Origin of the sequence: Winslowiella arboricola (assembly GCF_025527015.1) — a bacterium.
Classification (GTDB): Bacteria; Pseudomonadota; Gammaproteobacteria; order Enterobacterales; family Enterobacteriaceae; genus Erwinia; species Erwinia arboricola.
In genome coordinates, this window is record NZ_JAODIM010000039.1 from 168,782 (window position 1) to 226,452 (window position 57,671).

Here is a 57,671-nt window from a genome sequence, read left to right on the forward strand (position 1 = left end):
CGACAAGATAAAGGATGCCCTATGACTATCCCTGCCCACCGACATAATATGCTGTATGTTATGTCGATCTGTTGTGTCGCTGCACTCGGGGGTCTGCTGTTTGGTTACGACTCCTCGGTGATTTCTGGCGCCATCGAACCTCTAAGCCAGCACTATCAGTTAACTCCCGCCGAAACCGGCTGGGCCGTCTCCAATGTGATTATCGGTTGTGTGGTCGGCTGCCTGATCGCCGGTAATCTTGCCGATCGTTTTGGCCGCAAAAAGATCCTGATCCTCACTGCCGTGCTGTTTATCGCCTCTGTCGCCGGTACTGCGCTGGCGCCTGATTTCACCACTTTTGTCTTTTTCCGCATTCTCGGCGGCTTAGGGATTGGTATGGCGTCGGTGGTTTCGCCGGTGTATATCGCCGAGGTGGCGCCGAAAGATTACCGTGGCCGCGCAATGACCATGCATATGATCTGCTGCGTCGGCGGCCAGGTACTGGTGCTGATCACCAACTATCTGATCGCCAAAGACGCCACGCCGCAGTGGCTGACGGAAACAGGCTGGCGCTGGATGCTCGGTTCGGCGTTTGTCCCCTGCATCCTGTTCTTTATTTTTGTCGGTTTTATTCCTGAATCCCCGCGCTGGAACGTGATGGCCGGACGCGATGAGCTGGCGTTACGCACCCTGACGCGCATCTCCAGCGCGGAACATGCCCGCAGCGTGCTGCGCGAAATTCAGCAGTCACTACAGGCCAGACCCGATGCATCTCCCGCCAGTGAGCGCCTGCGCTTTAACCGCCGCAATATGATCTTTCTGGTGATTGGCATCGGGCTGGCGGTCTTCAATCAGCTTACCGGCATCAATGTGATTCAGTATTTCGGCCCGTCGCTGCTGATGAACGTCACCAACAATATGCAGGACGCGATGTTTATGACCATCTGGCTGGCGGCGTTGCAGTTTGCCGGGGTGATGGTCGGCATGATGCTGATTGACCGCGTTGGCCGCAAAATCCTGCTGCTGGTTGGCTCGCTGGGCTCTTCCGTCTGTCTGTTAGTGACCTTCGCCACCTTCTATTTCGGTGTAAAAGGCATCCCGTCAGTCATTGGCCTGTTCGGCTTTATGTTTATCTTCGGCGCCACCTGGGCGCAGGTGGTGTGGACGGTGATCGGCGAAATCTTCCCGAATCGTCTGCGCGCAGCGGGTATGGGCTTCTCTATCGGCGCGATGTGGATCTCTAACTTCCTCGTCAGCCAGACCTTCCCGATGATGAATCAGAACGCATGGCTGACCGGGAATTTCCACGGCGGCTTCCCACTATTGCTGTTCGCACTGTGTTCACTGCTTTCATGGTGGTTTGTCCATGCCTGCCTGCCGGAAACCAAAGGCGTGGCGCTGGAGAAAATGGAAGCACTGATCCTCGATCGCTTTGATGCGGCGGCGGACAAAAAAGAGACTTTGCATACTCATCCATAAGGGAAAATATCATGACTATTCATATCGCTAACGCCCCCTGCAGCTGGGGAGTCGACGACCCGAAAAACCCATTTTTACCGCCATGGGAAAAAGTACTGAAAGAGGCGTCGCAGGCTGGCTACCGCAGTATCGAGTCAGGTCCGTGGAGTTTTCTGCCGACCGACAGCCAGCAGCTGACGGCGGCGCTGAACCAGCATCAGCTGTCGCTGGTAGCTGGCACTATTTTTGACGATCTGGTCAGCGAGGCGAATTTCGACAATATCCTCACGCTGACCCATAACATCTGCCGCACCCTGTCAGCAGTGCCAACCGCAGAGAAAACCTGCGGTGAAAATGCGCCAGCTCCTTATCTGGTGATTATCGATTTCGGTAATGCCGAGCGCGCACGTCTGGCCGGTCAATATGACAAAGCGCCACGCCTCAGCGATGCCGACTGGCAGCGCATGATGGAACATATCACCATCATCAGCAAAATTGCGCAGCAGGAGTATGGCGTGCGCCCGGTGATCCATCCGCATGCCGGTGGCTGCATTGAGTTCGCCGACGAGCTGGAAAAACTGGTGGCGGATATTCCGCATCAGATCGCCGGACTCTGCCTCGATACCGGCCATCTTTACTACGCCGGCATGGATCCGCTGGCCTCGCTCGACAAATATTTCTCACGCATTGATTACCTGCATTTTAAAGATGTGAACCATCAGGTGTTTGAGAAAGCGTTACAGCAGGAGCTGGACTTCTTTACCGCCTGCGCCGAAGGGGTGATGTGTCCGCTGGGTAACGGCGCCATCGATTATCCCGCGGTGCGCGCCTTACTGACCGAGCGTGCGTATCAGGGCTGGATCACCATCGAACAGGAGCGCGACCCACGCAACGTGGAAACCAGTCTGCGTGACGTCACTGCCAGCCTCAACTACCTGCATTCCGTCGGATTCTGACCAGGAGAACATTATGATTAACGGTATTAAACCACTCGACAGATCGCTGCGCTGGGGCATGGTGGGCGGCGGCGGTACCAGCCAGATTGGCTATATTCATCGCTCATCGGCACAACGTGATGGCACTTTTACTCTGGTGGCGGGCGCTTTTGATATTGATGCGCAACGCGGTAAAGACTTTGGTCGTTCACTCGGTGTCGACGAACAGCGCTGTTACCCCGATTATCAGACTTTCTTTGCTGAAGAAGCCAAACGCCCAGACGGTATTGAAGCGGTATCAGTCGCCACACCGAACAACACCCATTTTGCGATCTGTCGCGCTGCACTGGAAGCAGGTTTGCATGTGGTATGTGAAAAGCCGCTCTGCTTTAACACCGAAGAAGCGCAGATCCTTGAAGATCTCTGCGCCCGTCAGCGCAAGATCATTGGCGTTACCTACGGCTATGCCGGACATCAGCTGATTCATCAGGCGCGCGAAATGATTGCCGAAGGATTGCTGGGTGATATTCGTATTATCAATATGTCGTTCTCACACGGCTTCCATGCCGAAGCGGTCGAACTGGATAACCCGAGTACCAAATGGCGCGTCGACCCGCGTTTTGTCGGACCAGGGTATGTACTCGGCGATCTGGCGACCCATCCGCTGTTTATCGCCGAAACCATGGCGCCGGAGCTGAATATTAAACGCCTGATGTGCTCGCGCCAGAGCTTTGTGAAAAGTCGCGCGCCGCTGGAAGATAACGCTTATGTACTGATGGAGTATGACAATGGCGCCGTTGGCTCGATGTGGTGCTCAGCAGTGAACTGCGGTTCAATGCATGGACAGAAGGTGCGGGTAATTGGCTCCAAAGCCAGTATTGAATGGTGGGATGAGCAGCCGAACCAGCTGCGCTACGAAATTCAGGGTGAGCCGGTGCGCATTCTGGAGCGTGGAATGTCTTATCTTCACCCGCGCGCGCTGGAAGAGGACCGCATTGGCGGCGGACACCCGGAAGGTCTGTTTGAAGCCTGGTCGAATCTGTATCGTCGTTTCGCCATCGCCATGGATGCCACCGACCGCGGTGACGCTGAGCTGTTGGAGAACTTCTGGTATCCCGATGTCCATGCCGGTCTGATGGGCGTACGCTGGGTTGAGAACTGCGTACGATCCGCCGACAGCGGCGCCAGCTGGGTGGAATTTAGTTAGTTTATCGTTGCAGACGGGCGGCGAGAACAAAGTCCCTCCATCCTGTAGGGGCGGCGTTCTCGCCGCCCGTGTCACGGATTTGCACGAACCTGCATAACACCGCTCCCACCGCCCGCACACATAATTTGCACCACTTTTGATAACTAATCTTCATCTCAAACGACTACACTCTGCGCTGGACCGAAAAACTGAATCTGAGGTGAAGTGTGAAAATTAAAAGTTATGCAGCAATGGCAGCCGGTCAGGCTCTGGAACTGTACGAATATGATGCAGCCACGCTGAGTGCAGAGGAAGTTGAAGTTGAGGTCGAATATTGCGGTGTTTGCCACTCTGACCTGTCGATGATCGACAACGAATGGGGTATTTCCAGCTATCCAACCATTGCTGGCCATGAAGTGATTGGCCGCGTTTCTGCGCTGGGTGAAGCCGCTAAAAGTAAAGGTCTGTCTGTCGGACAACGTGTCGGTATCGGCTGGACGGCGAAAAGCTGTCAGCACTGTGATGCCTGTATCAACGGTGAGCAGGTGAACTGCCAGCAGGGCAGCACGCCGACCATTCTTAATCACGGCGGTTTCGCCGAAAAACTGCGCGCCGACTGGCAATGGGTGATCCCATTACCGGAGAAACTGGATGCAACCAGTGCAGGCCCGCTGTTATGTGGCGGTATTACCGTATTTAAACCGCTGCTGATGAGCAATATTACCGCTACCAGCCGCGTGGGTGTGATTGGTATCGGCGGTCTGGGTCATATCGCGATCAAACTGCTGCGCGCCATGGGTGCGGAAGTGGTGGCGTTCAGTTCAACGCCAGCTAAAAAGCAGTCGATTCTGGATATGGGCGCTGATGAAGTGGTTAACAGCCGCGATGCGGAAGAGCTGAAAAAACAGGCTGGCCGCTTTGATCTGATTCTCAGCACCGTGGCTGTCGATCTCGACTGGAAGCCCTACTTCGATGCGCTGGCACCAAAAGGTAAATTCCATACCGTTGGCGCAGTGATGAAGCCATTCCAGGTGGGTGCTTTTGACCTGATTATGGGCGATAAAGCCGTAACCGGTTCTTCGACCGGCTCTCCGGGCCAGCTGCGTTCGTTGCTGAAACTGGCATCGCGTGCCGATATCGCACCGCAGGTGGAGTTTTTCCCTATGTCGAAAATCAATGATGCGCTGGATCACGTCCGCGCCGGTAAAGCGAATTACCGTGTAGTGCTGAAAGCTGATTTCTGAGTAGTATCGTATATGCGGCCAGTGGCCGCATATTTTTTATTATTCGCGCTTTTTTTTCCTCATTCTTTTTGCCACACGTCTGAAAGGTGTTATATACATTTTTAAAACCCCAGCATAACTACTGTACTTCTCTCCTGTCACACCAAATGCCAAACCTTCATTCTCTCCTGGCATTATTTGAGTTTTAAATAATTTATCCCAGAATGAAAATATAAAAGCGTAATTAATATCATGATGTTTAGTTGCACTTGAATGATGTAATTGATGATATGCAGGACTGACTAAAACACTTCTGATAAATTGAGGGTATTTTAAAAATACCATAGAATGTTGCAAGTTCAAGCCAAACATAAGTAATATAAACATAAAAATATTCTGACCTGCAAAAACAATAAATACATCCTGATTTTTAAAAATATATGAAACAATTCCTGAGTATAATCCACTAAAAAAACTGACAATAAAAATAAATGTCATTTGATTTATCGGGTGTGTTCTGTATGCGGTGAACGGCGTTAGATTTTCGGCAATATGATGGATCTTATGAAACTCCCACAAAAATCTAATTTTATGAGAAAGTAGGTGTTCAATAAAAACAGCGAAATCAAAGACAACTATTGCACCAAAAGTTAGAATAAGCGACAAAAAAAAACTTAATGAAATATCAAGCTGAATAAAGGATATAAATAACAATGCACTATGTACGTACTCTTTAAATAAATATGATATCGGAATAATTGCAGTATAAATAAAACCAAATAACACTTTATCAACAAAATAAAAAACCACATCATCTCTGGTTGATCTTGACATCAATCGATGAGAACTAATTATTTTCTTTATGACGAAAAACGGCTTTTCAGCTTTAAATTCAAAACTATAAAATAATAACGCAATAATAAGTGAAGATAATAAATAGCCAATAAACAAACCATGTGAAGGTTCAAAAAAAACAGCAAGGCGACGAATTAACTCTATAAAAAAATCATTCAGAAAATAATACCCGAAAACAATATCCATAAGCTATCCTTATAACAGGCACGCCATCGGAACATTGGGATAATGAGGAAACGTAATTGGCTATAAAAAATTAAACTTAAGACTAATTTTCATACATCATTTACGCATAGATATTTTATATACTTATCACTGATTCCCAACTGTTTTTTTAACGGTGAGGTAATGACTTCAGGGACGGGATCGAATCCCAAATGTTCGCGCTTATCAAATTTTAACAATTGATTCCGTGTATAACATAGTACAAGCTGAAGCCTGTTGTGATATGGGCACGGCTCTCTCCAGTGTTCGAACGTTTTGCCATCTAATACCACAATATCGCCAGCCCTCATATTAACGACTTCACTTTCTACAATTAATGGCCAATCCTCTTCATTTTGGTCATGAATGCCGATTGAAATAATATAATCAACCGCAGCTCTGTCTTTATGCTTCGGTACCGCATGATTTTCTCTATAATTCCATAAAAAAGAATAACCGGGATAGACTGTCTCATTAGTAATTTCTTTTATGAGAGAGCAATAATAGCTCAACATCGCTTCAAAGTAAGGTATTGCGTAGTACATATGTGCACTATCGCAGTCATCATTACCATTTAAGTGACCAATATTTTTGGATATTGCCAGATAGCGATAGATAATATCAATTTCCCTGGCAGAAACAGCACCTTTAATTATCTGAAATCCTTTCAACATTTTTCACGCCTCCATCACCCTATCAATAAAATTACTATGCCTTCTATTTATTCTTATTTCTATTTCATCTGCAGAGATACCACTCATTTCTGACAACCATTCCACACCTTCGCGATTCACATGCAGAATACTTTTAAATTTTTTCAAATGATCCTTTACCATCTCTTTTTTAGTAGGTTTTTTTTCAATCAGTTGTCTGAAATACATGATTCCCATTTGGACATGTCTTGCTTCATCCTGCATTGCGCCCGCATAAATTTTACCGATTAGGCTCTTAGAGCCAAAAGCGTGAATGAAAATATTAAACTGTTCAAGAGCACCATTTTCTAAAAATACATGGCTAAGGAATATTTCATCGAATGTTTTTAATGCTGAAAAATGAGCATTAAAGACATCCCTGGTTCGGGATAAGTCTTTTATACTGCCATTGGCGAGAATGGCATATTTTGCAAAAAGTTCAGCATGCCTTGCTTCATCATTTACAGCCTGGGCAAGACCAATTTTTAACGAAAAATCATCACACTGAATCAGTAGCTCAGCAGCATTCTGCATTCCGAGAATTTCCACATGTGCAGATAAACTCGCCACAACAATTGCCGTCTCACGCAGCTCATCGGTAAGGAGATCATCACTGGCCAGATCCCAGTCCAGTCCATAATCCCATGTTTGCTTCGATTTCCCTTTCAGGTACAGGCCATAGTGTTTATCATTAACGAAATTCAAGTCACTCATTTTGATTAAATCAGACACAGTCACTCCTTTTTATGGTCGTCAAATTTTTTTTAAACAAAACAAATACGATGATCAAAGCCAACATGATACTGGTTAATTTAAACGTAAATTCAACCCCCATTACATTTGCAAGATAACCACCTCCTATTGGCATAAGAATAGCCACAATAGAAGATATTTTCTGAATGCCACCTGTAACTTTTGCTGTGTTTTTATAACCAACGATATTTCTCACACCATATCTAATGGCAAAAAAAGTCATTCCTGATGAAATGCCAACCATAAAAATAAAAATGTAATAAATAATATAATGATAATTCTCCACTGCTAAAAATCCAAATCCAAAGAAGGCAACAGAATTTACAGTTACAGAAGACACTAGTATATTTTTAGAGGATTGCGTTTTAACCATAATTCCAGAAAACCAAGTCCCCAGCAGCCCCCCCACACCGAGAAGTGTTATGATAAACCCTATGCTTTTTTCACCATGACCTATTTTTTCAAAAAAGATCCCCAGCAAATCATTGCTCATAAAGAAAGCTAAATTAGAAAGTGTATAAGCAAACACAAGAAAATAAAACTCAACGTTATTTTTCATCAAAAACCGAAGTGAAAAATCACTTCTTTCCATGTATTTATTATCTCCACCCCCTCGAAATTTGTTTTTATCATCAAAAACGCTTACCAGCATTCCAGTCAAATTTAATATTACAGATAACAGCACAACAACCCATAAGCCATAATTTGCATTAAGATAAATAACCAGCAGAGGAATAAATATCCTGCTCACATTTATCATATAACCATATAATTCATAGAATCGCTTAGCCTCTTTATCTTCTCGATTCAATTTTGTATTTGATATCGCAATACCACAGCGACAGGCACTCTTTATTAACACAATAATGTACAAGTGAATCATTGAATCAGATAACAAAATCAAAGGAATAACAAGTGAGTTTGCGCTAAAAAAGATGATTCTTGCCCTTAAAATATCACCCTTGTCAAAATATATTCCATACATTCGTCCCAACATAAAAAACGGTATTGCAAAGCATGCACCTAAGATACCTATCAATGATGGAAAAGCATAGAGCGTATATATTGCAATAATGGTGAAAATAGTATAATCAAGATAAGTATCTAGCTCATTAGCGCATATGCTAATATATTTTCTCATTATGTATCTCTATCTAAGAATAGGTATAGAAATTCTACACCTATCCATTTATCTCGAATACTTACCTTAGGAAACTAATGGTTGATAGTCCATAACTCCTCCTTTTCATAGCGCATTCCTTATCCCTCTGCAGGGTAGTAAAATATAAACACTGCTGTAAATAGCATGAAGCAATTGATCATAAAAGTTGTGAGGGAGCACACATTATTTAAATCAATCATCAAAATACAATATCCAGAAATCATTTTAATCGTTCGTGTAATAAAGAAAAATATTTAATAATAATTAATGATAACTTAATCTCACAAAAAAAATATTAGCATCCTAATCTTTAAGATATATATAAATATCGCATCAAAAATAACTCAAAGGAGCCCATATGACAATATCGAATAAAAAACCAGTAGCCATGATCACTGGCGCATCATCAGGAATTGGTGCGGTCTATGCGCAAAGATTTGCCGCTCGCGGATATGACCTTATTCTAATCTCAAGACGGGCAGATCGTCTGAAAGATTTATCGGCAGACTTACATCTGAGCTATGCGACCAATACCACAATTTTACCTATTGATTTAACAATTGAAACCGATTTAAAAAATGCCGAATCTGTCATTACCACCACTCCCGCGCTTAAAGTTCTGGTTAACAGTGCCGGAAACGGCAAATTAGGTGCCACGACTGATATTGCCGCTGCTGATTTGGCTTCGACCCTTACCCTCAACGTTACAGCCCTGACCCGATTAACATATGCTGCCCTGACGGAATTTTTATCCCGTGATCAGGGAACGATTATTAACATTTCTTCCGTAATGGCACTCCATTCCTCTGCAATCACTTCGCTTTACAGTGGCACCAAAGCCTTCGTGCTAAATTTTAGCCGTGGTCTTCAACAGGAGCTCAAAGGAACACAAGTGCGAGTTCAGGTCGTGCTTCCAGCAACTACCGCAACAGAATTCCACGATCAGTCAGGTATTCCTTTATCTGCATTTTCTCCATCAGCAATCATGACAACTGAAAATTTAGTTGATGCTGCTCTGGCAGGATTTGATCAAGGAGAACTTGTCACATTGCCCTCAGTACACGACATTTCTTTGTGGAATACCTATGAATCAGCACGCAATACTCTTTTTGTGGCAACTCAGAATGGCTTTTCAGCACCGCGCTACAATCACGCTCACTCCTGAATCATTCCGCTACATTCAGAGATTGTTCCCCACCTGATATGATGCTTTTCTGCCCAGTGGAGAGATCAGCTTATGACCAACGGCCCCTATCAACTCAGACAAGTCCCGCAACCGCAGTGCTACCCTGACCTGCCCTCCGTACCGTTAAGCGATCACACCATTCAGCAACGACTCACCAAAGTTCTGCAGAGTATGCGCAGGCTGTCGCTGGATGCGCTGGTGATATATGCCGATAAAGAACACGGCGCCAATTTTGAGTATCTGAGTGGATTTATCCCGCGCTTCGAAGAGGCGTTGCTGCTGCTTAACGCAGACGGCAGGATTTGCTGGATACTGGGCAATGAGAATCTGAAACTGGCGGCCCATGCCCGATTGCCAGGTGATGTGCTGCACTCGCCGTGGTTTTCGTTACCCAATCAACCAATGCAACCGGCCACTCCGCTGTACCAGTTGCTGCAAACTGCCGGGATTGGCGCGCAGCAACGGGTCGGGCTGGCAGGCTGGAAGCTGTTTACCGGCCCTGCGGCCAGTAACGACATCCTGTTTGATGTCCCGCATTTTATCTGTCAGGCACTGCAACAGGCGCTGTCCGCCGACGCCCAACTGGTCAATGCCACCGGCCTGTTTATCTCACCGCAAGAGGGTGTCAGAACCACCAATAATGCCAATGAGATCGCCCACTATGAGTATGGCGCGAACCTGGCATCCACGGCTATTTTGCGCGCGCTAAATGCCATCGAGCCGGGCAAAAGCGAGAAGCAAATTGGCGCACTGCTGGCGGCAGAAGGCCAGGCGAATAATGTGATTATGATTGCCGCCACCGGCGATCGCTTTGAGCATGCCAGCCTGTATCCCGGCGATAAAAAGATTGCCCATGGCGACAAATTCTCCCTGACCACCAGCTACAAAGGCGGACTGAGCAGCCGTGCGGCGTATGTGGTCGCCGCTGAAAGTGAGCTGCCAGCCGCGGTGGCGGACTATCTGCAACGCGTGGCGCAACCTTATTACCATGCGGTGGTGAGCTGGCTGGAGCATATACAGGTTGGCGTCACCGGCGGCGAAATCTATCAGTTGATTGAACAGGTACTGCCGAAATCAGCGTTTCACTGGCATCTGAATCCGGGTCATCTGGTGGCTGATGAGGAGTGGTTGTGCTCGCCAGTCTATCCGCATTCAGATATTGCTCTCGCCAGCGGCATGCTGTTGCAGATTGATATTATCCCCTCAGTAGCGGGTTATGGCGGCGCCAGCATTGAAGACACCATTGCACTGGCGGACCGGCAGCTACGCGCTCAGCTGGCGGCGGATTACCCGGCGCTCTGGCAGCGTATCTGCAAGCGCAGGGCTTACCTGAAGGAGGTACTGCATCTCGATCTGCATGACGATCTGTTGCCGCTCTCCAATACCGTCGGTTATCTGCGCCCTTTTCTGCTGGATAAAAATAGCGTACTGGCACGGCAAAAATGACACAGTTCTGCTTTTCATCATAACGTGGCAGGATTATCGTATCCCGGGTTATCTCATTGAACGGACAGCAAACTATGGCGAAATTACATGTGGGAATCGTGTTTGGCGGCAAATCTGCCGAGCATGAAGTATCACTTCAATCGGCTAAAAATATCCTTGAGGCCATAGATAAGAGCCGCTTCGACGTGTCGCTGATCGGCATCGATAAGCAGGGAGAGTGGCATCTTAACGAGTCGTCCAATTTCTTACTTAATGCCGAAAACCCGGCGTTAATTGCCTTAAATCAGTCCGGCAGAAACATCGCGCTGATCCCCGGCCAGCAGCAGCACCAGCTGATTGAATCGGCCAGTGCGCAGCAGCTGTCGCAGGTTGATGTGATTTTCCCGATAGTTCATGGCACGCTCGGTGAAGATGGTTCGTTGCAGGGGATGCTGCGGATGGCGAATCTGCCGTTTGTCGGTTCCGATGTGCTGGGGTCTGCGGTCAGCATGGATAAAGATGTCACCAAGCGTCTGCTGCGCGATGCCGGACTACAAGTCGCGCCGTTTATCAGCCTGAAAAAATCCCAACGCGCGCAGCTCAACTTTGCCAGCGTCACTGAGCAACTTGGCCTGCCGGTATTTATTAAACCCGCCAGTCAGGGCTCTTCGGTGGGCGTCAGCAAAGTTGCCAGTGCCGCCGAATTTGAACAGGCGCTGACGCTGGCGTTTGATTTTGATAATAAAGTGCTGATTGAGCAGGCGATTACCGGCAGAGAAATTGAGTGTGCGGTACTTGGCAACGACCATCCACAAGCCAGCCTGTGCGGCGAAGTGGTGCTGAGCGACAGTTTCTACTCCTATCAGACCAAATATATCGATGCCGATGGCGCAACCATAGTGGTACCCGCGCAGATCGCAGACGCGGCCAGCGAAGCCATCCGCCGGGTGGCATTGCAGGCATTTAGCGCGCTGGAGTGCAGCGGTATGGCGCGGGTCGATGTGTTTCTGACCGATGACGGCCAGGTGATTGTCAATGAAGTGAATACCCTGCCCGGTTTTACCAATATCAGTATGTATCCCAAACTGTGGCAGGCCAGCGGGTTAAGTTACCGCGATCTGATTACCCGGCTGATTGAACTGGCGGTCGAGCGCCATCAGCAAAATAGCGTGTTAAAGAGTTCGATTACCTGAGAGTGATTTTGCGGATATCGAGGTGATGAACCATCTCGCGGATAAAGATAAAGCCGGTCAGCGCGGGGATGTTTTCCGCGTCAACAGCGATAGCGGAATAAGAGAGCTGATCGGCGAATTGATTAAATGCCTCTTCAATCGCGGGCGGAAAGAGAACGCGGGCGCCCGCCAGATAACTATCACTGACCTGCTTAAGCAGCGGGTCGCGGCACAGCGCATCGCCCCTGATCGGCTGCACTGCGTGGTCAGATTCGATAATCTCCTCAATACGATAGATCATCATTTCCACATCCCAGGCGGTTACTTTGCCGCCCTTCAGCAAACCGTCAGCCACTGTGGCATAACCGCCAGCCAGTTCGACCCGCTGTTGCGGATCCAGCCACAACAAGCTGACCGTGTCGGACTGAACAGAAAATTCAACTTCATTCATCGCAGGGATCTCTTTGGGGGAACCGGGGGGCAGCATAACAGCTGCTGTAGTGAACCAGTGGGTTATCACCAGGCAGGCTCTTTGAGCCTGCCCACGCGCGGCGAAAAGTAAAAAGCCGGCAGGATCGTCGCGATCACTCCCGGCTGACGTTATTCAATTACCCCAGCGCCCGGCCTGATCGACCAGCACCTTATCCCCCTGGGTGACCCGCAACTGGGGTGTATCAAACAGTACCTGATAAACGATATTGCCATTGCTGAAGGTTGCCCCATTGACCTTATGGGTCTGACTATCGGTTAACGTTTTACCGAACAGGGACAGACTGCTTGCATCACTCTCTCTGATGCCAAAATAGAGCATATTTTCGCACGGGGTTAAAAAATCACCGCAGCTATTACTGATCGTGATCGTGAATTTGTCGGTGGAAAATGACTTGCTGGTGGTGGTCTGCGGGTTATCTGGTACTAACCTGGCAAGGATATATTTCTCAGGCGCATAATACTGCCCCCTCTTTGGTTCTTGTAACAACGTCCACAGCAGCTTATCGCCATTGAACCTCAGCTCACTCTTACCGTTTTTCCCGCCGAAAGAGGAGTCAAAGTTAACGACAGCTGACTGAGCAGTTACCGTGCCATGCAGATTCTCTGTCTCATCATCCGGGCAATCGATGCGCCCGCCATTTTGCGTGATGTAGCAGTATGTCCCGCTTATCTGCTGGCCTTGCTGCCTGAGTTTCAGGGTCAGAGAGGAGTATGGGGAACCATCGTCATCATTAATATCGCCACTCCAGGTACCGGAATAGTTTTGCGCCAATGCTGGCGAAGAGAGAAATAAAAATGACAAAAAAACAGCCTGCAATATATGTCCCGGCATAACAATCCTTATTTATTATTCAGTTGATTTAAAAAACGCAACTGACTCCATATCATAATATTTAGAGAGAACTTATCCGCCCTCTCTGACTGCTGGCATTCTATCACCGCAAATGCCATTATCAAAAGCACCGAGCCGTCAGCGGCTATATTATCGGTGCGCGTTTAAACAGTTCTGCAGCCATATCAGCAATGCGTGTTTCATCCACCAATTTATCCCGCCACTGCTGTGGTATCGCGGAATAGCCATACAAAGCGCCCGCTATCTGCCCGGCGGTTGCCGCTACGCTGTCAGCATCATCAGCAAGATTGGCGGCCAGCAGGATGGCATCACGGAAATTATCTGTATGCCAGACAGACCACATCGCGGCTTCCAGCGTATCGATAACATAACCGCTTGAGCGAATCTGCTCCCGGGTTTTCTGTTTGTATTCACCGGCATTAATTAAAGCGGTTCTGGCATTAAATAAGCAGAGGGTCGGAGAGAAAGCCTGATTTTTATCGGCCCCGTTGAGCAACGGGTGCAGAACCAGCCCCAGCAGACGACTGCAATCAACAGATTCGACAGCACCATGTGTCGCACGCCCTTGTTGTTCAGCATCATGCAGCGTATGTAGCAGCGAATGCCGCTGAAAGATGGCTGAGGGTGCAAGACGAATAATGGCAGCATTACCCGCAGTATCCGGCCCGGTGTTGCCAAACCAGCTTTCTCCGTGCTTCAGATACTCTTCAAGCGCATAGCGGGTCGCGTTGCCGATATCAAAACAGATGCCATTAACGCTGTTTACGCCATGGCGATACCAGTTCACCATGCGATTACGAAAATCCGTTAAATCCAGACGCCCTTTATGCAGGTAGGTTTCAGCTAAACAGAGCGCCATGGTCGTGTCATCGGTCCATTCGCCCGGTTTTAGCGCGAAGGGGCCGCCACCAACCATATCCGTAACAGAGTGCTGGTCGCGCGGCAGAAACTCCAGCGTGGTGCCGACAGCATCGCCCACCGCCAGACCAATTAACGCGCCTTTGGCGCGGTCCTGCAGAGTGCTGTTATCCAAAACGGGCTGGGTTGATGCAAGCCATTCAGGAAGAGGCACCCCCCCGGTAAGCCAGGGTTGATAATCAATCATAATGCTCTCCGCTGGTGTCTGGTTAAAATCCTTCTTTGTCATCATCTGCTATTCCTAATAATCTCTTTTCTTCAACAATATCATAGTCAGATTAACTGCGGGATTCAAAACACAGCAACCCGAGGCAGTTATAAAAGACAGAATAAAAGTAAGTTTTGATAAAAAGCTTGCCCCAGGTTTACTGAAAATAAGCCCCTTAACTAAAGCATTGAGCTTTTCACACCCGGCTAAAATCGTTCTAAACAATCAATCAATCAATTTAGTGATATTATTGTATTCTGCATAAGTAAAATCACCATGAGCTATATAACCACAAAAGTTTATATATAAACTTCTCAGCTCAACTTCGCTTGCATTCTCATCGTGTAAAACTTTCAATGCTAACTTATATAACGCATTTCCTTGTTCCTTACCGTCTCGTTCAGAGTCAGATATAATTTTATTGAGTATTTCGATGGCTTTTCTGTTCATAAATTATAAAAAACACCTTATCAGCTCTGATAAAAGTAATTTTATCATTTATCTGCCTCGTGCCACCATATAGATTCAGCGAAACAACGAGGAACATATGACACTAACAACCCTGAATTTACAAATCGACACCGAACTGAAGGCTGCTGTTACGGAAACGGCAAAAGCGATGGACCGCAATGGCCCTCAGCTTATCCGCGACTTTATGCGCGAGACTGTTCAGCGCCAGCATGATGCATGGTTCCGGGAACAGGTACAGGCCGGGATTGCCCAGGCAGATCGCGGTGAAGTTCTTTCGGATGAATTCGTCGAAGCATCAGCAGCTGCCTGGCGCAAACAAGTAACAAAGAAACTGGCTGGTAAGTAAATGCAATCAGTTAGCTCGCATCTCTCAGTTTTGAAACAGACTTATCAACAGCAGGCGACCATCCTTTTCCTCTTCCCGGCAAAGCTACGAAGAAAATGGCGTTTAGCGAGTTTCTGCTGTGCTTTTATTATCACCAGATAATCCACTCACCAGGAACGCCCATGAAACCCTTTCGCTTATTGCCGGGCAGTGCGCTGATACTCACAGCCCTTTTATCTTTACCGACTCACGCCGCAGATGAAACCTTACGTATCGGCTACCAGAAATCTTCCACGCTGCTGACACTAATCAAGCAGCGCGGCGATCTGGACAAAGCGCTGGCCGCGCAGGGTGTGGAAGTAAGCTGGCACGAGTTCTCCAGCGGATTGCCGCTGCTGGAAGCGCTCAACCTGAATAACGTTGACCTCTCTGCTGACGTCGCTGACACCGTACCGGTATTTGCCCAGGCAGCTGGCGCCAGTCTGACTTACTACGCGCGTGAAACGCCGTCGCCTGATGCGCAGGCGATTCTGGTTCCAACCGATTCGCCGATCAAAACGCTACAAGATTTGAAAGGGAAAAAAATCGCCGTAACCAAAGCGGCGGGCAGTCATTATCTGTTGATTGCCGCGCTGAAAAAGGCCGGACTGAACTTCAGCGATATCACGCCCGCGTGGCTGACCCCCGCAGACGGTCGCGCAGCGCTGGAGAACGGTAGCGTTGCGGCCTGGGTCACCTGGGAACCCTTTGTCACCAGTTCGACAGTGGCAAAACACACGCGTGTGCTGGCAAGCGGCAATGGCCTGGCGAGCTATCAGCGTTATTATCTGGTATCGACACCTTTTGCCAAAGCGCATCCGCAGATCCTGAACACTGTGTATAACGCGTTAAATAAAGAAGCTGCGTGGCTAAAAGCCAACCCAACCGATGCCGCCAAAATCTTGTCACCACTATGGGGTAAGCTGCCGGTAGCAACCGTTGAGCAAGCCAACTCCCACCGCAGCTATCAGATTGAGCCGGTGAAAAAAAGCGATCTGGCGGAACAGCAGAAAATTGCAGATGCGTTCTTTGATGCAAAGCTTCTGCCGAAGCGTATTGATGCGCAGGATGTCGCGACCTGGGAGCCGGGGGTGCAGTAGAGAGTAGCAGGGGTTGAGGCGGGTGGTCTGATCTCGATTACAGGTGGTTAAAAGGCCGGGGGGATCCAGGGGATCGCTTCCGGCGTTATTATTTATCTCTTATTATGTAATCACCCGGTGCACGCCACGAAATCTCTTTATATGGGAAGTTTATTTTCCCTTGTTCCTTTAAGTATTCCATCACCTGAGATGGCGCCCAACCATGACCATAAGAAAATAACGCACCAATAGCGGCCAATTTTTCAACTAAGAGAAGCTGCTCTTTTTCGCTATCAAAATTAGCAAGATAATATATTCCTTTTTTAAAAAAACCAAGATTCAACAGCATGATGCCATCAATATCTCCTCTTAATTCGACTACAATCCTTTTATGCTCCAGAATCGTAACTAACATATTATTCAGCATGCAAGTCTCCTATATTAATCGTCAAAACATTAACGTATAGGTGGGGCTACTGACCGCAATTGACTATATCAGTACAGCGGCGGTTAGCATCTGGATCGACGCGGGTTGAGTGATCCTGGCCGAAAAAAATTATGATTGGTTTTTTGGATTGCTTCCAGCCTTCATTTGTTTTTCTTTATTTAGTTTATTATTGAATTTAGTGACAAGATCACTCCATTCTTTATAAGTAATATTTTTAATATAACAATCCCCAAGCCATTTAGGGTGGCAGCGTGATATTAAACTATCTATAGCTGCATTTCTGATAAGATCACTTACATCTAATGTTAATACTTTTATCATTAATCTTTTAATATCGTCAGCTTGATCAATATAAGAAGACTTAATTAATTCATTACATATATTATCGCTGATTTCTTCCAGATTCATAACCCTTCATCCACTATTGTAATCTAATGATATAAATTTATCATTCACTGCCAATTAAAATGCATTACCGTTATGTAGCATCATTGCCCCTTCGCGCATCCGTAGGTTTTGGACAGACTACGATATCTAAAGTGCGGTGCCACCATTAAAACATTCGTTATCTGTTACAGTATCAAGATAAACCGTTGACCAGTGACACTGGCATGCATAAACACCCGACTTAATATTCTGTATGTTGCTAATATTAATTACAGGTAATTTATCAGGTAAAGGTGATTTCATCTTAATAAATACTTCATTAAAATGATAATCTCTCATGCCTTTATCGATAACTCGGAAACCATTTTTTTTGAGCAAAGAGACCAAAGCGTCTATAGGCGGACATACAACTTTTCCAGAAATTTTCATTTTATGCTAGTCTAAGTAAGCGGTTAAAAGAAAAAAACAAGAGTCATGGGGATCGGCCACGAATTTATCTAATTATATTTCTCTATATGCTTCTTCTGCATCTATAATAATACCCCCTAGCTCTATGTCATAAGGCCACTGATCAACTATAATCTTTGTGATACCTAAAATCCTTTCATTTTTTGGAGGAATATTACCTGATTTTATCACTTTCAATACGATAGAAAAAGTCTCTTTGAATTTAGATAATTGCGATACAGAACTTACAGATAAAACTTTTATATCCTTTATCAGAATTACTTCCTCAAGCTTATCTATCGCGTTTTGTATCTTTGCAACTGCCTTGAGTATGGTTTTCATTTTCATATGCGCAATAATTATTTTATATTATTAGATAATCTTTAATCCTGTCGGAGTGACAGTGCCCGATTTAGCATTAAATAACAACACATTTTTACATCTATTTAGCGCTAATGTGATCCTAAAGGTGTTGTATGGATGTCCAGAGCTTGGAGCAAGAGACGTTATTTTTAGATTTTGATAACAATATCCCATATGTGATTTTTTATAGAATCTAAAAGCTCGTTAAGACGAACTCTCTCATTGAAATCATCATGCCAAATGTAATAATCTGAAAAAGAACCATTTACCCTATCCATTGCCTTCCATGTATTACAAGCATCCAGATAGAAAGCATATGGTTCATTACATTTTTCACTAAAAGACCATTCAAGCTTTTCTATAACAAGCTCAACACCTCTTACCCAGTTGTTTTCATTATATTTTATGAGGATTAATTTTAATCTTTCAAATTCATGCAATAATTTTTTAGCTGTTACATTGTTATACATAACATCACCTTAATGACCAACTATCCGAGACATTCACACCACTTAATCACCAGGCTTACAAAAAAATGTTTGAAGTACGTTCTGGCTACCAAGATAAGGTTTTCCCTGGTAACCTACCGGTTCTGCATAAATCGTTTAGAGTGGCGATAACTGAACTAAAATATATTATGAGATGGAGGCGGCAACACGATGATACCAGCGCATCTGTTTAGTAAGGCGAGAAACTGGGCATGCGGCGACGGTCAGGGGGATTGTTTTGTCTGCTCCCGAGAATTTTAAGATAAATATAAAAATCCGGAAGGATCCTGGGGATCGCTTCCGGCTTTATAGACATAGTTTAAAAATATCTATGCTCGTAATTCATATAGATCTTTTGCTTCTTCGTCCATATCCAGACTACCAAGTGCACCAAGATCTAAGCTGTAAATTTTATCACTGTTATCTTTTGAGCAGATAAAGTAACCAAGGTCACCATCCTGCCCTATTAGAAAATAATCAGGCTCAACTTCTTGTATTGTATACGTTTTATTTCTCTCTACTATGTCCTTGTAATTAAATATGTATACAGGATCGCCATTTTTATTTTCTATTTCATAAGACTCTGCATCTTGCACTTCTTCAGATAAAAACTTCTTGTATGCACCAGGTAAATTTATACCAAGACTTTTCTCTATACCTTCTAACTCTTTTACTATTTCATCTTTAGACACAAGCAGTTACCTCTTTACTTTTGTGATGGTCAATTAAATATCAAAGAACGGGTTACCTATATTGCTTTCTCTGATTCCATCAAAATATTTATATGCATCACTAACGGATTTCTGAGCCTGTCCTTTAGGGACGCCTGCATCAAGCATTTCTTTATAACTAACATTAAATTCTTGCTTCAGAGTGTTATCCCATCCACCAGGTGAAGCGCGTCGTGCTCGTTGAGCAGCACTAATTCCTGCATGAGGACTACCGGAAGCTGATTTCAATAATGTAGCCGGGGCAGAGTTTCTTTGATATCCGTCGATTCGTTTCTTGGCCCATGCATCCTGAATAGGATGGTGACTTTGAACAAAACCATCAGCTTTACTATTTGTGTGCCCTGGGGCGCGATTTACTCCGGGGGATAAATTTCCATGTGGATCTACGTCACCAGCTTTATAGCCCTTTGGAGCATTACATCTACTCAACCCTAACGGATCGATCCAGTTCAGCGGGTTAGAAGCATAAGCATACTGGTTCAGTCCCCCCATTAACCCTATCGGGTCATCGGGATGATTGCGGTGCTATCGTACTTTTTAGTGCTATAACCGGCTGATATGGATGATTTATTAGACACAATTTTTTTTATTTTCATTAGCCAATTAACCCTAAAATCCCGACGTGCATTTTTGCATCGATCTCCCTCGATTCAGCCAGTGCCGAGCAGGATTACATTAGATTATCCTATCCTGACCGTAGGAGATAATAACCAAGTATAAATAGGATCTGTTATATATAGATAAGAACTCATACCCGAGGAATATTAACCCCATCCCTCATCTGGCTGGAAATAATGACCTCAGAAGCATCTTCTGGACTATTTTGAGCCTTAAAAGCTTCTTCCTTTGTAATTTTTGATTCTATTTCCTTACTCACCAACCCTCCATCATCATATTTTATAAAAAACTCGCCATTTTTTTCTACAATATCAATTCCGTAACCACTAAATATTACTTTAATCATAATCAATCCTTATAATTTCACTTTTTTAAAATGTTGGTAATACTAGCATCACCAACAGGTGTTTGATTGATTACTGCTTCTGGAATTCCTCCTGAGGTTTTCCCTCCAGGCAGCCAAAACTCATTGGCACCGGGTTCCCTTCCTGTCGGCATTCTCAATCCTTGGGGATTAGAAATATCGATTCTAACTGGAGAATCACCTAGTTCTCCTGGAGTCAACCCTAAGAGTTTTTCCAGTTTAGGAATATTTCCACCTGATTTCGTAATCAAATCATCGGCTACTGTTCTCGGCATAACAAAATGACCAGCGGGTGGACCTATCTCCGGACGATTAACACCCCATGTAATTTTTGATACTCCGCCATCAAACATAGCTAAATGTTGCTCAACATGTGATGGATCTAAGTAACTTTTAGGATCAGGGAAATCTAGCTTGCTTTTACCGTGGGTTGCTTTATAAGCTTGGGCGGCTCTCCCTCTATTTGAGAACACCCCACGAGTTTTCGATTGGAACTCATTCCAGGTGCTCATCACGCTGCAACGCAATCCCAGCGGATCGATCCAGCTCAATCCATTCGGCGCATACTGATAAAGATTAATCCCACCAGAAAGGAAATAGGGTCATCGGGACGATTCCGGTGCCATCGTACTTTTTAGCAGCCTTAACTCACTGACAGCACTGGCTTTTAAGAGGCGGCTTTTGCCATATTTAACAGCCAGTTAACACCAGAATCCCGACATGCACTTTTGACGCGCGCACGCTACCGCTCCGCCATGGCCTTCCCTGCCTGCGTCACCATTAAAAACGATTGTAAGTCAGGGGAAGGGATTTCCAAAACGGTACGCCGCTGTATTGTGGGATATCGCCCAAAGGGCGGCGACCGCAGCACGCCGCAGGTTAACATAGCGGGTAAGTGGCTGAGAGAGGCGGGGTTTGATGTTGGGACTGGCGTCAGCCTGAAGGTGATGGATCGCTGCCTGGTGCTGATCCCCGACGATCCGGAAGTGAAGCCACTGAGGGAGCTGGAGCAGCAGCTGAAGGCACAGCGAAGCGAACTGGATCATGCCCTTCAGCGGATAGGAGCGGTGCTGGCCTGACGGGCGGATGAAAGTAAAAAAGCCGGAAGGATCCTAAAGATCACTTCCGGCTTAATTAAATATCTCTACGATATATATTTATATGAAGAGCACGCGCTATAAAGCTTCCTTCGAAGCTCTTCTAGTTTATTATTCTCTTCAATAAGAGGCCTTCCATTTTTACTGAACACTATATCATTTAGCGTTCCCATCCCACCAAATAACCTTTTTACATCATCGATAAACTGATCAGGGTCTGTATCAGCTCTTGAATAAAGATTATCTAAGGTTTTTACTAAGTTATACTCACCGTTGTCACGTAATAATTCAGCAATAGATTTCAAATACTTTTTTTGTTCACTAATCATAGTAATGGCCACTGACCTATAACTTGAATACCAGGAATTTTCCAAGCCTCATATATAAAGATCTGCTGCGTTCCTCCCATATAAAAATCACCCTGGGAGCCAACTTCACCAACATAGACTTTAGTACCGGCTGGAACTCTTATTTTGAATACAGTATCTAAAGCCGATTCCCCACCGTCAGGCCATTTTGGCAGCACGGCTTTATCAACCCTAGTTTGAATAATACTCTGAGGTTTGTCCACGCTAAAGAATTGACCATACTCCCTGGTTGAGATACCTGCTCGATAAAGATCCGTATCTTTTGCCAATATTATTTCTTGATACCTACCGCCAGCAAATGTACCTGCATGGTCATCGCTTAATGGCCCTGGCTTAACTGCTGAATACTTACCTTTCTTTTGACCAAGAGAACATTTACTCAGCCCTAACGGATCCACCCAGTTTAATGGATTCGGCGCATAACTGTAGAGGTTTGTTCCCCCCATTAACCCTATCGGATCATCGGAACGATTCCGGTGCCATCGTACTTTTTAACGGCCTTAACTTACTGATACAGCTGGCTTTTAACAGGCGACTTTTGGCAGTTTTTACATTGCGTTAACACGAAGATCCCGATGCGTACTTTTGCCCCGTGCGCTACCGCAGTCTGATCCTGATTACGGGCGGCCAAAAAATTAAAAGTCGGAAGGATTATTTCCAACTTATATTTAATTTAAATAACGCTGACCTAAAATTGCTCTTAATAACTTTATTCATTCAAACTTTAATTGAATATTATTTATACCAATTAGAACATAGAAATTAATATATTATCAACTTACCCAATGGCCACGTTCCTTCCCAACCACATGGAATATGCCCATCCTCATATATCACTATCAAAGATTCAAAAAAAAGATTACCTTTTAAAAACCGTTTGTAGGCATCTTCCATTAAAAAATTAACCAAATCCCATTTGATGTTTTCTAATATAATATTTTCACTTACACCTTTATCTTTGACTATAGGGATAACTTCAGCATCAATTATTTTCTTTGCTTCTCTAACAAGAACATTCCATTGCTGATAATCATTAGTGTGTTTTTTTGCAAGATAGCCAGTTATCTCATTACCAGCCTCAAGTGTGGCATCTTCCCAGTCAGCACTGGTTATTTCTTTAATAAAATCAGATTCATTAGCAACCTGTTTTATATTGTTCAACACTGATACTTTTCCAATGTTTATAAACCAATTTATTTTTAATAAACGGTCTACTGCTGATCTTGAAATCTTCATGGTTTCACCTGATTTATCCTGCCGGGAATTCTTGGAACATTTTCCCCACCGAGTGCTCCATACTCAAGGCGGTTTTGTATACTATATCTCACCGCCGCATTGACCTGAGCTGGTGACATTTCAGTAGCCTGCAGGGAATGTTTCAAAGCTTGCGTATATTGAAGGTTCGTTGGCATTTCTCTATAAAGCGCTCCACCTTTACGGTACTGATTCCAGAAGCTTTCCAGCGACTTATGCGCTTCGTAGTGTGGTGTCCCCGGTTCAGTAAAAGCATTCCCTTGTAGCTTTATAGCCGCTCCGCTATCCCGAGGGATTAGATCCCGATAAGCAGCATCCTGATTGAGATGGTGCGATTGTCCGGGGCGCGGATCATTTTTTAATCGTCCATGAGGGCCAAGTGCTGGCTCATCCCCACCTTTACATTTAAGGCCAAGTGGATCTACCCAGCTTAATGGGTTTGGAGCGTAGGCATATAAATTTATACCGCCAGCCAGCCCTATCGGATCCTGCTGAGTAAACCGTGCACAGTCCGGATCATAATACCGAAACAGATTGTAGTTAAGCCCGGTTTCCCTGTCCAGGTACTGCCCCTGCATCCGCAGGTTCTGCGCAAATCCGGGTCCCTGCAACGTCGTTTCGCGCAGCAGTTTGCCCCAGGCGCTGTTCTGTCCTTCCCAGCGCAGTTTACCTTCGGCATCGGTCAGCCGCTCCGGCATACCGTTGACCTGGCAGTGGAACCAGTAAATTTCCGGGTCCTGCACGCCGTCAATACGCGCCAGCGGTTCATAGCTGTTTGTATCGCTGTAAACGTATGTCAGCGGCACATCGCCGTGAATTTCCTGCAACAGACGGAAGCCTTCCCAGACAAAACGGGTGGTGACACTTTTGCCGGTCGGTTTTCCCTGTAATTGCTGGCTGACGGTTTTACTGATGCGGCGACCCAGCGGGTCGTAGGCAAAACTCACCAGGCTGCGCGCTTTATTGCGGTCGCGTGGCTCGCTCAGCACTTCCGTCAGACGATGCTCACCGTCATAACGGTAATGCCAGCGCATCTGGCCGTTGTCTTTTTCGACGGTGCGTCCATGCACATCATAGCGCCAGCGGATGCCATTAAGCTGCGTCACCCGGTTATGGCGAATGGCCTGACCGGCATTGCGCTCCAGTGGATTGCCCGCCGCATCCCAGCGCCACTGCTCCTGATTTGGCAGTGAGCCGTCCTGGCTCAGCAGGCGGCCGGCATCATCGTACTGCCAGCGGCTGTGGCTGAACGGATTGTCATCGCGCTCATCGCGAATAAGATTATTGCGGTAGTCGTAATCCAGCCGCGAAGACCAGCGGCGCGGCGCAGGACGCTGCGTGTTGCCGCTGAATACATCGCGGCGCTGCATACGTCCCAGCCGATCATACTCGCGGCGGGTGGTCAGCAGTCCCTGGGGGCGGCTGACTTCCCGGGCACGCTACCGCTCCGCCGTTACCTTTCCTGTCTGCGTCAGCCGCTGCTATTCCGGGTTTGTGGCCGTTATAATGGCGACCTGACGCAGCCTGCTGCGTGGAAGCCGGAGGGAACGGTCTGGTTCAGGTGCTGTAATCCCCGTTTCGGCTATCCGTGCCATAGGTGACGTCCTTAAAATATTCTAGATAAAGCATTTGTGCTTTATATCGCTAACAAAATCGAAGTACGGTGAACCGGCCCCACATACACTGAAGGCACCGGGAACACGAACAGCCAGCTGAAGACTCAAAGCACAGGGAAAACGGACAGAAGAGGAAAGCGCCCCGCGCCATGTAGGGCGCGAGCCTGGCTGTTATGGATGCGTTTTTTGAGATTTTCCGATCTACCCGTGTCCCTGAGCCTCCACTGAGTTAATAGTGAGCAAGTTCGTGCTCCCTACGTAGGCTCGACGTCACAGCCAAGGTAACTTACTGAGCCTGGGTTTTGTTATCAATATAAAGTATTTATGCTTGATTATCTAGCTTTATGGCTTTATTGTGACAAGCATTCAGAGTTCATATCAATGCACTGGAGCATGGATGAAGACGGATAATTACGGCAACATGGCTGCATTGAATGTGGCAATGATGACCGGAGTGCTTGATATGGCGGATGTGATTGATACCGGGTTTGCGCAGCGTTTACGTGAACTACGCAGGCAGAAGGGGCTGTCTCAGTCGGAGCTGGGTAAGCAGGCTGACCTGCATTACACCCACATTGGCCGCTTTGAGCGCGGCGCGTCCAGACCGGGCAGCGACACGTTAAGCCGTCTGGCTGATGTGCTGGGCGTGACCAGCGACTACCTACTTGAAGGTGCATCAACGGAAGCGGCTAAAGCAAGATTTGAAGACAGGGAGTTACTACGGCAGTTTCAGGAAGTGGAGCAGCTGCCGAATGAAGACAAGGAAGTGATTAAGAAGCTGATCGATGCCTTTCTGACCAAGAAGCATATTCAGGCACTGGCAAGATAACAGGCTGATTTAACGCGGGATTGAAGTGTTCTCAGCACAACAACCCCGCTCACCACAGGCAACTAAGCAGGAGTTGATCATGGCTGAACACGATTGTAAGTCAGGACAGGGGATTTCCAAAACGGTACGCCGCTGTATTGTGGGATACCGCCCAAAGGGCGGCGACCGCAGCACGCCGCAGGTTAATATAGCGGGTAAGTGGCTGAGAGAGGCGGGGTTTGATGTCGGGACCGGTGTCAGTCTGAAGGTGATGGATCGCTGCCTGGTACTGATCCCCGACGATCCGGAAGAGAAGCCGCTGAGGGAACTGGAGCAGCAGCTGAAGGCGCAGCGGGTCGAGCTGGATCACGCCCTTCAGCGGATGTGGGCAGCGCTGGCCTGACGGGCGGCTAAAATAAAAAGCCGGAAGGATCACTGGGATCGCTTCCGGCTTTTTAATATTTAAGGCATTCGCATTACACATTCCCGAAGGCGTTTGAGCAGCTCGGGATCTTTAAGGCAATCAACCGGCTTAACACCTTCTAACGCTGGGACTTCACGTTCTACCCACCACAAGCCCTCTTTCAGGCCTATTTTTCCATAGATAATAACTGCTAAGTCTAAATTACCGTCTAATTTTTTAGCAAGCAAGCGGGCATTATCATCTAAATAATCCTCAGCATAAAAATCTGCGCAATTTTTCCATTTTTCGTCGCCAGCGTAATAATGTTCTAAAGAAGACATATCTAGAATCCAAAAAATGATATTAAGTTAGAACCTGTAGGGTTTCTTGCTGATGGTGCAAGTATACCATCATACCCTTGCTCTTTCACCCAACTACCAATTTGATGGGTAATGTCGTATTTATTACCAGTGATATCATTCAATGAAACACCTAATGTATCCCTCACGCCAGAATTAGTAAGTTCAAGTACATTGTTTAACTGTAAGTTTTTACTAATTAACACTCGACTTGAGAGATCTACGTTCCAGTGAGTTACTTCAGACAGTGCAGTTTTTCTTGAATTTGCGCCATACAATCCACCCAAGCCTTCATCTGTATACCTATGCGATGCTTTGATATTCTACTTGTGTGTTGTCCATGTCGTGCTCATCCTGTCAGGCTCTTCAAACCGATAAACAGTTCGATTAACTTTTCTGTCTTTAGGAGCACTGGAACATTTCAGCCCCAGCGGATCGATCCAGTTCAGTGGGTTTGGTGCATAACTGTAGAGATTTGTTCCCCCCTCAACCTTATCGGATCCTGCTGCGAAAAACACCCTCATTTCAGATCGTCCTATCAGTTTCGACTATAATTTTGACGTATTTTCGAATCGTAATGCATGGTATTACTTTCCTGAATAATCATGGATAATGCTTTCGCATTTCCTGACTAAAATTTTGAAACCCGGCGAATATTGAAGACGATGTCTGACTAGTGTGGTTATGAAAGTAAAAAACCGGAAGAGTCATTGAGAGTACTCCCGGCTAAATCTAATTGATTATCAATCACTCAAAATCAAAGAAAGTATCATAAATCTCTAAAGCTTTATCTACATCGTATCCAGCGAAACCCAGCACTTCGATAAACCAGGACAAATGTTCACCTAACTCTGGATAGGCGTTTTCTTTTAACGCTAAGAAACACAATGCTATTCTTGCTTTTAAAACATCGCTATCCGTAAAATCTCTTATTCCATTTTGATCAACAACATCCCACCAATAAAGACTGGCATCGTTGAGTGCATCGAAACCAACATTCCCTTTAATAAAATCACTGGATAAGCGAATTGGGTTGTGAGGGCCATTACTAAAACTAATATTGAATGAATCACAAACCGACAACATGAAAGTTATATACTTTTTTATTGCTTCGTCTGAATCTTTTGGCCAAATAATTGAATCAATACTTTTACTCATCTTTTATCGCTACTCCAAAGAATTTTAGTACGCTTTGGCATGAAGGACATAAAGGTTTTGGTGTATTATGACCAGCGCCAGATATACCAATATTAACGGCCTTGACGGAAGCCCCCTTAACGTTTACACCTTCATTTAATGCTTTATCAAGGCAGACTATTTCTGCACATCCTCCATGCCAGGGAGCCCTTTCTTTTGCCGGAGTCCCCATTAATGCACCGGTAACATCACGATTATGAGGAACCGCATCTCCACTAACCCCTGTATAAACCTTACCACCTGCTTTGATTTCGGCGGCGGCACCTGATCGTTTACCACCCTGCAATGCTCTGTCAGCTGCATTCTCTGCCGAGTCTGGTTTACAACGCCTTGTTAATCCAAGCGGATCGATCCAATTAAGTGCATTCGGTGCGTACTCATATAAATTTAGTCCACCCGCAACTCCCACAGGATCAGATTGCGTAAACCTCGCACAGTCCGGATCATAATACCGAAACAGATTGTAGTGAAGCCCGGTTTCCCTGTCCAGGTACTGCCCCTGCATCCGCAGATTCTGCGCAAATCCGGGTCCCTGCAACGTCGTTTCACGCAGCAGTTTGCCCCAGGCGCTGTTCTGTCCTTCCCAGCGCAGTTTACCTCCGGCATCGGTCAGCCGCTCCGGCATACCGTTGACCTGGCAGTGGAACCAGTAAATTTCCGGGTCCTGCACGCCGTCAATACGCGCCAGCGGTTCATAGCTGTTTGTATCGCTGTAAACGTATGTCAGCGGCACATCGCCGTGAATTTCCTGCAACAGACGGAAGCCTTCCCAGACAAAACGGGTGGTGACACTTTTGCCGGTCGGTTTTCCCTGTAATTGCTGGCTGACGGTTTTACTGATGCGGCGACCCAGCGGGTCGTAGGCAAAACTCACCAGGCTGCGCGCTTTATTGCGGTCGCGTGGCTCGCTCAGCACTTCCGTCAGACGATGCTCACCGTCATAACGGTAATGCCAGCGCATCTGGCCGTTGTCTTTTTCGACGGTGCGTCCATGCACATCATAGCGCCAGCGGATGCCATTAAGCTGCGTCACCCGGTTATGGCGAATGGCCTGACCGGCATTGCGCTCCAGTGGATTGCCCGCCGCATCCCAGCGCCACTGCTCCTGATTTGGCAGTGAGCCGTCCTGGCTCAGCAGGCGGCCGGCATCATCGTACTGCCAGCGGCTGTGGCTGAACGGATTGTCATCGCGCTCATCGCGAATAAGATTATTGCGGTAGTCGTAATCCAGCCGCGAAGACCAGCGGCGCGGCGCAGGACGCTGCGTGTTGCCGCTGAATACATCGCGGCGCTGCATACGTCCCAGCCGATCATACTCGCGGCGGGTGGTCAGCAGTCCCTGGGTGCGGCTGACTTCCCGATGCAGTTCATCGCGGGAGAAATCACTCACCGGCAGGCTGTCCAGCGCAATGCTCAGCAGATGGCCGCTGCCGTAATAAAGCGACTTCAGCTGGCGGCCATCCGGCAGCGCCAGCGAGGTGGTGTTGCCCAGCGCATCGTACTGCCACGCCAGTGAACCCTGTCCTCCCTGTTCACCGGTTATGTGTCCCAGCGCATCATACTCAAAACGCAGCTCCTGCTCCGCCTCGCGGCTCCAGCTGTTTTCGCCCAGCTGCGGATGCAGGGAGAGACGCGACAGCTGGCCGCCTGCGTGGTAACCATACTCCGTGCGTCCTTCCGGCGTGGTGCGCGCCAGCAGCTGCCCGGCGGCACTGTAAGCAAAGGTGTGGGTGATGGCTTCAGAATGTCCGGCGGCAAAAGTACGCGCTACGGTGCGGCCACAGGCGTCATACTCGTAACGCGTCGCCACGCCGTCCAGCCCGGCCTCTTCCAGCAGCAGCGAATCTGCTCCCCAGCGGAAACGGTAAGTTTCACCGTTCTCATTATCCAGCGCGGTCAGTCTGCCACGGCTGTCCCAGCTGCGCCGCACCTCTTCACCCAGTGGATTACGGGTGGCGATCAGTCGTCCGGCGGCATCGTAACGAAACTCGCTGCGCTTGCCGTCGGCGGCCTCATGAATCTGCGGCAGACCACGCGCATTCCAGCTTAGCCGCTCTTCCCAGCCCTCCGCGCGGGTCAAATGCTGCGGGCGTCCGGCGGCGTCATACTGGTAGCGGGTCTCTTCCCCTTCCGGGTTAATTTCGGCGGTCAGCCAGCCCAGCGCATGGTAGCGATAGCGGGTGGTGCGCCCGGAACAGTCCGTTGCGCGGATCACCTGTCCGGCGTCGTTGTACTCCATACGGCGGCTGTTGCCCGCCGCATCAATCTCTTCCGTCACCAGACCATATTCATCACGCAGCAGCAGCGTGGTCTGGCCCAGCGCGTCAACAATGCGCGCCAGCCCGTGATGTTCATCGTAGTAATAGCGGGTGGCAGCGCCGTCAGCGCCAGTAACAACCGCAGGCAGCGCGCGGTGTGCCAGCCATGTGGTAGCGGCAGCATTGCCGTCAGCGTCGGTCTCCTGCACGCGGTTGCCCGAATCGTCATAGCTAAAGGTCATCGCATGACCCAGCGGATCGACCCGGCGGGTCAGCAGCTCATTATCGTCCCATTCGTAAAGCCAGCTCTCGCCGCGCTCATCGATAAAACGGGTGATCTGACCCTGTGCATTCCAGAAATGCTTGCGTACTAAACCGTCCTGTTGCGTGACGGTGGTCAGTCCGGCGTTCAGATCGTAATCCATGCGGCAGGCATCACCGGTGCTGGTACGGTTCTCCACCACGCGCCAGTGGTCAAACTTTTGCCAGCGATACTCGCTTTCCAGCCCGCCCGCCAGACGGTGCCAGCTCATCAGGCCTTCGTCGTTGTAGCGGTATTCACGCAGCACCACGCCGCTGGCGTCGGTGACCGATGACAGCTGGCCGCGCGCGTCATAAGCCCAGCTCATTAGCGGCCAGTGCGTGTCGCCATCGAACTGGCTGGCAGCGGTCGGCCGCGCAGGGAAGCGGGGATCTTCATAATGCAGGGTGACATCAATCGCCAGCGGTTCATCATGGATGCGCACCAGCCGACCCTGTTCGTCCCGGCTCAGCTCCAGCACATTGCCGTATTCATCACTCAGCGAGGCCAGGTGCAGCTGCTGCGGATTGCCCCGATTCGCGCGGAACAGACGCCACATCGCACCGTCATCATCGGCAATCGCCACATCGCCGTTCTCGTTACGGCGCACAATAATGCCTTCGCTCAGGCTGTACAGCGACTGATCCGGCGGCGGCAGGGTGAAACTCAGCTCACGCCCGGTATCGTCAAACCATACCACCTGACCCTCTTCCAGCTTCAGGTAGCTGTCAAATACCGTCGCCCAGCCAGTGCCGAACAGTCCTGAACGACTTGTCAGGCTGTTATAGCTGCGCTGCCAGCGCAACGGAAAGCGGCCCGGCAGTGAGAAATCCAGTTCGTTACCGTCATTCAGAACTTTCACGCCCGTCGCGGCATGCACCGGGTTCAGGGTAGCGAACACGGCGTTAACCGCCATATCTGCCAGCATACCGCCGCCCGCCATAGCCAGCGCACAGGGCATATTCTTGATGATCTTCCCCGGACGACCGCGTATCAGCGACAGGGCAATCATTGCCACACTAAGGCCTGCCATCTTGCCGCTTTTAATGTCACGTACCCGGAGCGTTTCGCCGCCGATAATCACATCCGGGGAAACCTTATCCGATATTTTGGCTTCACAGGTGGTGAGATCTTTCGCGCGCACCGCAGGCTGGCCATTGATAAACACCGTTTTCGAGCCTTCAGCCAGGTACTGCGGACCGGAGTGTTTCTCACAGGCGACTTTATCCTGCTCCAGCGGCGAAGTGCCTTCCGCCGCAGAACCGACTGTCGGCTGCCACATTTCACTGCCAAACTGCCCGGCGGCGGCCAGCAGCATTCCGCCATAATCGGCAAAGCTGTGCGGTTCCTGTGGTTCCGGCGCGGGTGTTCCGGCGGGCGTGAGCATGCCTGCCGCCCGTGCAGCAGGCAGGGTGTTAGTCAGCACATTATCAGAGCCGGAGATAATGACACCTGCCGGGGAGGGGGGGAAAATCATATCACCCACGCCACTCGCCACCGCGCTGATATCGTCAGTGATGCCAGCCACATTGGCCAGCACGCCGCCAACGATGCCGCTTAGCAGGCAGCTTGATCCGATGGCTGCCACCCCGACGGCGGCAGCGCTCGCGCCAAGCAGCGGTGCAGCAACCGTTGCAGTAGCTGCTACAAGGCTACCCAACATGGCGTAAGCCGCCCCTTCAACCACCAGGCTGGTGATATCCGCAAAGATACTGGAGTGGATTATCTCATCGCCCTGACGGGCCGCATTATTGTCGCTCATGCCTTACACATTCCGGTTGTTATTCAGCGTCAGACTCTGTTTGAGGGCGCTCCAGCGCTGTCCGTCTTCTTCACTGAAAGGACGTAACGCGGAGAGGGTAAACAGCAGCAGCACCGGTTTATCCGGCTGCTGCACAGCAAGCTGCTTCTGCCACAACGACTGGTCGTTGCGGACAAAAGCGGTTTCCACTTCAACCGCGCGCAGGCTGTTATCTGCACCGGTCATTACACGCGCAAATTCACTCTGGTTGATTTCCCCCATTTGCGGACGCAGCATCTCCCACTGGCGATGAAACTCTTTTTCAAAATCGCTGCCATCGGGGATTGCACCACGTGTGACGACCAGCGAAAGACCGCTTTCATCATCACGCAGAATATTCATGGAGCTGTCCTGCCACGGGGCGGGAAAGAGAGAAAATGAACCTTCCTGGAGGGTGTATTTCATAGGAGACTCTTGCTAAAAGGGCAGCACCGCCAGCAAAGATGGCGTGTTAGCTACCTGAAGGATTAAATAAGAAATAACATACAGGTGGTGATATATATCTTCGGGTAATACTGACAGCTATAAGACAACGGGCGAGTTTAACCAGACATTTTTCAGTCTATGCGAGCAGTGCCTTACTGAGTAATCGGATGAAAAGCGCCATCATAATTTGGAGCAATACCCTTATGGGTCTCGGTCAACCGGTCTTTTTCCACCCAGCCCGTAACCTGATCACCCTCCTCCTTAAGATACATTACACTATAGAAACCTTGATATTCCACCCAGGCATATAAATTATTACCGGGAATAACAAACTCTCCTTTTACCAGGCATCGTTTATCCGGGGCAGAATAAAATTGCAGCCTCCCTTTTCCACCCACCTTAAACACATTCTCTGTGTTATCGAAATGAACGCCTTGAGTATTGGCGTTACTATCCAGGTTGTGACAAAAGTCGTTAGCTGAGGCCAGCAGTGGAATAGAAAAAAGCAAAGCGCTTAAAATCTTGATCATATCAGCCTCTGGTGTTCATAACAGTATAACGTTGATTTCATCAATCAGTATTAAACACCATCATAATATGGCTAACCTTATTATTTTCTATCTGAAAAGAGATGCGTTTGCCGTCACCATCATAATAAATCCAGTGTTGGTTATCACTGTCATCAATCGTTCCATTACCATACTTCTTAACCAGCTCGCTTTGTGTATCGCCAACGGAAACTCCACGGAATGTGGCGATACCTGGCGCATTAAGCGTAATCTGGGCAATAATATAGCTATCAATATCACGCTGTTCTTTTTCCCAGAACAGGTTGGCTGTATAAATTTCATAACCAGCATAACTATGCTGATAGTATTTATAATTGCTTTCACCTGACGGCACATCGCCGACAAAACTCTCGCTTATCTGAGCGCCTGCACGTTGTTTTGCCTGATCGTCCCACTTATCACCCAATGAAAAACGCTGCTGATTAAGCGTAACGCTAAAGTCTGCTGCCGCCATCACGGTTTGAGCACTCGCGGAATTTACTATCGTTGCCGCTGCAACTGAAAGTGGGGGTGCTGAAGCTAAAATGAAAAAACCTGACAATGCTGCTTGCTTAGAGGATAACGCCATTTTCAAACGTTCCTTGATTGAATTTTGGGATAGAGAAATGAACGCCTTTGATATTAGCGTTACTGTCCAGGTTTTGACAACTGTCGTTAGCTGAGGCCAGCAGTGGAATAGTAAAAAGCAAAGCGCATAAAACCTTAATCATATCAGCCCCTGCCTTTCATAACAGAATCATATTTTTAACAGCCCATACTTAAGCAGGGATAGCAACATTATTCTGTGCCATTTGACCAGACACCATTTTCTGTTACCATTGTTTTATTATCAATACTCACTTCTAATGAAGGTCTAGTGATTTTCAGAAGATATTTATATTTTGTATTTCTATTTTCAAACTCATAATAACTGACCGGGCAAATTGCCGAATCACATTGCGTCCTGACTACTTTGCCAAGCAGACGAACCGTTTCCCCATCAGACTTACGTTTACCGAAATAAGTCGCTTTATTACAGGCAACACTTCTGTCTGCGCAAGACAGTATAACTTTTACCGAGAATTTCGGTGATTCAAAATACTTCACCTTAGACTCATTATCAGCAAGAGGTTTTGGCAAAACTTTCCCCTGAAAAGAAATGGTCTTAAATTCACTCGCCCATGCATTGATATCAGGCTGTATGCTTTTAGCCTCAGTGTCATTTGTGACATACATGATTTTTTCAGAGTCTGGTGTTACCCAGGCAGCGTAGATTTTACCGTCCGGCTTCACTACCAGCGCTGATGCATTTTCCTGCCGCAAATGTTGAAGCCAACCATCAACAAATACCCCTCCGTCATTTAATAAATGAGGCTCGCCAAATACATCGAAATTACCAGCAAAATCATCGTATTGTGATTTTAGTAAATTTTTGACTGCTGTTGTTATTTCTTCATTTTGAAAAAGCTTATCGGCATTTTCAAGGGTGCTATAATTCTTTAAATTGTCATATTCTTGTGAAAAAACCGGTGATGACATCACCAGAATTGACAAAAAAGTAGCCTGCAATAACTTCTCCAACATAGTAAGTTCCATTTACCTCGGGAAAAATCGTCATCGACAAGCCAGAGGCGACGCTTATATTGCCCCTGCATTTAGCTGATATTACTGAGTGATGGCATGAAAAGTGCCATCTGCTGCACCCGCATCAGTCAAAAGTGTATGATTCTTTCTGTCCATTTTAAATCTGAATAAATGAACAGATGTTTCAGGATCGCCACCACAAACTGCATAGCGTTTGTCTTCACGCACATCGATAATAAAATACTGTTTATCTGATGAGTCGTCAAAATCATAAGCTAAACAGTGGTCTCTCAGTGATGATAGCTTATTGTCTCTGATAGCTTTATGTACGGCTAAAACAGCAATATCTTCATCTGTTTGTGCTGCTTTTTCACTCTGTTTATTCTCCACACTTTGCGCCATTGCCGTAGCATTAAAGGAGAATAAAAAAGAACAAAAGACCATACCAGCCAGCCATCGAAAAGAGATCTTGTGCATATTAATGGTACCTTTAATCAAAATCGGTCAGATGCTGACTGCGAATGATAGACTTAACACTCTTGGCATAATTAGGATCGGTAGCATAGCCAGCTTTAGCTATCTCATCAACAAAAGAGTTAGCGTCTTTAGCCCCCTGAAAAGCAGCCTTATATCTCGGATTGCTGTTCAGAAAGCGGCCATAGTCATCAGCCGATTCGGCATAATCCTTATAAGCTCTGAAACTATCACTAATAGAAATTCTTTTTCCATTAATTACTTCAGATGTTTGAAATGTCGTGGTGCCACCAACCGGTGATTTTCCTTTAATACCAAACCAGGCATTATTTTTAACATGCTGTCCCCATCCTGTTTCCTGCGCAGATTGTGCCAGCGTAACTGATGTGGGAACACCCCAGTCAGCTTCAACTTGTTTTGCTGCAGCAAGATTATCATCGATAAACTTCTGTACATGCGCTGGCCTTTTTTTAGCGTTTTCTGCGACGGGTTGCCTGGCGACTGCAGCAGCAGCCACCTTGGGTGCAGACGGTGCAGCTGCTTTAGGGCTCGCTGGTGCGGAACCTTTAGGCTTTACTACAGCTTTAGGCGCTGCCGCCGCTGCCTGAGCTTTCTGCTTTGGGGGGAAAAGACCCTCCACCGCTTTACTGATATTGCTTTTATGGCTGTCACCCGGCGCGCTGGTTCCCGGCTGGGTGCCAGAGGTGTTCAGATGCAGCTTGCCGCCGGAAGTTGTGATATAACCATCGCCCTCGACAAAGAAATTAAACTCTTTGCCAATCAGATTGATTTTGCCATTCGCATTTAGCTCAATCGCGCTATCACCACATTCCAGGCGCAGTTTGGTTCCTGAACCAATCACATAGGTTTCGGCCGCCGCATCCACTTTGCCTTTGCCGGTATACAGCTCTTCGCCGCCTTTGACGCCGTGCACACGGTTGGTTTCCACCCGGTAAAGCTCATTAACACCAACGTAATGGCTGTGGTTGTTGCCGATAGACTGTGTGGCGTCATTTTTGACGCTCACATCCATATTCCGCTCCGCCTGCATCCACAGCTGCTCCTCACCGCTTTTATCTTCAAAGCGCAGGGCGTTGGCGTTGTCCGGCGTGCCGTCTTTACTGCGGCTCATAAAGCCCATTTGCGTCGCGGCGGCGGGCAGCGACCACGGCGGCATACTGGCTTCGTTATACACGCGGCCGGTAATTATCGGACGGTCCGGATCGCCGTTAATAAAGTCGATCACCACCTCATCGCCGACACGCGGGATCTGTACGCCGCCGAAGCCCTGACCGGCCCAGGCGCTGGAGACGCGCACCCAGCAGGAGCTGGTATCGTCGCCCTTGCCCAGGCGATCCCAGTGAAACTTCACCTTTACCCGGCCATATTTATCGGTCCAGATCGACTCGCCTTTCGGCCCCACCACCCGCGCGGTCTGCGGACCGTGGGTACGCGGCCATGCGGTGCGCTGCGCCGAGCGGAAGGTGGTGTCCGCCGGGATCACCACAAAGTTGATTTTATGGACACTCTCCTCACCACTGCCGCTGGCGTAGGTGTTTTCCTGGAGCGTGTAGGCCGCACTCACTACCATATAATCGCCGCTGTCGCTGGCATAAGGCGGCTGACCGAGGGTAAAGGTACGACCCGGCACAATTCCCAGCGCGGTACCCACGGCGTCGATGCGCTGATGCTCTGCCTGCCACTCTTCCTGACGGATACGGGCGTAAAACTCGCCGTGGCTGTGGTCGACAAAGCGTCCAGGCCATTCGTAGTAATCAATCTGACCCGGCGACGGTGAAGCCGGGTTCTGCCGCGCCTGGAACAGCCAGGCGTTCGGTTTGCGGAAGTCGTAATCGTCGATGCTGTAGATGCCCGGCGTCACGCGTTCGCTGATGGTCCACTTGCCGATCCCTTCTTCACCGGTGCTGCCACCGGACTCACTGGTGTGATACGGGATCACCTCATAGCCTGCATACGGCTGATGCGCCGCCGCAGAATCCATCAGCACCAGCGTGTGTTTATCCGCTTCGTGACTGAAGAAGAAGTAAATGCCCTCCAGCTCCATCAGGCGCGAGATAAAGTCGTAGCTGTTCTCCTGATACTGCACGCAGTATTCCCAGCTGCGGTACTCGCCGGTCAGCTTATCTTCGACATGCACGCCGTATTCGTTCAGCACCGTTTTGATAATATCCGGCACCCGCTGGTTCTGAAAAATACGCTGGTTGCGGTCGCGCTGCATCGGCCACAGGTCCGATTCCATCTTCAGGGTATAAATCGCGTAGCGCGAGCCATCCGCCTCGGTGCTCTGCACGTTGACCGAGGTGATTTTACCGTTGAGATAGCGTGGCGCCGCCGTCAGACCCTGAGTGGGAATGGTGATGGTGATGGGCTGGCCGAGCAGCGTTTTGCGGTCGATGCGCGCATCGGTGCTCAGCAGGCCGACATCCAGCGCAAAGGAGCGTGATACCACCTCCATGCCGGAAAGTTTCCAGAAAAGCAGTCCTTCGACAGGTAACTGTACAGAAATGCGGTCAGGCATAACGTTTTGTCCATAGTAAGAGATGAGCTGGCGGTAAGGGAAACTTGCAGGCCTGTCAGGGTGCCAGCATCAGCACTTTAAGCTGGCTGGGTACAATACGCATCCCGATCGCATTGGTGGAGTTTTGCAGACTGACGCTGGTCAGCCGTGTTGCTGGCGTTCCCTTTAGCAACACCGTAAATGCGCCGGTAAGATGGCGCGAAGGCCCCATTACCGTTCCCGACGCCACACCGGTGGCGACACCCGGGTTATCGCCGTTAGTCAGCGGCGTAATGGTCGCCATATTATGCGCCGGCATGCCCATAAACAATATATTCAATGCGTTAGGGATCGCCGTCGGCCCCAGCGCGATATCCGGATAGGGAATCGGCACCGGTGCAGGCGTCGGCGTCAGACAAACGTCCGGGAACGCAAGATCCATGCCCATCAACTGGCAGTTAGCAAACATAGTGTCTCCTTAGCCCATGTGAATCTGTTCGGAATCGACCTTAGCGATCGCTTTCGCGGTAATCACCGTGTTCTGTGCGTGCAGACGGGCATAATCTTCCGCTTTCATATCCAGCTGCCCGGCGCGAACCTGTTCGGTATTACGTGTGGTGCGCAGCAGGTTGTGACTGATTTGCGTCACCGTCTGCCAGACCGACTCGGCGCGCTTGCCGACAATGCGTGACACACTCACCCACGCGGAAAGTTTATCGCCGCTATATTTCATCTCGCTGATATGGCAGTCGCCCTGCCTGGCGCTGACGCGCAGCGCTTCACTGCTCAGGCTTAGTTCGCCCTCGCTGCGGATATGCAGATCGCCCGGCACGCTCAGCTCAGCGCTGAGCGGATTGGCGCGCTCCAGCACCGCCAGCAGCCAAAGCTGGTTATCTACTCCGGCGATCAACACTTTATCGCCCGCCTGTGGCGCGATAACACAACTGGCGGCGCGCAGGCAGTGCCAGCCGCGGCCTTCACTCTCAATCGTCAGGCTACCATCGGGAAAACAGTGGGTGACAATACCGGCGGCCTGCGTGGGAGGCGTCACGGCCAGCGCCAGTTTATGGTTAATATTGCTCATCATAATTCTCCTCAGCTGCGGCTCTGGCGCTGAATGCTCCAGGCCTCGGCAGCCAGTAATTCTTCATCATATTCAAGAATGCCCTTGCGGTCGGAAAACAGGGCATTCTCCTGGCGCGCGCGATGGAAGCGCGTGCGGGAAAAGGTGGCGCCACGAAAGTCCGCCATACAGACATCAGCGCCTGAGAAGTCGCTGTAAGTCAGGTTGCACAGGGCAAAACGGGTTTTTACCGCTTTCACCTGTTGCAGAATGCTCTGGAATAACCGGCTCTGGCTAAAGTCCGCGCCATCCAGGCAGGAACCGACAAACATCGCCTGGTCGAACAGACTGCTCTGACACTGCGCGCCGCTGAGATCGGCTTCCATAAACAACGCCTGCGTGGCGTTGACCTGCCGCAGCTGTGCGCCCTTCAGTGACGCGCCTTTAAAATTGCACTGCGTCAGCTGAGCGCCGGAGAAGTTGACGTTATCAAGCTGGTTATCGGTAAACTGGCAGCCGGTAAACTGCTGCTGCGCATAGCTTTTGCCACGCTGGTCGCAGGCGAAAAACACCACCCGTTCACACTGGGTTGCCGCCAGGTTAGTTTCGCGCAGGTCGATACCGAAGAAGGTAGTCAGCAGACAGTGGCACTGATCGATATGCGCGCCCGGCATCGGCGATTCGAAAAAGGTGGAGCGATCCAGTTTTGCCTGGCTGAAACGGCTGCGATCCAGCGTGCAGCGCATAAACTGGCTTTTATCCAGTTCGCTGTGGGAGAAGTCACTATCGGCAAGCGCGCACTGATTAAACACGCACTCGACCAGCCGCAAGCCGCTGGCGTTGAGTTTATCCATCTCGCACTGGTTAAATACCGTCTGCTCCAGCCTGGCGCCGCTGAGATTGACCGCATCCAGCTGGCATTCGGTAAACACCGTTTCCTGCAGATTGGCGCCCTGCATGTTCGCACCCTGCAACGACACTTCCTGGAAAATGCCACCGGAAAGATCGCATCCCTGAAGATCCAGTCCATCAAGATCGATCTCCAGGATCGCTTCACCGTTTTTTATCCGCTGTTGCAGTTCAGCTGCGCTCAGAGCGCTCATATTACTTCTCCATCACGCTTCGGCAGCGTTTTGACGCGTTTCGTCCACGCGCCGGTCAGGCGGGTGTGCTCATCGGTAAAGGATTGCGACAGGTCAGTACGAAACAGATTGGCATTGCTGAAGTTAGCGCCTGCCAGCTGTGTTTTTTGCAGCAACGCGCCCATCAGGTTGGCGTCGGTAAAATTGGTCTGACGAAAATCAGTGCGTACAAACATACTGCCAACCAGATTAGCGCGAGTGAAGTCGCTGCCCTGGCACAGCGCTTCGCTGAGATCGGTGTTCTCCAGCTTCGCCAGGGTGAATTTCGCCCCGGTCAGCACCGTCTGACGCAGGTTGCTCTGTTTTAGCGTCGCCTGGGTAAAGTCCGCGCCGGCCAGCGTAGTTTCCGAGGCCGCCGCGCAGGTAATCAGCGTTGCGCCGTCAAACTTTACCGCTTCCAGCTGGCTTTCCACCCACGAACAGCTTTCCAGCTGCGCGCCGCTAAAAATGGCGGCTTCAAGGATGCATTTGATAAAGGTGGTTTTATTTAGTCGCGCCCCGCTGAAATCCGGTTGCGGCAGCGTCAGATCCATAAACACACAGCCTTCCAGCTGCGCCTGATGGAAGCGACAGCGGGTTAACCAGCTATTTCGCAGCAGCAGGCCATCCAGCGTGGCGCCATCAAAGGTGCAGTTATCAAACAGCGCTTCATCCAGCTGCGTTTCTTTAAACTGCGCATTGCTGAAGTCACTGTGCAGACACTGCGCCAGCGCCAGACTGGCACCGGTAAAATTGCAGTCGCGCAGTGAGGTTTCCTGAAGCTCTGCACGCGCCAGCATCGCTTCGGTAAAGTCCGCGCCATCGAGCTGGCAATGGCTGAGATCGGCGCACTCCAGCAGGGTTTTATTAAAACGCGCGCCGCGCAGATCCATGCCGGAGAAATCAACACCAGTCAGATCCATACCGCTGAAATCACCGCCCTGCGCCTGCGTACGTTCCGCACGCTGACGGATAATCAGCGCAATATCCCCTTTCAGACGCACCGCCGGTGGCTGATTCTGCACTGACATCAGGTACATCTTGTGCAGCGACTCGCGGCTTTGCTCCAGCTTCTTCTCACTAAAATGTTCTTTGTTGTTGTGCAACATCTCCTGCATGCGGTGCATGGAGTCCGGCCCGCGCGGCAAATTGTCCTGATCGCTATGCTGCGGAAAACGCGCTTCCATCTCTTTTTTGCGTTCCTCGGCCTGCGCCTTCATCTCTTCGGCCTGGCGCTCCATCTTCTCGATAAATTCCGGCAGCTCATCGAGTTTGGGGATTTCCGGCTCGTCAAAATCCGCCAGCAGATCGCTGATATCGCCACCCTGCTCTTCCATCCGTGCGCGATGCTGTTCACGCATCTGGCTGGCGCGATTTTTCAGGTTATCGCGCATCGGGCTCTGCGATTCCTGCACTTCGCTGTCAATCCACGGACCGATGGTTTCTTCCGGGATCAGATCTTTTTCGCGGAAAGCGAACAGCGCGCCTTTCTCTTTATCAAGGCGCTGAGTGAGGACTTTGCGATAGTGATTATGCGAACGTGTCGCGCCGGTTTTTTCCAGCGCGGGCATCAGATGTAAGACATCCGCAGCATCATCTTCATTAATGCGGGTGTTGCCCTGCCAGATCAGTAGCATCTGTTCCAGATGGGGAAAGAACCACACCGTGGTGGCGCGTAGCAGGATCTCTTCAAACAAAGTTTCATCCGCGCGCTGGCGATTGATAAAACAGCGCGCCTGCCAGGGTGGCAAGGTTCCCTGTTGCAGCGGCTTTTGCGGATGCATATTCCAGATCGACCACTGCGCCAGCGGCGGCAAGCTGTCACGCTCGTCCCACCACTGATCCGGGCTGGCGGCGTTAAATACCCGCCAGTCGATATCGCGCGCAAAGCCGGGGAAATCATTCTGCAGCCAGTTCGCGTCGTACTGTTTTCCCATGCGGCTCATGCGGCGTGGCCACTGGATATCCAGCGGACCAAAGCTGGCCGGTTCCGGTTTCTGTCCGGGAGAAGAGATGCGCGCATTTAAGGCTTCGATATTTGGCAGACGGCGAAACTCAACGCCATCCTGCATTTCATTCACCGCGCCGATACCGTGCGGATTATCAGCATAGCCTTCGCCACCATAAGCGCGACTCCAGTCGAGGCGCATCTGGTCAAAAGTACGTGGCGGGGTCGGTCTGGAGCCTGACCAGAAACGGTCGCCGGAGACGGCCAGCGTTTTAGTCAGATTTTCGATTTCAATCCGTACCGCACAGGCTGTTTTATCCTGCTGATGATGGCTGTAAGCAAAGCCGGTGGCGAGGAATTCGGCGCGCGCTTTCGGCATCGCCATATCAATCACACCGCCGCTGGCCTGCAACTCATCACCCGCCAGTTGCCACAACTCCATTTCCGGGCGTAGCTGAGGATTTTTCCCCATATCAGCCAGCGCCATCACTGAGACACCGAGGTGGTTTTTTCCCTGTAAGCGAAATGGGCGGTGCAGCACGCTAAGGCGCAGCGGTTTAATAATCTTCATGCACAGCGTCCTTTAAGAAGATCGTGAGACAAGGTTCTGTGTATCAGTCATATTGCACATTAATAACAGACATTTTCTTGGGTGGAGTACCCTGATACTTAATGGTCAGGGGCAACGTTTTTTTAAGTAGATGAATTTTACTGGCTCTGACTAATCCGACGGCCTGATATTCTTTTTCTTCACCTTCGACATTACTCAGCAGCGTCATTAAAAACAGATAATCTTCACCGTATGTTGTTTCGGTTTGATGCCAGCTCAGCAAAGTGCCATCGGCTAGATCGCCCTTTCCGGTACGAAGATTAAGCCAGTGTTTTATTTTAGTGAGATCGCCTTTAGAATCTTTAAGGCCGCGCAGAGATGAAAATATCAATAAAAAGAAAAACGCTGTGCTGATAATGATAGCTATAATACCGAAATCCATATTGCACTCATTGTTTATATGGTGAAAAAGACAAGATCATTTTTTCATCCTCTCCATTAAGGGATGAGGTATCAATAAAAAAATCAAATCTGGCTTTTCATTATTATAAATTAGCTGAACGTTTTTACCTGGTTGATAATTTTCCGCCTTAATAATATCAATAACTGCATCACCACTACCTTTGCATTTTTGATTAGTATCTTTATTAAAATAAGTTGCGGTAATCGTGACATTAACATAGGCAGAATTGCCGCCTGACCGGCTGGCGATATTGGTTATCTGGCCGGTGGTTTCGGTGCCGTTTTCTTTAAGTCTCTTGTGTTCACGCGAGCGGGCATTAACGGAGAGAACGGCATATATCATAAAACCAATCACAATTAAAGGTATTATCATTAAGGGCAGCGTAACAAAATAGTTTACTATATTCATAATAACAATCGATTTATGGTTTAATAAAATACAATTTAAAATAGCAAAAGTGTGCTCAGGGCGGCGAGAACGCCGCCCCTACATAAGATTTAGGTTTGTCATATGGTTGTAGGGACGGCGTTCTCGCCGCCCGATGCTAAGGAAGTATCGGAACAGGTTTTCCACTTTCATCCTTGATAAATACGATATCATTTTTATTATTACCAACTTTAGCGTGGTAGACATTACCAACCTGATAATCATTCAGTGCGATGACTAAAGCCGTTTCATTATGCTTTTCAATTAACCAGCTTTCATTCTTATCTATATTTTCTGCCTTAAGGTTCATTTCAATCACAGGGTTATTATTAAGAAATAACCCCGTTTGCTTCATCGACAGGATGGTGATAATTATGCTGATACCGTTTTCCATAAGATGTTTTTCACGACGCTGATTTCCTTTTATAATTTTATTAGCGAAGTAATAACAAGCAGCAATAATGAAAAAAGTGAGAGCCACATTAAGAATATTAGCGAGCGACATAAACAACCCCTCAAAGAATCACATATTAACCTTCCACAATATTTATATTAGTTTGTCGCATTTCCCAGGACTACGATTTCTTCTGGCTTGTTTTCTTTATAGCGGATTGTGATATTTTTACCGATTTTAAAATCATCAGCATGAAAAATCTTAACCAATATATCCTTTTGCGTGATAGTTTTTTCATTCCCGACATTAAATTCGACAATTAATTGCAATGATAATAATCCCTCAGCATTTTTATTTTTATGCTGCGTCGCTGTAGTGATAAGCGCTATAACCTCTTTGCCATTTCTTTTTATATCTTCGTTATTGCGTGCAGAAGCAATAGAGTTACGCACACCTATAATAACAATAATGAATATCACCACGGAGGCGATGATTAGACTCCACATTGCAAAACTTGCTATTCCCATAAATTAGAGCTTTACATTTTTTTGTTTGCAGAATGGAGCATTGCTTTCGCCACCCCATTCTGATACAGCATAAGAGAAATTAACCTGCTTAAGGCTGTGCCGGAACAGGTCTGCCACTTGCATCTCTGACAAACAATATATCCTCTTTATTCTTACCCAGCTTTGCCTCATAAACATTACCAACCTGGTACGCATCCAGTGCAATCAGCAATGCTGTTTCATTATGTTTTTCAACTAACCAGCTTTCTTTTTTCTCTTTATCTGCTGCTTTCAATTTCATCTCAACTACAGGATTATTATTGAGAAACAATCCATTTTGCTTCATAGATAATATAGTAACATTTATACTGGTGCCATTTTCCATAATATTCTTCTCCCGGGTTTGAGACCCTTTGACAATCTTACCGGAAAAATACCAAATAACACCAAAAACAATAACTGCTAAAATCGCATTAATAACACTTGCAAGTGACATAATAACCTCTAATTATGATACCATGTATAAGGCAAACAGTGCTGTTCTGAGACTGCCGCTATCAACCCTGGCACCTTCAACCCTTGTAGCATTAACTACAGTCCTACCGAATGTGACGCGTTTATAGGAAATATCAGCGCCTGTAGCAGCTACGCTTACTGCTTTTAAGGCAACACTTCCCACTGTTATAGAAATGTATTTATTCATAATGTCTTTAACATCTTGAGCAAAACTGGTTTTCTCAACATCATTTCTCTCAAATATCGGCGAGTCAATAAACACCTTAGTCCCACTCTTGATGGTTATCTGTTGCGGAGATTGTATTGTGATCTGACCCGTAGTGTTTTGACTCCATTCTCCATCGACTTTTACCGCCACATCCCCGGTAATGGTTTGATTCTGACCGCCCGTGCTAATAGTGAGTTTGTGGCCTTTATCAATGGTTTCATCCCTTGAACCTTCCACATGAACCGTTTCATTACCGGTGGTCGAACTGATTCGATTACCCTTCAATGCGATCTCTTGATCGCCTGTGATATCACTTTTATCACCACCACTCACAATCTCCAGTTCGCGACCGTTGGTGATTTTAGTTTTTTCACTGTTGTTAAAGAGCTTAGTTTCTTCTTGATCGACAGTAGTCGTACGTTTTGCACGGTAATAAAAGGTACCGTCACCCGTCACATCATGCTTTTGTTCTTTACCAATGGTAGTGGTGCGATTGCCATCAATATCCACCGTTTTATCATTTTCCACCGAGATTTTCATATCTTTCTCGGAATGCATGGCGATCATCTCGCTGCCAGGTTTATCCTCAAAATAGAGGTGGCTGGAGTTATCGATATGCCCATCTTTACTGCGCGTCATAAAGCCCATCTGAGTTGCAGCGGCAGGCAGCGCCCACGGCGGCATACTGGCTTCATTATAAACACGGCCAGTAATAATCGGCCGATCAGGGTCACCGTTAATAAAATCGATCACTACCTCATCGCCGACGCGTGGGATCTGCATACCGCCAAAGCCCTGTCCGGCCCAGGCGCTGGAGACGCGCACCCAGCAGGAACTGGTATCGTCGCCTTTAGCATGACGGTCCCAGTGGAATTTCACCTTCACCCGGCCATAACGGTCGGTCCAGATCGATTCACCCTCTGGTCCTACTACACGCGCGGTCTGTGGACCATGAGTACGCGGCCATTCGGTGCGCTGCGCCGAGCGGAAGGTGATATCCGCCGGGATCACGACAAAGTTGATCTTATGCACGCTGCCGCCGCCACTGCCGCTGGCGTAGGTATTCTCTTCAAGGGTATAAGCCGCGCTGACCACCAGGTAGTCGCCGCTGTCGCTGGCATAAGGCGGCTGGCCAAGAGTAAAGGTATGACCCGGTACAATCCCCAGCGCGGTACCGACGGCGTCGATGCGCTGATGCTCTGCCTGCCACTCTTCCTGACGGATACGGGCGTAAAACTCACCGTGGCTGTGATCGACAAAACGTCCCGGCCATTCGTAGTAGTCAATCTGACCTGGCGACGGTGAAGCCGGGTTCTGCCGCGCCTGGAACAGCCAGGCGTTCGGTTTACGGAAGTCATAATCGTCAATGCTGTAGATGCCCGGCGTTACGCGTTCGCTGATCGCCCACTGACCAATCCCTTCTTCACTGGTGCTGCCACCAGACTCGCTGACGTGATACGGAATCACTTCATAACCGCTGTACGGCTGATGCGCTCCGGCGGAATCCATCAGCACCAGCGTATGTTTGTCGGCTTCATGGTTGAAGAAGAAGTAAATCCCCTCCAGCTCCATCAGACGCGAAATAAAGCTGTAGCTGTTCTCCTGGTACTGCACGCAGTATTCCCAGCTACGGTACTCGCCGGTCAGCTTATCTTCGACATGCACACCGTATTCACTCAGCACCGTTTTTATAATATCCGGCACCCGCTGGTTCTGGAAAATGCGCTGATTACGGTCGCGCAACATCGGCCACAGATCCGACTCCATATGCAGGGTATAAACCGCATAACGCGTTCCGTTGAGTTCAGTGCTCTGCACATTTACCGAGGTGATCTTGCCGTTAAGATAGCGTGGCGCCGCCGTCACCCCCTGTGTGGGGATAGTGACGGTGATCGGCTGCCCCAGCATCGCCTTACGATCGAGGCGTGCATCGGTACTTAACAGGCTGACATCCAGCGCAAAGGAACGCGACACCACTTCCATCCCGGAAAGTTTCCAGAACATCAGTGCGCCGTCACCCGCAGGGGTGGTTACGGTAATACGGTCAAACATAGAGAGCCTCTTAAAGCGGGCCGCAAACGCCAGTACGGCGTCTGCGGGGAAATGCGTGGAATTACTGCGGATTGATGATCCAAACCCCTTCTTCGCCGACAGTGATTTTCTGCTGACGCTGCTGGCCATGATTAGTGATCACAATCTGATACTCGCCAGGCGGCAGTTGCAGGCTGGCAAAACCATTTACCGAAGGCACTACCGCCTGATCCTGACCATTCAGCGTCAGCTCATCACCCTGACGCAGTTTGAGGTACACCTGCGCAACAGGTTCAGGTGGCGGTGGTGGCGGAGCAACAGACGGCTGTGCCGCCGGTGTCTCACTGGCCGTCGGCGCGCTGTCGGCCGCTGGCGCATTCTGCGGCGCACTCTCCTGCGTCGCCGCTGGTGCATTGCTGGCGCCGGAGGCCGGTTCATCACCACCACCAACGACCAGTGCGCCAATGCCGATACCGACCAGCACCCCTGCCGCCACCAGCGCAGGCAGCAGCCAGCGACGTGCGGTAACCGGTTTCGCCGCTTCAGGCGCGGCTTCTTCCTCGCTTTTCACCGGCACCAGCATGGTGCCCGGTCCGCCAGGACGCGCCAGCAGCGATTCGTTAATATCCGCATCCGTCAGCTGCAACAGCCCGGCCAGCTGATCCATATCCTGCGGACGATCGGCCGGATAGAGCGACAGCATCTTGTCGATAGCCTGCAACAGCGCCAGCGAGTAACCCGCCGGACGGCGCTGCGTCAGCGGCACGTAGCTGTCTTCAATACTGCGCACCACGCTCACCGCTGGCGGCGCGCCGGTAATCAGCGTATGCAGCACTGCGCCCAGCGCATAGATATCGGTCCAGGCGCCCTGCTCGTTTTCGTCGCCGTCGCTGTACTGCTCGATCGGCGCAAAACCCGGTTTCAGCATGGTTTCGGTTTCATCGGACATATTGCCAATCGCTTTACGCGCCGAACCAAAATCAAGCAACACCGGGCGCATATTGGCCTGGATCTGAATATTATCCAGCGAGATATCGCGATGCAGATAACCTTCGTTATGGATCAGGCGGATAGCGCCAATCAGCGGTGGCAACAGGTCGCCACGAATAAAGGCTTCGCTAATCGATTCCGGACGCTCAGCGGCCATGGTGGAAAGCGTGGTGCCGCTGTAAAACTGGGTACACATATAGGCGGTGTCGTTCTGCACCCAAAAACGCAGCACATGCAGCATATTCGGGTGATTAAACCGCGCCAGCAGCCGCGCTTCCTGAATAAAGCTATTCAGTCCGGCGTGAAAAGTTTTGCTGAATCGCTCACTGCGCAGCACCAGATTAAGGTCTTCGCTGCGCACCGCCAGCGATGAAGGCATAAACTCTTTAATGGCAATGGTGCGCTCTAACTGGTGATCCCAGGCACGGTAGACAATGCCAAAGCCGCCACCACCAATGACCTCTTTGATTTCAAACTCGTTAAAGCGATAGCCCACCGGCAAGGCGTTGGGCAGTGATTTTTTGTTATCCATTTCCGACATAGTAGACAACTCTCTCGTGACTGACGGCATCATGCCTCAAACTGACAGTGAAACTCGCCCTGCTGCAAGGTGACATGTAGCTGGCGGAATTTCTCATCGCGTGCCGAGGCCGACAGTAAAATCTGGCTCATTTGCGGCAACAGGGTATTGGTTAATATGGCGTCGACCATGCGGCCGCCGGATTCGACTTCGGTACAACGTTTAACAATCTGCGCAATGACCTCATCATCAAAACGGGCCACGATATTGTGGTTTTCCAGCAGGCGACGTTCAACACGTCCCAGTTGCAGCTGCACAATCATCGCCAGCATCTCATCGCTTAGCGGGTAATACGGCACCACCAGCAGACGACCCAGCAGCGCAGGCGGGAACACTTCCAGCAGCGGCGCACGCAGCGCGGTAGTCAGCGCTTCAGGTTCCGGCATCAGTTCCGGATCGGCGCACAACCCGCTGATTAACTGGGTTCCGACGTTAGAGGTAAGAATAATCAGGGTATTGCGGAAATCAATCAGACGTCCTTCACCATCTTCCATCCAGCCTTTATCAAATACCTGGAAGAAGATTTCATGAACATCCGGATGCGCTTTTTCAATCTCATCCAGCAGTACCACGCTGTAAGGACGACGGCGCACCGCTTCAGTCAGCACGCCACCTTCGCCGTAACCGACATAGCCCGGAGGCGCGCCTTTCAGGGTGGAGACGGTATGCGCTTCCTGGAATTCGCTCATATTGATGGTGATAATATTCTGCTCACCACCGTACAGGGTTTCCGCCAGCGCCAGCGCGGTTTCGGTTTTACCGACACCGGACGGGCCACACAGCATAAATACCCCAACCGGCTTGTTAGGATCGTCCAGGCGCGCACGTGAAGTCTGCACGCGACGGGCAATCATCTCCAGTCCGTGACGCTGACCAATCACCCGGGTATTCAGGGTGTCGGCCAGTTGCAGCACGGCATCAATTTCGTTTTTCACCATCCGGCCCAGCGGGATGCCGGTCCAGTCGGAAACCACAGTCGCCACCACATTGGCGTCCACCGCCGCAAACAGCAGCGGCGTTTCGCCCTGCAAGGTTTTAAGCGCCTGCTGGCTGGCTTCCAGCTCGGTTTTTAATGCCGCGATAGCCTCTTCTTCCGCATCATGCAGCTGCGCGCGCAGGGCGATAATCGCATCAACCTGCACCCGCTCCTGTTGCCAGCGATCTTCCAGCGCCTGACGCTCTTCATCCAGTAGCGCGCGCTGCGCCTGCAACTGAGCGACGCGCTCGGCATTATTCAGACCGACACGCGCTTCACGACCGGCGATCTCCAGCTCCACATCCAGCGCATCAATGCGATGGCAGCAATCTTCCAGCTGCGCCGGACGGGCGCTCTGGCTGACCGCAACGCGGGCGCAGGCAGTATCCAGCAGCGCCACCGCTTTATCCGGCAACTGACGCGCCGGAATATAGCGATGCGACAGGCGCACCGCTGCGCTAACCGCTTCATCGAGCAGCAGCACGCGATGGTGTTTCTCCAGCGGGCTGACGGTGCTGCGCAGCATCAGCGTCGCTTTCTCTTCGTCCGGCTCCTGAATCTGCACCGTCTGGAAACGACGGGTCAGCGCCGGATCTTTCTCGATATATTTCTTATATTCCGCCCAGGTGGTGGCGCCAATGGTACGCAGCTGACCGCGCGCCAGCGCCGGTTTCATCATATTGGCGGCGTCGCCGGTGCCTTGCTGACCGCCCGCACCCACCAGGGTGTGGATCTCATCGATAAACAGAATGATCGGCGTCGGGCTGGACTGCACTTCATTAATCAGCCCTTGCAGACGCGCCTCAAACTCGCCTTTCATCCCGGCGCCCGCCTGCAGCAGACCGAGATCCAGCAGCCACAGCTGAACGTCCTGCAGTGGCGGCGGCACATCGCCAGCGGCAATACGCAGCGCCAGACCTTCGACGACAGCGGTTTTACCGACACCCGCTTCACCGGTCAGCAGCGGGTTGTTCTGACGACGACGCATCAGAATATCCACCATCTGGCGGATCTCGTCGTCACGGCCAACCACCGGATCAATTTTGCCATCGCGCGCCCGCGCGGTGAGATCCTGCGCATACTGCGCCAGCGTACCTTTTGCTGCCTGCGGCACACCTTCCGCGGCGTCAGCGGCAAGCGCTTCCATCTGCTGCGCTTCGCTGCTGCCTGAGAGAATCGCATCGAACTGCTCCGCCAGCAGCGCGGCATTAATACGTGCAAACTGCGGAGAGATGCTTTTCAGCACACTGGCCAGATTAAAGGTGTTCAGCAGGCCGAGCAGCAGATGGCCGCCGCGGATTTTGCCGCTGGAAAATTTCAGCGAGCCATAGACCCAGGCGCGTTCAACCGCGCTGTCGATATGCTCAGAGAGATCGGCGACCGCACTGGCGCCACGCGGCAGACGATCGAGCGCAGTGACCACATCCTGAGTTAACGCCGCTTCATCCAGCGAAAAGTGACGGATAAGCAGTTGCAGATCGCCGTCCTGATGTTGCAGCAGCTGGTGAAGCCAGTGCGCCAGCTCCACGTAGGGGTTACCGCGCAGCTTACAAAAGGAGGTCGCGCTCTCCAGTGAGCGGAACAACAGGGTATCGAGTTTACCGAACAGAACGGCACGGCTGATTTCTGACATAATTGTTCTCGTTTGCGTGTGGTCTGAAGAAAAAAACTATTTAAGGTTGGTGCAAATCATTGGCACGGGCGGCGAAAACGCCGCCCCTACAGTGTTCCAGGTCGCTGCCACGGGCGGCGAAAACGCCGCCCCTACATTGTCCAGGTCGCTGCCACGGGCGGCGAAAACGCCGCCCCTACAGTGTCCAGGTCGCTGCCAAGGGCGGCGAAAACGCCGCCCCTACGTTGTTCCAGGTCGCTGCCAAGGGCGGCGAAAACGCCGCCCCTACGTTGTTCCAGGTCGCTGCCACGGGCGGCGAAAACGCCGCCCCTACATTGTTCCAGGTCGCTGCCACGGGCGGCGAAAACGCCGCCCCTACATTGTTCCAGGTCGCTGCCACGGGCGGCGAAAACGCCGCCCCTACAGTGTTTCAGTGACCGTAGGGGAGCCGTTCTCGGCTCCCGTTTTAGGCGCCGCCCCTACGCTGGTTCCGGGCTAAAGGTTAAATCTCCGCGCGCTTGCGGCTGTGGTTGCGTACCCAGCCAGCTGCTGTAACCCAGCCGCTGCGCGGCGCCGAGACGGCTGCCCTGCACCTGATCGCTGGCAAGCAACAGGCGCACCTCCCAGCAAAATTCGATACCAAAATACTGGCGCAGCCAGTCACGCAACTGGGTGGCTTTTGGCTCACCGGGCAGAAACTGGTTATAGGCTTCCAGCGACAGCGGCCCGAGTTCAACACGCACTTTATGTTGCACATCGCGCACCGCCACGCCGAGAAACGCAGACTCGCCAAGTCGCGGCATACCACGTCCGGCTTTCAGCCGCGCCTGCTCGCGCTTATCAATCGCCATCCACTGCGGTACGTTCTGCACCACCGTCACCGGCACCTGAAAATAGAGGCGTAATATCTTTTCCAGCCCCTCAGCATCGCGTGCCTGGCGGCTAAGATGCCCCGCCGCGGCAAACCGCGCATGGGCGCTGAGACTGCCGCGCTCAAGCTGGGCGGGTTGCCCCATACCAATCAGGCTGGCGAGGTAGTTTTCAAACGGACGATCGCCAGGGCGGTCGAGGGAAACGGTAGGTTGCGCATCGGCCCAGGCGCGATACAGCAACAGCGTCAGCCGGTGGTGAAACAGGTCGGCAAAGGCGGTAAGGCTGCTGTCCTGATGATGATAAACACGGTCGCGCGCGTACTCGGTCATATGCAGTGGCAGCGGCCCGTTCGGCCCAAACAGGCCGAAGCTGAGAATGCTGACATCATGCAGCTCGCTGCCTTCGCGCGGTCTGACTTCAGCCAGCGTCGAAGGGGCAAACGCCAGCGAAGGCTGCTGGCCAATGCGCAGCGGCTCATGACGCGGCTGCGGCGCGCGTCCCAGCAGGTAGCGCTGTCCGGCCTGCGCATCGAGACGACGCAGCAGCTGAAACAGGTCAAACCGCCACGGCGTCGCATTGCGCTGCGGCCAGAAACCGGCAGGCAGGCGGTGTAACTGTTGGATTTGCAGAGGCGCACTGGTTTCCGGGCTCATAACAACGTCCTTTTGCCCATCCGCGGCGCCCACCAGCCGATATCACCACGCTGCTGGCTGGAAAGCGACATCTCCGTAAAGCTGTTCATCGATACCAGACGCGAGAAGACGCGTTCCAGCACGCTGCCCATTAACCACGGGCTGCTGCCGGAAAAGGCCTGCTCGTCGACCTTCAGATCGATACCCACGCCGCGCGCAAACACAATCGGACCCGGCTCCGGCACCCGGCGGTTGACCGCACGCAGCTGACAGTGGCGGATACCCTCAATCTGACGGGCAATCGGCGCTTCGGCGAGATTGGCGTACAGCCCTAACATCTGGCGCAATGCGCCGCTGCCTTTGCCCTGATCCTGCTCCATCAGGCTGAGATAGTTCATTTGCAGATGGCTGACCAGCCGCCAGGTGTTCAGTCCTTCCGCCAGCGACGGGCGCGGCGGCGTCGGATCTTTGCGCAAGGTCAGCTGCTTCACCGGAATCGAATCCGGCATCACGAAATTCGCCTGCCCTTGCTGGATCAGCATCAGTGGCAGATCGCGGCTGGTGCAGAGCACATCGGTAGTAAAGTGAGTCAGCTCATCACTCCACGGCGACTGCTTCTCATCTACCAGGGTGAGAAACACTTCCGAACCGACATAGCCAGTACGGGTGCCGTAACGTTGCGCCTGTTCGGACAGGGTTCGCTGCTCACGACGCAGGGAGAAATAGGCGCCGTAGTTGCCATCATCATTGCCGTAGGTGCTCCAGAAAGGCCGGAACACCTGCTCCTGCTTACCGCCGCTGGCATACAGCTTACTGACGGAGAACACTTCGTAATCCAGCGGACGGATATTATCCACCACCAGATGATATTCGAACTGCCCTTCATTCAGCTTCTGCCGCTCGGCCACCCGCGGGAAAAGGTTGATCACCGGGGTGCAGTGCAGCGCCATATGCGAGACATCCACCACCCGTTCCAGCGCCGGTTCGCTTTTATCCAGCAGCACCACGATTTCAAATTCGCGCGCCGTCGGGCTGCGCGCCAGCAGCGGACGCAGGCCATGCAGACTGAAAAACTGAAAGCGCTGCGGGAAGGCAAAATATTCATGCAGCAGACGATAGCCTTCAAAGTTGCGCATATCTTCCGGCAATAACGCCTGGTCGGCAGCGAAACCTTCGTGACGCAGTGCATCATCCGCCAGCGTCACGCGCTGCGGCTGTTTTTCTACCGTCTGACAGAACTGGCCGACGCCATGCGCCATAATCAGCTCAAGCAGTTTTGTCGCCTGAATATCCGGGCCACTGAGGAAGAAGGTCAGATTATCGAAACTAAGATGGTTCAGTAACACCGCTTCGTCACAGGCGATACGAATACGCAGCGCACTGGCGGCGCCTCGCTGGCCCAGACCAAGCTGATTCAGCGGCGCATCTGCCGGTACACCGCCCAGCTCCACCTGCTGGATACGGATCGGCTGCAACATCACATCCTGCGCGGTGGTGTAGCTACAGGTGACGCCGCTTTTTTTCAGCGTCAGACTGTCCATCATGGTGCCGCGCGGCACATTAAAACCGTTGCGGATATCGCCCTTGCTGCTGTCCGGATGCAGTTCGGCGATGGCCATTGAAGGGGTTGGCGCAAGATAGTTCGGCGCAATCATCTCCAGCAGACGCTGGGAAAAACGCGGGAACTCGGCATCCATTTTTAACTGCACACGCGACGTCAGAAAGGCAAACCCCTCCATCAGACGCTCAGTGTAGGGATCGGCCACTTCTATGCCGCGCATTCCCAGACGTCCCGCGACTTTTGGATAGCGCAGGGCAAACTCGGCGCCCATTTCGCGCAGATACGCCAGTTCACGGTTGTAGTAGTCGAGAAGTTTGCTGTCCATAATTAGCCTATGTCTTCCAGCTTGAAATGCCCGTTTTCCAGATCCACATCGGTGCGGAACAGAAACTCCAGCGGATAGGGCACGCACCACAGCCGCCCTTTAATCTCAATCGACAGCACGTTGTGCAGATCGAGGGATTTCAGCTCCGAAATACAGCGCACCTGCAATCCCTGCGGCAGAATACGTGGTTCAAAATTGAGAATGGCGTCGGTGAGTTTGCGCTGAATATCGCCCCACTCAATATCGGACATGCGTTTACCCGACAGCGGCACCACGCCAAAATTAACCACCGAGCGCCGTACTTCGTCATAGCCATCAAGGTCGTAAACCGCTTCGCTGTTGATGCAGTTAAACAGCCACTGCAAATCACGCAGCACATTGCGTCGCAGGGTGGTGTGGGAAATCAGGGTGTTATGCGCCGCTTCGCTGGTTTTATGCGGCGCATCGTCGGTCAGGCGGTCCAGCAGTGACGGCTGCAGTTTATCGCGGGCACTGAGGCTCTCTTTTTTGCTGCGCTGGCGAAAACCGCCGTGAAGCAGATCGTGGCCGTAAGCATTAAAGGAGTCACTCATCGCCGGACTCCGCTGCGTCAAATACCAGCCGCGTCAGATTCAGCAGCGGAAACTGCTGTTCCGCATCCAGCCAGGCTTTCTGGCCGCTGCCGGTAAAGGTCAGTTCATCATTACTGTGCCATTCGGTGACTTTCGCCAGCCGCACCGCATCAGACGCCTGCTCGTCAAACGGATAGCGTAGCGGGATCTGGCAAACCTGCTCGCTACCATCCACCAGCTGCACCAGTGTATGACGCCACACCAGATCGGTGACGCTGGCCGGAGGCTGGAACTGCATCTCGCTGATCAACGAGAACGGCAGCCAGTAGTACTGACCATTGACCGCCATTTCACACACCGGCCCGAGTCGGCCATCGCCATCGGTTAACCACTCCACCGCCTGCCCCTGCTCGTCGTCCTGCAGCCAGAGCTGCGCCGGACTCAGTGGCGCGCTATCGAGCGCCGCCGCACGTAGCGTGGCGGCGCGCGCGTTGTCGCCCTGGCGTTCAGCGACCAGCGCCTGGTGCAGCTCGCTGACCCACTCCGCGCCTTCGCCCGGCAGGCGCGGCGCGGCTTCACCGGCGAATACCGCAGCACGGGCGATTTCCGCGGCAATACACTGATCCAGCAGCGTGATCGTCGGCTGCGCCTGTGGTTTTAGCGCCAGCCAGGATTTCATCTGCGCACGGGCGCGCTGCCACTGGCCATTCAGGCACAGCAGTTGCACCAGCGCCGCACGATGATCGGCATTGGCTGGCTCAGCGCGAATGCGGTTTTCCACCGCGCTTAACGCCTCAGCCAGCGATTGTCCGTCCATCAGTTGTGAAAATGAATGCATCATGGCTCCTCAGAGGGCGTCGGTTACTTCAGGGTGCGGAACGCACCTGCTGCGGGATCTTTTAACTGCGGCGAGAGGGCTTGCACCAGTCCGATAGGTTGTTTGTCGCTGTTCAGATAACTGCCCCAGCTTTTGCGCACTTCGTTAACCCGCGCTTTTAACATATCTTCGTCGCTGGCTTCCTGCGGCGTCATCTGTACCGCAATCACACCGTTTGCGCTCCAGCTGTTGCTCTGCGGCTGCCATGGCAGGATCAGCCAGCTCTGCGGTGACTTGTCATTACGCAGCACCATACGTTCGTTGTTGACGGTGGTGATGCGCAGGGCGTCATCACTCTTTTTCAGTCCTTCAACCGGGAAACCGCTGACAAAAGTGACACGGGTGGTTTTAGTCGCGCCGTTTTCGCTGCGGGTCATCGTGCTCTGCCCGTGCAGCCAGCCATCATCGCTACATTTCATCTCTGCTTTGCCCGGCACAAAAAGCGCCGAGGTCTGGCTGGCATCGTTCCACCAGGTGCGGAAATGACAACCATTAATCAGACTGAACTGTAACCATGGTGTGGTATCGGCAGCCGGTGACAACTCTTCCGGCGTCGGCGCTGGCGCTGCGGTTTCAGCCGCTGGCTCAGCAGGTGCTTCAGAGACTGCTGGCGCTGGCGGCGGGGTGATTTCCACTGCCCAGTTATTCGCCTTGTGGGCGCTGCCTTCCGCCAGGGCATTGCCGGCGTTGTCATTCATCTGCCAGTTCAGGCTGCGCAATGAGTTACATTCAGAACTCATCAGCCCGCTGACGCGCGGCAGGAACGCCTTCAATACTTCGGGATCTTTACTCTCACGCGAGACAATGCGCAGCGGGACTTCTCTGGCGCACCAGCTTGAGACGTTTTTATTTTTTACATTGTCGATCCAGATTTCCAGTTTCAGAGTGGGAGAGTAAACCAGTTGGAAGTTTTCAGCGGCGGCACTGCCCGCCATGCAGAGGGCTAAAACGCCCGATAGCCAGTATTTCATAGGGTTCCTTGCGCAAAGCTGTGTTTAGTCCCGAGGGGGAAAAAATTGCGCCGCCTCAGCCAGTGAATGCAGCAGTGTGGTGTCCTGGGGCGATCCGACCCAGACCGCGAGGGCACTGTAGTTATCCTGTTTTTCTCCCGGCTGGCGTGGCTGGGTATCGATAATTTGCTGCATCAGGGTCAGCCACTCATCCGGCGTATTGACCATATGCAGCGACTGCTCCATCTGACGCGCCGCCACACCGTGCCAGAAGCCATCGGTGCAGAGCAGGAAGACGTCACCATCTTCGATCGGCACCACGTCGCTGTAGCTGGCGTCGCGCTCTTCATCACCCATACCGAGGGCAAAATAGAGCAGATTGCTGTTGATGCCTTCAGCGGAGTGCCCGGCATCGGTCATCTGCTGCACCAGGCTGTGGTCGGTGGTCATTTCCCGCACATAACCACGGCGGAACTGGTAGAGACGACTGTCGCCAGCATGTGTCCAGTAGGCCAGCTGGTAATCGCGATCAATAAACAGACCAACCAGCGTGGTGCCCATACGGTGAAAGGTCGGCGTATCCTGCTGCGCCTGACGAATCGCCGTATTGGCTTCGCCGACAAAGTCACGGATACGCTGGGCATTGAGGTGCTGATCGGCGTCGAAACTGTCCAGGATGGTGTCGCGGGCGAGCTTCGCCGCCACATCACCACCGGGAAAGCCAGCAACGCCGTCACAAACCACAAAGCAGGCAGAGCGCTCACCGACGCTTTCACCAGTCTGATCCTGGTTACTGGCGCGGTCGCCCTGCTTCGATATCGAGGCAATATTGATATTTATCATTTGTCCGATCGGTTCTGAGAGTCTTTGTACTGGTTAACTTCCATGTCGTAGGCGTGCAGGAAAGCTTCGCCAAACAGGGTATGGAAGTCGTCTTCGATTTCGCCAGCGGTCTCTTTATAGCGCTGAGTGAAGTGTTCCCAGAGCGCCGCCTTGCGACTGCTGGAGAAACCGATACGCGAGGTAATACCCTCTTCGCGCGCTT

At 50.4% G+C, this 57,671-nt stretch carries 61 protein-coding genes and 1 pseudogene (2 of these 62 running past the window's edge); 12 read left to right on the plus strand and 50 right to left on the minus strand.

All coding sequences use genetic code 11. The features are described 5' to 3' along the window. From N5923_RS08695 to ahr, 4 genes are all read left to right on the plus strand, one after another. A protein-coding gene (locus N5923_RS08695; protein WP_267141188.1) for a sugar porter family MFS transporter crosses the window boundary here: on the plus strand, nt 1-1,458 show its 3' portion. Its footprint begins 39 nt before the window's first position; the window shows 1,458 of its 1,497 coding nt (coding positions 40-1,497); its start codon lies off the left edge, out of view; the stop codon is at nt 1,456-1,458. Between the two features lie 11 nt (nt 1,459-1,469). Then, complete coding sequence (locus N5923_RS08700) at nt 1,470-2,393, plus strand: TIM barrel protein (protein ID WP_267141187.1); 924 nt, start codon at nt 1,470-1,472, stop codon at nt 2,391-2,393. A gap of 13 nt (nt 2,394-2,406) precedes the next feature. Then, a complete protein-coding gene (locus N5923_RS08705) occupies nt 2,407-3,579 on the plus strand; it encodes a Gfo/Idh/MocA family protein (protein ID WP_267141186.1) in 1,173 nt (390 codons plus the stop codon). Between the two features lie 206 nt (nt 3,580-3,785). Beyond that, the gene (gene ahr, locus N5923_RS08710; protein WP_323372685.1) at nt 3,786-4,802 is read left to right on the plus strand and encodes an NADPH-dependent aldehyde reductase Ahr; all 1,017 of its coding nucleotides are present in this window, start codon (nt 3,786-3,788) and stop codon (nt 4,800-4,802) included. A 39-nt stretch (nt 4,803-4,841) separates the two neighbouring features. Here ahr and N5923_RS08715 read toward each other — a convergent pair whose 3' ends face one another. From N5923_RS08715 to N5923_RS08730, 4 genes are all read right to left on the minus strand, one after another. Next, nucleotides 4,842-5,822 carry a sterol desaturase family protein gene (locus N5923_RS08715; protein WP_267141185.1) on the minus strand — a complete coding sequence of 327 codons (981 nt, stop codon included), beginning with the start codon at nt 5,820-5,822 and terminating at the stop codon, nt 4,842-4,844. An 89-nt stretch (nt 5,823-5,911) separates the two neighbouring features. Beyond that, nucleotides 5,912-6,514 carry a hypothetical protein gene (locus N5923_RS08720; RefSeq protein WP_267141184.1) on the minus strand — a complete coding sequence of 201 codons (603 nt, stop codon included), beginning with the start codon at nt 6,512-6,514 and terminating at the stop codon, nt 5,912-5,914. 3 nt (nt 6,515-6,517) lie between these two features. Then, nucleotides 6,518-7,264, minus strand: a complete 747-nt coding sequence (locus N5923_RS08725) for a ferritin-like domain-containing protein (RefSeq protein ID WP_267141183.1) — start codon at nt 7,262-7,264, stop codon at nt 6,518-6,520. Then, nucleotides 7,257-8,426, minus strand: a complete 1,170-nt coding sequence (locus tag N5923_RS08730) for an MFS transporter (RefSeq protein ID WP_267141182.1) — start codon at nt 8,424-8,426, stop codon at nt 7,257-7,259. Before N5923_RS08730 ends, N5923_RS08725 begins: the two co-directional genes overlap by 8 nt. Nucleotides 8,427-8,805: 379 nt before the next feature. On the opposite strand from N5923_RS08730, the gene N5923_RS08735 reads away from it, so the two are divergent. The 3 genes from N5923_RS08735 to ddlA all read left to right on the plus strand — a co-directional run bounded on the left by N5923_RS08735 (nt 8,806) and on the right by ddlA (nt 12,251). Then, nucleotides 8,806-9,612, plus strand: a complete 807-nt coding sequence (locus tag N5923_RS08735; RefSeq protein ID WP_267141181.1) for an SDR family NAD(P)-dependent oxidoreductase — start codon at nt 8,806-8,808, stop codon at nt 9,610-9,612. 72 nt (nt 9,613-9,684) lie between these two features. Continuing rightward, nucleotides 9,685-11,079, plus strand: a complete 1,395-nt coding sequence (locus tag N5923_RS08740; RefSeq protein ID WP_267141180.1) for an aminopeptidase P family protein — start codon at nt 9,685-9,687, stop codon at nt 11,077-11,079. A 74-nt stretch (nt 11,080-11,153) separates the two neighbouring features. Next, on the plus strand, nt 11,154-12,251 hold the full coding sequence (gene ddlA / locus N5923_RS08745) for a D-alanine--D-alanine ligase (protein WP_267141179.1): 1,098 nt from the start codon (nt 11,154-11,156) through the stop codon (nt 12,249-12,251). Here the strand turns inward: ddlA and N5923_RS08750 are convergent. From N5923_RS08750 to N5923_RS08765, 4 genes are all read right to left on the minus strand, one after another. Then, complete coding sequence (locus tag N5923_RS08750; RefSeq protein ID WP_267141178.1) at nt 12,244-12,681, minus strand: hypothetical protein; 438 nt, start codon at nt 12,679-12,681, stop codon at nt 12,244-12,246. The genes ddlA and N5923_RS08750 overlap by 8 nt on opposite strands. Nucleotides 12,682-12,834: 153 nt before the next feature. After that, entirely contained in the window at nt 12,835-13,524 is a 690-nt protein-coding gene (locus N5923_RS08755) for a hypothetical protein (RefSeq protein ID WP_267141177.1), read from the minus strand. A gap of 175 nt (nt 13,525-13,699) precedes the next feature. Beyond that, nucleotides 13,700-14,725 (minus strand): ADP-ribosylarginine hydrolase Tri1, encoded by a 1,026-nt coding sequence (tri1, locus tag N5923_RS08760; protein ID WP_267141176.1) that lies wholly within the window; start codon nt 14,723-14,725, stop codon nt 13,700-13,702. A 201-nt stretch (nt 14,726-14,926) separates the two neighbouring features. Continuing rightward, nucleotides 14,927-15,151: a hypothetical protein gene (locus N5923_RS08765; RefSeq protein WP_267141175.1), complete on the minus strand. Its 225-nt coding sequence runs from the start codon at nt 15,149-15,151 to the stop codon at nt 14,927-14,929. A gap of 97 nt (nt 15,152-15,248) precedes the next feature. Here N5923_RS08765 and N5923_RS08770 point away from each other — a divergent pair, with 97 nt between their 5' ends. Together N5923_RS08770 and N5923_RS08775 are read left to right on the plus strand one after the other, a co-directional pair. Continuing rightward, nucleotides 15,249-15,518: a CopG family ribbon-helix-helix protein gene (locus tag N5923_RS08770; RefSeq protein WP_267141174.1), complete on the plus strand. Its 270-nt coding sequence runs from the start codon at nt 15,249-15,251 to the stop codon at nt 15,516-15,518. Nucleotides 15,519-15,679: 161 nt separating this feature from the next. After that, nucleotides 15,680-16,636: an aliphatic sulfonate ABC transporter substrate-binding protein gene (locus N5923_RS08775; protein WP_267141173.1), complete on the plus strand. Its 957-nt coding sequence runs from the start codon at nt 15,680-15,682 to the stop codon at nt 16,634-16,636. 88 nt (nt 16,637-16,724) lie between these two features. Here N5923_RS08775 and N5923_RS08780 read toward each other — a convergent pair whose 3' ends face one another. From N5923_RS08780 to N5923_RS08815, 8 genes are all read right to left on the minus strand, one after another. Then, entirely contained in the window at nt 16,725-17,042 is a 318-nt protein-coding gene (locus N5923_RS08780; protein ID WP_267141172.1) for a hypothetical protein, read from the minus strand. Nucleotides 17,043-17,171: 129 nt separating this feature from the next. After that, nucleotides 17,172-17,471, minus strand: a complete 300-nt coding sequence (locus tag N5923_RS08785) for a hypothetical protein (protein ID WP_267141171.1) — start codon at nt 17,469-17,471, stop codon at nt 17,172-17,174. 480 nt (nt 17,472-17,951) lie between these two features. Beyond that, nucleotides 17,952-18,239, minus strand: a complete 288-nt coding sequence (locus tag N5923_RS08790; RefSeq protein ID WP_267141169.1) for a hypothetical protein — start codon at nt 18,237-18,239, stop codon at nt 17,952-17,954. 170 nt (nt 18,240-18,409) lie between these two features. Next, the gene (locus tag N5923_RS08795) at nt 18,410-18,730 is read right to left on the minus strand and encodes a hypothetical protein (RefSeq protein WP_267141168.1); all 321 of its coding nucleotides are present in this window, start codon (nt 18,728-18,730) and stop codon (nt 18,410-18,412) included. A 347-nt stretch (nt 18,731-19,077) separates the two neighbouring features. Next, nucleotides 19,078-19,440 (minus strand): SMI1/KNR4 family protein, encoded by a 363-nt coding sequence (locus tag N5923_RS08800; RefSeq protein WP_267141167.1) that lies wholly within the window; start codon nt 19,438-19,440, stop codon nt 19,078-19,080. A gap of 33 nt (nt 19,441-19,473) precedes the next feature. Continuing rightward, nucleotides 19,474-19,971: a Rhs family protein gene (locus N5923_RS08805; protein ID WP_267141166.1), complete on the minus strand. Its 498-nt coding sequence runs from the start codon at nt 19,969-19,971 to the stop codon at nt 19,474-19,476. 256 nt (nt 19,972-20,227) lie between these two features. Then, a complete protein-coding gene (locus N5923_RS08810) occupies nt 20,228-20,443 on the minus strand; it encodes a hypothetical protein (protein ID WP_267141165.1) in 216 nt (71 codons plus the stop codon). Nucleotides 20,444-20,460: 17 nt separating this feature from the next. Further along, nucleotides 20,461-20,973: a hypothetical protein gene (locus tag N5923_RS08815; RefSeq protein ID WP_267141164.1), complete on the minus strand. Its 513-nt coding sequence runs from the start codon at nt 20,971-20,973 to the stop codon at nt 20,461-20,463. A gap of 243 nt (nt 20,974-21,216) precedes the next feature. Here N5923_RS08815 and N5923_RS08820 point away from each other — a divergent pair, with 243 nt between their 5' ends. Continuing rightward, nucleotides 21,217-21,540: a SymE family type I addiction module toxin gene (locus N5923_RS08820; RefSeq protein WP_267141201.1), complete on the plus strand. Its 324-nt coding sequence runs from the start codon at nt 21,217-21,219 to the stop codon at nt 21,538-21,540. A 65-nt stretch (nt 21,541-21,605) separates the two neighbouring features. Here the strand turns inward: N5923_RS08820 and N5923_RS08825 are convergent, their stop codons facing one another. The 4 genes and pseudogenes from N5923_RS08825 to N5923_RS08840 all read right to left on the minus strand — a co-directional run. Next, nucleotides 21,606-21,887, minus strand: a complete 282-nt coding sequence (locus N5923_RS08825; protein WP_267141163.1) for a DUF6966 domain-containing protein — start codon at nt 21,885-21,887, stop codon at nt 21,606-21,608. Next, nucleotides 21,884-22,372, minus strand: coding sequence for an RHS repeat-associated core domain-containing protein (locus N5923_RS08830; protein WP_407704418.1), 489 nt, complete (start codon nt 22,370-22,372; stop codon nt 21,884-21,886). Before N5923_RS08830 ends, N5923_RS08825 begins: the two co-directional genes overlap by 4 nt. 316 nt (nt 22,373-22,688) lie before the next feature. Next, a complete protein-coding gene (locus N5923_RS08835) occupies nt 22,689-23,162 on the minus strand; it encodes a hypothetical protein (RefSeq protein WP_267141162.1) in 474 nt (157 codons plus the stop codon). A gap of 418 nt (nt 23,163-23,580) precedes the next feature. After that, nucleotides 23,581-24,613: pseudogene (locus N5923_RS08840) on the minus strand (RHS repeat domain-containing protein); the annotation flags it as partial. A 580-nt stretch (nt 24,614-25,193) separates the two neighbouring features. Between N5923_RS08840 and N5923_RS08845 the strand changes: the two are divergent. Together N5923_RS08845 and N5923_RS08850 are read left to right on the plus strand one after the other, a co-directional pair. Further along, on the plus strand, nt 25,194-25,625 hold the full coding sequence (locus N5923_RS08845; RefSeq protein ID WP_267141161.1) for a helix-turn-helix domain-containing protein: 432 nt from the start codon (nt 25,194-25,196) through the stop codon (nt 25,623-25,625). A 79-nt stretch (nt 25,626-25,704) separates the two neighbouring features. Continuing rightward, complete coding sequence (locus N5923_RS08850) at nt 25,705-26,007, plus strand: SymE family type I addiction module toxin (RefSeq protein ID WP_267141160.1); 303 nt, start codon at nt 25,705-25,707, stop codon at nt 26,005-26,007. Between the two features lie 59 nt (nt 26,008-26,066). Here the strand turns inward: N5923_RS08850 and N5923_RS08855 are convergent, their stop codons facing one another. The 30 genes from N5923_RS08855 to tagH all read right to left on the minus strand — a co-directional run. Further along, nucleotides 26,067-26,348 carry a hypothetical protein gene (locus N5923_RS08855; protein WP_267141159.1) on the minus strand — a complete coding sequence of 94 codons (282 nt, stop codon included), beginning with the start codon at nt 26,346-26,348 and terminating at the stop codon, nt 26,067-26,069. Nucleotides 26,349-26,350: 2 nt separating this feature from the next. Continuing rightward, nucleotides 26,351-26,686: an RES family NAD+ phosphorylase gene (locus N5923_RS08860; protein ID WP_267141199.1), complete on the minus strand. Its 336-nt coding sequence runs from the start codon at nt 26,684-26,686 to the stop codon at nt 26,351-26,353. 427 nt (nt 26,687-27,113) lie between these two features. Further along, a complete protein-coding gene (locus N5923_RS08865; RefSeq protein ID WP_267141158.1) occupies nt 27,114-27,524 on the minus strand; it encodes a hypothetical protein in 411 nt (136 codons plus the stop codon). Continuing rightward, nucleotides 27,517-31,884: an RHS repeat-associated core domain-containing protein gene (locus N5923_RS08870; protein WP_267141157.1), complete on the minus strand. Its 4,368-nt coding sequence runs from the start codon at nt 31,882-31,884 to the stop codon at nt 27,517-27,519. The genes N5923_RS08865 and N5923_RS08870 overlap by 8 nt, the downstream gene beginning before the upstream one ends. A gap of 3 nt (nt 31,885-31,887) precedes the next feature. Beyond that, a complete protein-coding gene (locus tag N5923_RS08875; RefSeq protein ID WP_267141156.1) occupies nt 31,888-32,328 on the minus strand; it encodes a DcrB-related protein in 441 nt (146 codons plus the stop codon). A gap of 173 nt (nt 32,329-32,501) precedes the next feature. Continuing rightward, nucleotides 32,502-32,879 (minus strand): hypothetical protein, encoded by a 378-nt coding sequence (locus N5923_RS08880; RefSeq protein ID WP_267141155.1) that lies wholly within the window; start codon nt 32,877-32,879, stop codon nt 32,502-32,504. 40 nt (nt 32,880-32,919) lie between these two features. After that, nucleotides 32,920-33,486 carry a hypothetical protein gene (locus N5923_RS08885; protein WP_267141154.1) on the minus strand — a complete coding sequence of 189 codons (567 nt, stop codon included), beginning with the start codon at nt 33,484-33,486 and terminating at the stop codon, nt 32,920-32,922. Beyond that, nucleotides 33,470-33,628 carry a hypothetical protein gene (locus N5923_RS08890; protein ID WP_267141153.1) on the minus strand — a complete coding sequence of 53 codons (159 nt, stop codon included), beginning with the start codon at nt 33,626-33,628 and terminating at the stop codon, nt 33,470-33,472. The genes N5923_RS08885 and N5923_RS08890 overlap by 17 nt, the downstream gene beginning before the upstream one ends. 67 nt (nt 33,629-33,695) lie before the next feature. Further along, complete coding sequence (locus N5923_RS08895; RefSeq protein ID WP_267141152.1) at nt 33,696-34,481, minus strand: hypothetical protein; 786 nt, start codon at nt 34,479-34,481, stop codon at nt 33,696-33,698. A gap of 81 nt (nt 34,482-34,562) precedes the next feature. Then, nucleotides 34,563-34,958, minus strand: coding sequence for a hypothetical protein (locus tag N5923_RS08900; RefSeq protein ID WP_267141151.1), 396 nt, complete (start codon nt 34,956-34,958; stop codon nt 34,563-34,565). Between the two features lie 13 nt (nt 34,959-34,971). Next, nucleotides 34,972-37,494: a type VI secretion system tip protein TssI/VgrG gene (gene tssI / locus N5923_RS08905; RefSeq protein ID WP_267141150.1), complete on the minus strand. Its 2,523-nt coding sequence runs from the start codon at nt 37,492-37,494 to the stop codon at nt 34,972-34,974. Between the two features lie 55 nt (nt 37,495-37,549). Then, complete coding sequence (locus tag N5923_RS08910) at nt 37,550-37,942, minus strand: DUF4150 domain-containing protein (RefSeq protein ID WP_267141149.1); 393 nt, start codon at nt 37,940-37,942, stop codon at nt 37,550-37,552. A 9-nt stretch (nt 37,943-37,951) separates the two neighbouring features. After that, complete coding sequence (locus N5923_RS08915; RefSeq protein ID WP_267141198.1) at nt 37,952-38,557, minus strand: DUF3540 domain-containing protein; 606 nt, start codon at nt 38,555-38,557, stop codon at nt 37,952-37,954. Nucleotides 38,558-38,568: 11 nt separating this feature from the next. After that, a complete protein-coding gene (locus N5923_RS08920; RefSeq protein ID WP_267141148.1) occupies nt 38,569-39,639 on the minus strand; it encodes a pentapeptide repeat-containing protein in 1,071 nt (356 codons plus the stop codon). After that, nucleotides 39,636-42,176, minus strand: coding sequence for a DUF2169 domain-containing protein (locus tag N5923_RS08925; RefSeq protein ID WP_267141147.1), 2,541 nt, complete (start codon nt 42,174-42,176; stop codon nt 39,636-39,638). Before N5923_RS08925 ends, N5923_RS08920 begins: the two co-directional genes overlap by 4 nt. 43 nt (nt 42,177-42,219) lie before the next feature. After that, entirely contained in the window at nt 42,220-42,597 is a 378-nt protein-coding gene (locus tag N5923_RS08930) for a hypothetical protein (RefSeq protein ID WP_267141146.1), read from the minus strand. 36 nt (nt 42,598-42,633) lie between these two features. Further along, complete coding sequence (locus N5923_RS08935) at nt 42,634-43,026, minus strand: DUF3592 domain-containing protein (protein WP_267141145.1); 393 nt, start codon at nt 43,024-43,026, stop codon at nt 42,634-42,636. A 136-nt stretch (nt 43,027-43,162) separates the two neighbouring features. Next, nucleotides 43,163-43,549, minus strand: coding sequence for a hypothetical protein (locus tag N5923_RS08940; RefSeq protein WP_267141144.1), 387 nt, complete (start codon nt 43,547-43,549; stop codon nt 43,163-43,165). A 47-nt stretch (nt 43,550-43,596) separates the two neighbouring features. Then, nucleotides 43,597-43,965, minus strand: a complete 369-nt coding sequence (locus N5923_RS08945; RefSeq protein WP_267141143.1) for a hypothetical protein — start codon at nt 43,963-43,965, stop codon at nt 43,597-43,599. Nucleotides 43,966-44,053: 88 nt separating this feature from the next. Next, nucleotides 44,054-44,440, minus strand: a complete 387-nt coding sequence (locus N5923_RS08950; RefSeq protein ID WP_267141142.1) for a hypothetical protein — start codon at nt 44,438-44,440, stop codon at nt 44,054-44,056. Between the two features lie 12 nt (nt 44,441-44,452). Beyond that, the gene (locus N5923_RS08955) at nt 44,453-46,720 is read right to left on the minus strand and encodes a type VI secretion system Vgr family protein (RefSeq protein ID WP_267141141.1); all 2,268 of its coding nucleotides are present in this window, start codon (nt 46,718-46,720) and stop codon (nt 44,453-44,455) included. Between the two features lie 61 nt (nt 46,721-46,781). Continuing rightward, nucleotides 46,782-48,230, minus strand: coding sequence for a serine/threonine protein kinase (locus tag N5923_RS08960; protein ID WP_267141140.1), 1,449 nt, complete (start codon nt 48,228-48,230; stop codon nt 46,782-46,784). Between the two features lie 29 nt (nt 48,231-48,259). Then, entirely contained in the window at nt 48,260-50,878 is a 2,619-nt protein-coding gene (gene tssH / locus N5923_RS08965; RefSeq protein ID WP_267141139.1) for a type VI secretion system ATPase TssH, read from the minus strand. Nucleotides 50,879-51,336: 458 nt separating this feature from the next. After that, nucleotides 51,337-52,383, minus strand: a complete 1,047-nt coding sequence (tssG, locus tag N5923_RS08970) for a type VI secretion system baseplate subunit TssG (protein WP_267140594.1) — start codon at nt 52,381-52,383, stop codon at nt 51,337-51,339. After that, nucleotides 52,380-54,248: a type VI secretion system baseplate subunit TssF gene (gene tssF / locus N5923_RS08975; RefSeq protein ID WP_267140595.1), complete on the minus strand. Its 1,869-nt coding sequence runs from the start codon at nt 54,246-54,248 to the stop codon at nt 52,380-52,382. The genes tssG and tssF overlap by 4 nt, the downstream gene beginning before the upstream one ends. A 2-nt stretch (nt 54,249-54,250) precedes the next feature. Continuing rightward, nucleotides 54,251-54,820: a type VI secretion system baseplate subunit TssE gene (tssE, locus tag N5923_RS08980; protein ID WP_267140596.1), complete on the minus strand. Its 570-nt coding sequence runs from the start codon at nt 54,818-54,820 to the stop codon at nt 54,251-54,253. After that, complete coding sequence (locus N5923_RS08985) at nt 54,813-55,637, minus strand: type VI secretion system accessory protein TagJ (protein WP_267140597.1); 825 nt, start codon at nt 55,635-55,637, stop codon at nt 54,813-54,815. Before N5923_RS08985 ends, tssE begins: the two co-directional genes overlap by 8 nt. A 23-nt stretch (nt 55,638-55,660) precedes the next feature. Next, nucleotides 55,661-56,647 carry a hypothetical protein gene (locus N5923_RS08990; RefSeq protein ID WP_267140598.1) on the minus strand — a complete coding sequence of 329 codons (987 nt, stop codon included), beginning with the start codon at nt 56,645-56,647 and terminating at the stop codon, nt 55,661-55,663. 24 nt (nt 56,648-56,671) lie between these two features. Beyond that, nucleotides 56,672-57,466, minus strand: a complete 795-nt coding sequence (locus tag N5923_RS08995; RefSeq protein WP_267140604.1) for a PP2C family protein-serine/threonine phosphatase — start codon at nt 57,464-57,466, stop codon at nt 56,672-56,674. Further along, nucleotides 57,466-57,671, minus strand: the 3' end of a protein-coding gene (gene tagH / locus N5923_RS09000; protein ID WP_267140599.1) for a type VI secretion system-associated FHA domain protein TagH. It continues 1,726 nt past the right edge of the window; 206 of the gene's 1,932 nt are visible here — the last part of the coding sequence; the start codon falls outside the window, past its right edge — the gene reads right to left on this strand; the stop codon is at nt 57,466-57,468. Before tagH ends, N5923_RS08995 begins: the two co-directional genes overlap by 1 nt.

Coding starts and splice junctions, on each gene's coding strand:
- N5923_RS08700 (WP_267141187.1), top strand. CDS start 1,470: ATGACTATTCATATCGCTAACGCCCCCTGCAGCTGGGGAGTCGACGAC.
- N5923_RS08705 (WP_267141186.1), top strand. CDS start 2,407: ATGATTAACGGTATTAAACCACTCGACAGATCGCTGCGCTGGGGCATG.
- N5923_RS08715 (WP_267141185.1), bottom strand. CDS start 5,822: ATGGATATTGTTTTCGGGTATTATTTTCTGAATGATTTTTTTATAGAG.
- N5923_RS08720 (WP_267141184.1), bottom strand. CDS start 6,514: ATGTTGAAAGGATTTCAGATAATTAAAGGTGCTGTTTCTGCCAGGGAA.
- N5923_RS08730 (WP_267141182.1), bottom strand. CDS start 8,426: ATGAGAAAATATATTAGCATATGCGCTAATGAGCTAGATACTTATCTT.
- N5923_RS08735 (WP_267141181.1), top strand. CDS start 8,806: ATGACAATATCGAATAAAAAACCAGTAGCCATGATCACTGGCGCATCA.
- N5923_RS08740 (WP_267141180.1), top strand. CDS start 9,685: ATGACCAACGGCCCCTATCAACTCAGACAAGTCCCGCAACCGCAGTGC.
- ddlA (WP_267141179.1), top strand. CDS start 11,154: ATGGCGAAATTACATGTGGGAATCGTGTTTGGCGGCAAATCTGCCGAG.
- N5923_RS08750 (WP_267141178.1), bottom strand. CDS start 12,681: ATGAATGAAGTTGAATTTTCTGTTCAGTCCGACACGGTCAGCTTGTTG.
- tri1 (WP_267141176.1), bottom strand. CDS start 14,725: ATGATGACAAAGAAGGATTTTAACCAGACACCAGCGGAGAGCATTATG.
- N5923_RS08765 (WP_267141175.1), bottom strand. CDS start 15,151: ATGAACAGAAAAGCCATCGAAATACTCAATAAAATTATATCTGACTCT.
- N5923_RS08770 (WP_267141174.1), top strand. CDS start 15,249: ATGACACTAACAACCCTGAATTTACAAATCGACACCGAACTGAAGGCT.
- N5923_RS08775 (WP_267141173.1), top strand. CDS start 15,680: ATGAAACCCTTTCGCTTATTGCCGGGCAGTGCGCTGATACTCACAGCC.
- N5923_RS08780 (WP_267141172.1), bottom strand. CDS start 17,042: ATGCTGAATAATATGTTAGTTACGATTCTGGAGCATAAAAGGATTGTA.
- N5923_RS08785 (WP_267141171.1), bottom strand. CDS start 17,471: ATGAATCTGGAAGAAATCAGCGATAATATATGTAATGAATTAATTAAG.
- N5923_RS08790 (WP_267141169.1), bottom strand. CDS start 18,239: ATGAAAACCATACTCAAGGCAGTTGCAAAGATACAAAACGCGATAGAT.
- N5923_RS08795 (WP_267141168.1), bottom strand. CDS start 18,730: ATGTATAACAATGTAACAGCTAAAAAATTATTGCATGAATTTGAAAGA.
- N5923_RS08805 (WP_267141166.1), bottom strand. CDS start 19,971: ATGGGGGGACTGAACCAGTATGCTTATGCTTCTAACCCGCTGAACTGG.
- N5923_RS08810 (WP_267141165.1), bottom strand. CDS start 20,443: ATGATTAAAGTAATATTTAGTGGTTACGGAATTGATATTGTAGAAAAA.
- N5923_RS08815 (WP_267141164.1), bottom strand. CDS start 20,973: ATGAGCACCTGGAATGAGTTCCAATCGAAAACTCGTGGGGTGTTCTCA.
- N5923_RS08820 (WP_267141201.1), top strand. CDS start 21,217: ATGGCCTTCCCTGCCTGCGTCACCATTAAAAACGATTGTAAGTCAGGG.
- N5923_RS08825 (WP_267141163.1), bottom strand. CDS start 21,887: ATGATTAGTGAACAAAAAAAGTATTTGAAATCTATTGCTGAATTATTA.
- N5923_RS08830 (WP_407704418.1), bottom strand. CDS start 22,372: ATGGGGGGAACAAACCTCTACAGTTATGCGCCGAATCCATTAAACTGG.
- N5923_RS08835 (WP_267141162.1), bottom strand. CDS start 23,162: ATGAAGATTTCAAGATCAGCAGTAGACCGTTTATTAAAAATAAATTGG.
- N5923_RS08845 (WP_267141161.1), top strand. CDS start 25,194: ATGAAGACGGATAATTACGGCAACATGGCTGCATTGAATGTGGCAATG.
- N5923_RS08850 (WP_267141160.1), top strand. CDS start 25,705: ATGGCTGAACACGATTGTAAGTCAGGACAGGGGATTTCCAAAACGGTA.
- N5923_RS08855 (WP_267141159.1), bottom strand. CDS start 26,348: ATGTCTTCTTTAGAACATTATTACGCTGGCGACGAAAAATGGAAAAAT.
- N5923_RS08865 (WP_267141158.1), bottom strand. CDS start 27,524: ATGAGTAAAAGTATTGATTCAATTATTTGGCCAAAAGATTCAGACGAA.
- N5923_RS08870 (WP_267141157.1), bottom strand. CDS start 31,884: ATGAGCGACAATAATGCGGCCCGTCAGGGCGATGAGATAATCCACTCC.
- N5923_RS08875 (WP_267141156.1), bottom strand. CDS start 32,328: ATGAAATACACCCTCCAGGAAGGTTCATTTTCTCTCTTTCCCGCCCCG.
- N5923_RS08880 (WP_267141155.1), bottom strand. CDS start 32,879: ATGATCAAGATTTTAAGCGCTTTGCTTTTTTCTATTCCACTGCTGGCC.
- N5923_RS08885 (WP_267141154.1), bottom strand. CDS start 33,486: ATGGCGTTATCCTCTAAGCAAGCAGCATTGTCAGGTTTTTTCATTTTA.
- N5923_RS08890 (WP_267141153.1), bottom strand. CDS start 33,628: ATGATTAAGGTTTTATGCGCTTTGCTTTTTACTATTCCACTGCTGGCC.
- N5923_RS08895 (WP_267141152.1), bottom strand. CDS start 34,481: ATGTTGGAGAAGTTATTGCAGGCTACTTTTTTGTCAATTCTGGTGATG.
- N5923_RS08900 (WP_267141151.1), bottom strand. CDS start 34,958: ATGCACAAGATCTCTTTTCGATGGCTGGCTGGTATGGTCTTTTGTTCT.
- tssI (WP_267141150.1), bottom strand. CDS start 37,494: ATGCCTGACCGCATTTCTGTACAGTTACCTGTCGAAGGACTGCTTTTC.
- N5923_RS08910 (WP_267141149.1), bottom strand. CDS start 37,942: ATGTTTGCTAACTGCCAGTTGATGGGCATGGATCTTGCGTTCCCGGAC.
- N5923_RS08915 (WP_267141198.1), bottom strand. CDS start 38,557: ATGAGCAATATTAACCATAAACTGGCGCTGGCCGTGACGCCTCCCACG.
- N5923_RS08920 (WP_267141148.1), bottom strand. CDS start 39,639: ATGAGCGCTCTGAGCGCAGCTGAACTGCAACAGCGGATAAAAAACGGT.
- N5923_RS08925 (WP_267141147.1), bottom strand. CDS start 42,176: ATGAAGATTATTAAACCGCTGCGCCTTAGCGTGCTGCACCGCCCATTT.
- N5923_RS08930 (WP_267141146.1), bottom strand. CDS start 42,597: ATGGATTTCGGTATTATAGCTATCATTATCAGCACAGCGTTTTTCTTT.
- N5923_RS08935 (WP_267141145.1), bottom strand. CDS start 43,026: ATGAATATAGTAAACTATTTTGTTACGCTGCCCTTAATGATAATACCT.
- N5923_RS08940 (WP_267141144.1), bottom strand. CDS start 43,549: ATGTCGCTCGCTAATATTCTTAATGTGGCTCTCACTTTTTTCATTATT.
- N5923_RS08945 (WP_267141143.1), bottom strand. CDS start 43,965: ATGGGAATAGCAAGTTTTGCAATGTGGAGTCTAATCATCGCCTCCGTG.
- N5923_RS08950 (WP_267141142.1), bottom strand. CDS start 44,440: ATGTCACTTGCAAGTGTTATTAATGCGATTTTAGCAGTTATTGTTTTT.
- N5923_RS08955 (WP_267141141.1), bottom strand. CDS start 46,720: ATGTTTGACCGTATTACCGTAACCACCCCTGCGGGTGACGGCGCACTG.
- N5923_RS08960 (WP_267141140.1), bottom strand. CDS start 48,230: ATGTCGGAAATGGATAACAAAAAATCACTGCCCAACGCCTTGCCGGTG.
- tssH (WP_267141139.1), bottom strand. CDS start 50,878: ATGTCAGAAATCAGCCGTGCCGTTCTGTTCGGTAAACTCGATACCCTG.
- tssG (WP_267140594.1), bottom strand. CDS start 52,383: ATGAGCCCGGAAACCAGTGCGCCTCTGCAAATCCAACAGTTACACCGC.
- tssF (WP_267140595.1), bottom strand. CDS start 54,248: ATGGACAGCAAACTTCTCGACTACTACAACCGTGAACTGGCGTATCTG.
- tssE (WP_267140596.1), bottom strand. CDS start 54,820: ATGAGTGACTCCTTTAATGCTTACGGCCACGATCTGCTTCACGGCGGT.
- N5923_RS08985 (WP_267140597.1), bottom strand. CDS start 55,637: ATGCATTCATTTTCACAACTGATGGACGGACAATCGCTGGCTGAGGCG.
- N5923_RS08990 (WP_267140598.1), bottom strand. CDS start 56,647: ATGAAATACTGGCTATCGGGCGTTTTAGCCCTCTGCATGGCGGGCAGT.